Raw genomic sequence first — 50,590 nt, forward strand, 5'->3', positions numbered from 1 at the left:
ATTTCGCTCAAATAAACTTCGAGTAATTTAAACCAATCAATCAATGAAAATTATTTCGATTAATCAATCAGTAAAAATCCACACAAGTTGTTCTTCAATTCTCTTAATGATTTTTCTGCTCCTCATCAGAGACAGAATTCAACGCAATACAAAACCTTCATCTTAACCCTGTAAGCTAAGATATTCTCGTGTATCGCGTCGGGATGAGTGCATTATAGGGAAAAAAAACCGGTACGCAAGCACTTTTATAAATATGCGCGCTCGACCGGTTCTTTTTCAGCCAAATAAAATTTTAAAAATAATTAAATAACTGATTTATATGGTTAATTTATTTTTGAGAATTTTTGATTTTTATATCTACTATCTTTATAGGTTGTTTTGGTACGTTTTGATGCATGCCATAGTTTGATGTAGGAGCCTGAACAATACGGTCAACTACATCCATTCCTTTGACCACTTTACCAAAAACAGCATATCCGGGATTTCCTGGTGAACGGTTAAGAAAGTTATTGTCTGCAACATTTATAAAAAACTGGCTAGTTGCTGAATCAGGATTTGAAGTACGGGCCATCGCCAAAGTACCTCGTGTATTTGCAATACCATTTCCTGCTTCGTTTTTAATAGGTGCTCGTGTTGTCTTTTCCTGCATGTTCGTAGTCATTCCGCCACCTTGAGCCATAAATCCTGGAATGACACGGTGAAAGATGGTCTCTTTATAAAAACCAGATTTTATATAGCCTTTAAAGTTATTCACACTCATTGGTGCTTTATCATCATATAACTCTATTTCGATGTTGCCTAAATTTGTTTGCATCTCAACTAAGGTATTCGCCCACACTGAGTGACTACTTACTCCTAAACACAACAACATCAGTAATTTTTTCATATTGCCCTACAACAACTTTATAAATAATTAACCGTTAAATCTAATCGCCTACGGCAAACAATTCTAGTGAGTATTTATTAATAGCTTTATATAGCTTTTATATTAATCCACGTTCCACGTGAAACATGGATTAATCAGCTTACTTAACTATTTTTATCCCAAAACTTTCTAAAGTTTTTACTAATTTCGATCGTATAACGTTTTGCTTTTCTAGAAATCGGAGTCAGGTTAATAAAGCCATGAGTCTGATCCGGAAATTCTTCATAATGCATTTTCACGCCATTTTGTCTTAACTTATGACTATATATTTTAGCTTCATCATGTAAGACATCATGCCCCGCTGTAATCACAAAAGCGGGCGGGTTTTTCTTTAGATTGCCATAGGTAGGAGAAATTATTGGATCATCAAGTTCTACATTATGATGCGTTGCATAATATTGAGTGACATAGTCAATATCAGTATTTGTTAAGACTAGCCCTTCGTTATAAGCATAGAATGAAGGATGTCTGCTTTTGAAGTCGACTGTAGGATAAATCAATAATTGTGCCTGTGGAGCATAAGCTTTATTTACTGATCTTTGCGCTACAACAGTACTAATATTTCCGCCAGCACTATCCCCTGCGACAGCAATTCTACTTTTTAATATTTTTAATTGTCTGCGGTTTTGATAAACCCAAGCTAATGCATCTTCACACGATTGAATTAAATGTTGTGGTGAAACTTCAGGTGCTAAAGGATAGTCGATACTGAGCACCTGTACTTTTGCATATTTTGCTAATAAGCGACAAACCTCATCATGAGTATCTAAACCACCTACAACAAAACCACCTCCATGATAAAACACGATCAATGGCAATTTTTTGTTAGGGGCAGGATGATAATGCCTAGCAAAGATAGTTCCGCTTTGTAGGGGTAAGCGAATATCTTCTACTAACTCAATATCAGTTGGTTTTTGGCGTATGGCCTGCATTTGTGCATCGAATGCTCTTCTTGATTCAATCGGGTCTGAACCAATAAATCCCACTCTCCCCTGTTTAATTTGCACAGCCATCATGCATTTCGTAAATGAATCGAGATCTGGATATTGATAAGAGTATCCTAAAATTTTAGCGAGAGACTCTTGAGCTAGTCTAGGTAACCTATCAAGTGCTCGAGCAGCAGGACCTTGCCCCTTATCTAGCAATGTTTGAATTTTTTGATTAAATGCTGTCATGCTTGTCTCCTTGAATCCCTCTTATCCTTCATATTTTCTACAGAATTCTTTGTTGTTTGACTATATTCGCATACAACTCATGCAATCAAGATACAAAGGTAAAAACCAATCTACGCTAATCTGATTTATAGCAAATGTCATTAACAAATCTGTCGTTTAAAACAGGACTTTTTTGCCAATTATTGTTAACAGACAAAAAGAGGTACTGCTATGTCAGCAAAACTAGTTGTTACTTTGTTAGCAACCAGTCTTTTAACTGTAGGCTGTGTTGCTTATACAGATGATCCTTATTATCGCGGTGGTTATGGTTACCATGATCATGACGACGATCGTTATGACCGTAACGATGGACGTCGATATAGTGAGTGGGAACGCAAACGTTGGGAAGAGCGTAAAAGATTATATGAACAACAACGCAAAGATATTCGCGAACAGGAAAAGGATCGTCGTGAATGGGAAAAACGACACCGTGAATGGGAGAAGAAACGCTTAGAAGACCGAGATCATGATCATAGAGATTATCGTCATGATGACTAAACATACTACTTCTATATAAAAAGCCCCAAAGCAATAAGTCTCTTGGGGCTTTTTTGAGGAATATAAATTCTCTCTAATTTATAGAAAAATGAGTAGCAGCTCATTTCATATATGTATCGGCATCTTGAACATATACGTTCTATAAACTCATATCTCTTATTTTTAGCAGCAAATTACTGAGCAGTTGCAGAGCCTGAAACTGAACCAGAAGCACCAGCATCAACTTGACCTGGTTGAGCTTGACCAGAAACACCTGCATCTACACCAACACCAGCTTGTACGCCAGATGGGCTAGCACTTGTTTGAGCAGAACCAGAAGCGTTTAAACCAGCTTCTGATGCACAACCAACAGCTGTAAATGCAACACCAGCAAGTACTACAGAGATAAGACCTAATTTTTTCATGATAGCTTTCCTTTCATTACGACAAACATTTAAATGCAAAGTTCATCTTCGCGCTGCCTATAATTCACAATTTTTTTTCTTAACGTGCGTATCATTGGTTGTCTTTTGTAGTAATAGCGGTACAAATTCTGCAATTTTTTATTAAAATTACTTTCTTAAATCAACTATATTATTTTATAAATGAAACTATAGATAAACACTTGTTTAATTTTATCAATTTTGTATTTTTTCTCTATTTGACAGATATATTCAAAATATTTCCCTTTATAGAAACGCAATACAAGTTGCGTAGATTGTTACAGTGCTTTTTGACTTTTAAAATCGATTTTTCTGTAAGAAAGCCGTGAATTGTCACGGCTTTCTTGAAAGTTAATATGGCTTAAACATTAGATTATGGCCACTGCATTTCACCTTTTACCACTTTAGCGCCGAGCTCTAAGCTATCAACACTTTGAAGCGTTGGATATTGCTTCTGCATGAGCTTGCTCAGCTCAGTAGCATTTTTAGTTGCTTTAGCTGCTTTTTCATAACTATTTAAATAGTTAATCGAAAAGTTAACAGCATCTAAACCTTGTGGAGCTCCCTCAACCATATGAGCAGGTACAACAATTTTAGGTTGGAGTGCTTTGATGCTTTCTAAAGATTGAATGACTTCCACACGATCTTTGGTTTTAGGTGTATCTGCCATCCATAAATGAATACCTGAAGATACCGGAATACCACCCACAACTGCTTTTGCAGAAGGAACCCATAAATAAGTAAGTTCTTTTTTACCTTTAATTTCGATTGACTCATTCTCAAGTTTTAAAGTTTTAGCAGTGTAAGCTTGAGGCACAATAATTTGGCTAGGTGCATTTGCGCCCATTTGTGGCCCCCAATATTTAACTTTAAGCGCTTGAGTATCCTGAATATGCTTTACTGTTTCCGGCGTAGCAATGATCTGTACATTTGGGAAATACTGTTTAAATACGTCTAAGCCGAAATAATAATCCGGGTCGCCATAGCTTACGAAAATAGTTTTTAATGTTTTACCGCTATCGAGAATATTTGCAGCAATACGTAATGCTTCAGATTTTGAGAATTGTGCATTAACCAGTAAAACTTCTTTGTCGCCTTCTATTAAGGTTGAGGTGACACCAAAGTGCTCTGGTTTAGCCAGAAAACTCTGAATTTTCAGATCTTGAGCTAAAGCTGACTGAGCCATAGTTAATGCTGTAGCAGTAGCAAGTGCGGAAGCGGATAATTTAAATAATTTCATTAGGTATTCTCCTGTTTCATGAAGAACACTTTAAATTGCAATTTATGTAAGATAAATGCACTAATTTAAGATAAACTGTTGCATATATTGTAACAATAGCTAGACATATGGATACTTTAAAAGCCATTCAGGTCTTTGTTTCTATTGCACAACACGGTAATTTAACTAAAGCCGCAGAGCATCTTAATTATTCTCGTGCAATGGTTTCGCGTTATCTTGAGCATCTTGAACATACGTTCTCAACTCGACTATTTCAGAGAAATACCCGAAAAATCTCTCTTACACCCGCAGGTGAAAAAGCTCTGCTCTACTGCGAAAATATTTTACAGCAGCAACAACTTTTACAAGAACTCGCAGCGCCTGAACAACACAACGGTACAATCCGTTTTACATGCGGATTATTTCTATTTGAACTTGGGGTTGCGGAATGTATTCGGCAATTTAAGAGACAGCATCCTCATATTCAGTTTGATGTATACCTGACTGAAAGCACGATTGATCTTATAGATGCACAAGTGGACTTGGCACTACGGATTACTCAAAAAGTCGCAGATGGTTTAATTGCACGGCCAGTTTGTCAAATCGAATCCGTTTTCTGTGCTCATCCTGATTATTTAAAACAGCACAGTCCCCTACTCCATCCTCGTCAACTCATTCAACACGAATGTATTGCACATCATAGCCAGCATCAATTCTGGACACTTTTTGATAATGAACAACAACCTCAGAACTATCCTCTAAATGTCACTTTTAAAAGTAATGATGTGAATGCACTTTATGATATGTGCTTACATGCACAGGGAGTTGCAATGTTGCCTACATTATTAGTTGAGAAAGATTTAAAAGAAAAACGCTTAAAAGCTTTATTTAAAAATTTTACGGCTCCGGAGTTAAGCTTGTCGGTCGTGTATGCTTCTAGACAACATTTACCCCGAATCACTCAAGAATTTATAGCTTTTATGATCGAAAATTTAGATTTTTACTTAAAACCGCAAAATTAAAAGCTTTAAATTGCCGTGTACGCTTGAATTTTTAGGCAATGCCCATACTTCATCCCTATTAATGAATTACAGCATATGCATGGCAGTTCAGGTTTTACACAGTAAATACTGATGCCAAAAAGGACTGTACATGTTTAAAAACCCATTTAAACGGAGATCATCAATGGCTAATGAGCAAAACGAGCAAGCTCAAGACATTCAAAATGAGCAAGTTGAGCAATCTAACGAGCAAACTCAGGCTGAAGGTGTAGAGCAAGCAAACGACGTTACCGTTGAATCTTTACAAGCGCAAATCACTAAACTAGAAGAAAATCTTAAGCTTGAAAAAGCTCGTACTGCCAATGCAGTTTACGAAGCACAAAAAAGTGTAGAGCGTATTCAGCGTGAGTCTGAGAAGCATAAAGAGACTGTGCTTGAGAAATTTGCAAAAGAATTGTTGGACTCTGTCGACAATTTAGAACGCGCAATTCAGGCAGCTGGCGATGAAGAAACGCCTGTACTTGAAGGTGTTAAGTTAACCTTAAAGTCACTTTTAACGACTCTTGAGAAATTTGGCGTTGTAGAAGCTGATACTCAAAATGGTTTCAACGCAGATTTACACCAAGCTGTTGGCATTGATCCAAATGCAAAAGCAAATGAAATCGGTACCGTTTTACAAAAAGGCTATACCTTAAATGGCCGCTTATTGCGCCCTGCTATGGTTATGGTTGGTCAATAAAATGAGCAAAAGCAAAGCATCTCTTTGCTAAAAGCCCAAGAATTTGAGAGTTTTTTGATTTTTTTTCATAAAAATGCTTGAAAAAAACCGATTGACTCTCATATCGAATAACAAGCAAAAACATTGCAACAGAATTTTAGAGGAACACACCAAATGGCAAAAATTATTGGTATTGACTTAGGTACTACCAACTCATGTGTTGCTGTACTTGAAGGCGATAAAGTAAAAGTAATCGAAAACGCAGAAGGCGCACGTACAACTCCATCGATCATTGCGTATAAAGATGGCGAGATCTTAGTGGGCCAAAGCGCTAAGCGTCAGGCAGTAACAAATCCTAAAAATACATTATTCGCGATCAAGCGTTTAATTGGTCGTCGTTATGAAGATCAAGCAGTACAAAAAGACATCGGTCTTGTACCTTATAAAATCATCAAAGCAGACAACGGTGATGCTTGGGTTGAAGTAAACGATAAAAAACTAGCACCTCAACAGATCTCTGCTGAAATCTTGAAAAAGATGAAAAAAACTGCAGAAGATTATTTAGGTGAAACAGTAACTGAAGCTGTAATTACTGTTCCTGCTTACTTTAACGATGCTCAACGTCAAGCAACTAAAGATGCGGGTAAAATCGCTGGTTTAGATGTTAAACGTATCATTAACGAACCAACTGCTGCTGCACTTGCGTTCGGTATGGACAAAAAAGAAGGCGACCGTAAAGTTGCAGTTTACGACTTAGGTGGTGGTACATTTGACGTATCTATCATTGAAATCGCGGATCTTGATGGCGACCAACAAATTGAAGTGTTATCAACTAACGGTGATACTTTCCTTGGTGGTGAAGACTTCGATAACGCGTTAATTGAATACTTGGTTGAAGAATTCAAGAAAGAACAAAACGTAAACTTGAAAAACGATCCACTTGCGTTACAACGTTTGAAAGAAGCTGCTGAAAAAGCAAAAATCGAGCTTTCTTCTTCGAATGCAACTGAAATCAACCTTCCATACATCACTGCTGATGCGACTGGTCCTAAACACTTAGTGATCAACGTAACTCGTGCAAAACTTGAAGGTTTAGTTGCTGATTTAGTTGCTCGTACTATCGAACCTTGTAAGATTGCTCTTAAAGATGCTGGTCTTTCGACTTCTGACATCTCTGACGTCATCTTAGTTGGTGGTCAGTCTCGTATGCCACTTGTACAACAAAAAGTACAAGAATTCTTCGGTAGAGAACCACGTAAAGACGTGAACCCTGACGAAGCAGTTGCAATCGGTGCCGCAATTCAAGGTGCTGTATTGTCTGGTGACAAGAACGACGTATTGCTTCTTGACGTAACACCATTAACTTTAGGTATTGAAACAATGGGTGGTGTATTAACACCAATCATTGAGAAAAACACAACGATTCCTGCGAAGAAATCACAAGTGTTCTCTACTGCTGCTGATAACCAACCAGCGGTAGATATTTCAGTTTACCAAGGTGAACGTAAGATGGCTCAACAAAACAAATTGTTGGGTAACTTCCAGTTAGGTGACATCCCACCTGCTCCACGTGGTGTGCCACAAATTGAAGTATCTTTCGATATTAACGCTGACGGTATCTTGAAAGTGTCTGCAAAAGACAAGAGCACTGGTAAAGAGCAATCGATCCAGATTAAGGCAAACTCAGGTTTATCTGATGCTGAAATCGAAGCGATGATTAAAGATGCAGAAGCAAATGCTGAAGAAGACCGTAAGTTTGAAGAACTTGCAAAAGCTCGTAACGAAGCTGATGCATTAATTTCAAGCTCAAATAAAGCTGTTAAAGATCTTGGTGACAAAGTGACTGAAGATGAAAAAACAGCGGTAAATACAGCAGTTTCTGAACTTGAAGCAGCAACAAAAGAAAATGATGTTGAAGCAATCAAAGCGAAAACTGAAGCTTTACAAAACATCTTAATGCCGATCACTCAACGTGCTTATGAACAAGCGCAACAAGCTGGCGGTGCTGAAGGTTTCGACCCAAATGCATTCCAAGGTGGTGATGCTGGTCAACAAAAAGCAGACGATGGCGTTGTAGATGCTGAGTTCACTGAAGTAAAAGATGACAAAAAATAATTTGTCTCTTTAAAAAAGACCGCGCGAAGGCGCGGTTTTTTTATTATTTACAAAAAATAACAATAATATTTTTTATATATTTTTTCATGAACTTAATGGGCAAAATAGTCAATCATAAAAATTAACTATTTATTATTTATAGATATTTTAAAAAATTAAAATCACTGTTATGAAATCCATTAATTTTTCTATTAATGCCAAACATATGTATTTATTTATTCTCTTTCTTTAGCAAGATCACAAAACAATCGCTATCTCTGGTCATTTTTATCACTTTGACGAATAAGGATTACATCCTAACAATAAGAATTTATTTATATTTTTATTTTTGCCATGAAAAAATTTCTATGGTGGGGAATAAGTTTATACTTCAGTATAAGCTTACAGGTAGCTGCTTTTGCTCAAAGCAATTTATCAAATATTTCTTTTAATCAGCCTTTAAAATATAGGATTGATTATATAGATCCACGTTTTGAATTAACGAAAGAACAATTTATTCAAATTGGTAAAGAAGCAGCTGAAATTTGGCAAAAAGAAACTGGGAAAACCTATTTTATTTATGATTCTCAAGCAGAGCTTACTATTAATTTAGTATTGGACAATCAACAAGCTACTCAAAATGAAAGAAAAAATAGTATAAATGAGCTATTAAAGCAGCAGGAAGAATGGAGAGAGAAAAATAAAGCTATTCTTTTATTTAAACAACAAATTGATCAGGAAACCTCTCTTTTGAATAAAGAAAAAGAGAATCTCAAGTATAAATTCGAACTATATCAAAAAGATGTATCTCTTTTTAATCAAGGAAACTATAGGCAATTTACTCAAAGCAGTTTAAACAAACGCCAAGCTGAGTTAAGCCAGCTTTCGTTAGAATTACAAACAAAGTTTTCTCAACATAGCAATAAAATAGAAATGCTTAATAGACAAATTAAGCAAATAAATCAACAACAAAGCTTGCTTAATCAATCTATTGAGAAATTTAATTTGAGCACGACTTCTGGCTCAAAAACTTTTCATAAAGGCTTGTTTAGTCAAAACCAAATTCAGATTTATGGCTTTACTTCATTCGATGATCTGCGCCTAACACTTGCTCATGAGTTTGGACATGCATTAGGTTTAAAACACACCGATGATCCTAAATCTTTGATGTACCCTCTTTTAAGAGAGCAGGATATTCATAACTTCAAATTAACAAATTCAGATTTAGATCTATTGGCTACATTATATGGTTCAAATGACGAAAATCATTAAAACTAACTGATTAAATAAACTAAATAAAATAAAAACTATTCAATTTTTACTAAAAAATAATTTGGCATTTGGTAAAAAATAATGAGACACAAGTCTCATTATTTTGTCGAAATTGTATATTTTTTGATTGATTTTTCATTTTATATTCTTATAATACGTTTTTTTTCAAATCTCCCCCCTTTGATTATGCGTTTAACTTCTTTGTTATTAGGCATGGCCTTTGCTTTTTCTAATTTTCAGGCTAATGCTAATCTTGCGACTCCCCTACACACCCAAGTTCAGCAAAAAAATGTTCAACATTTGACATATAAAATTGCTGAAGTTGACCCTCGTTTTGGTTTAAGTCAAGAGCAATTGATCCAGATTACACAGCAAGCTGCTGATATTTGGAAAGAAGGTACAGGTAAAAATTACTTTACTTATGACCCAAATGCAAAGTTAGAAATTCGTCTTGTATACGATGACAGCCAAAATCGTTCAGCAGAGCGTCAAAAAATCGCTTCTCAGTTCAAACAAGACCAACAACGTGTAATTGATGAGCAACAACAAATTAAACAGTTGAAGCAAAATTTAAGTCAAACTCAATCGGATCTTGAAAATAAAAAACAGATCTTAAATGAAAAATTGAAGAATTTTGATCAACAGATGATGCAGTTTAAGGAAGGAAAATTAGCTCCTGAATACACTGCAAAATCACTTTCGAAAACTCAGAAAGATTTACAGAAACAGACAGTTGCTTTAAAGAAAGATATCGCTGCTTATAATCAGCAAGCTGCAGACTTAAATAAAAAGGTTACTCACTTTAACCAGATTAATGATGAATTCAATCAATCATTAAATCAGTTTAAGCAAAATGCCCAAGCTGATGTATTTAAGAAAGGTATTTATAACGGTAAACAAATCATGATCTATGAATATAGTTCTATTGATGATTTACGTTTAACGATTGCTCATGAATTAGGCCATGCACTTGGCTTAAAGCATAGTGATCAACCGGGTGCTTTAATGTACTCAGTTCGAAAAGATAGCGATAAAAAAAGTAATATTTTAACTGATGCTGATCGTGATCTATTAAGCGCTTTACCTCAATAATTAGATACTGAACTCATACGATGTATCTACTTTATAAATAGATACATCGAAATTCATGTCAAAGTCATGTTATTGTGGTTGTAAGAGCCGTCTAAAATAGAATGGAGATCAAGATGAGTTATTATCATATCCTGATTGAAGTAAATGATCACATTAGTACGATTGAGCAAACTCGAGATATCGAACTATTTGATATTATTGAACTTAAACCTTACCTTCATTCTATTTTATTACCTTACTTCAATGAGCAAGAAATTGAGCTTGAAGATGAAAATATTGAATATAAAGATATTTTACATCTGGAAGTTAAGCAGACATTATTGCCTATCGAGCACCTAATTGAAGAAGAACAAAAGCAGCTACCAAGTGATACAGATGTCACAATTACTGCTTATGAAATCTTTAATGACCGTGATTTAAGCCAAGATGTTACCTCAGTTATTTTTGATATATTGGAAGCAGTTAAGCTAGATCAATCTATAGTTTAGCTGTTCAATAAAAAAGGTCTGCATATGCAGACCTTTTTTATTTAATATTTTATTGCATCATTTTTCGTGCTTGTTCTTGGCGGAATGCACGTAAAATTTGTTGCCCTGCCCGTCCTGTTGGATTTAAACCTAAACGGGTTTGCTCCTGACGAATAGCAACACGGGTTTTATCGCCAATCAATCCATCAACAGCACCAATATCATAGCCACGATTAATCAAAAATTGCTGAATTTCACGACGCTCTGCACGTGAAGTACCAGGATCATCAGTTGGCCAAGAGCTAACAAATGGACCTGCTCCTCTTAAGCGATCAGACAAATGTGCAATTGCCAGCCCGTAACTTTCCGCAGCGTTGTAACTATAAATAGCATCAAAATTCTTAAATACTAAAAATACTGGTCCACTTGGTCCTGCTGGAGCCATTAAACCGGCTGGCGTACTACCAGACAAAGGACCTTGTATTAGTGGCGAACCATCAATCCGTGTTACTCCTCGCGCACTCCAACTGCTTAATGGTTTTTTCGAGCGTCGTCCTTCTCCATCAATTGACATGCCTGCTGGAATTTGAACTTCAAAGCCCCAAGGCATACCCGTCTGCCAACCTGCTTTATTCAAGAAATTAGCCGTTGATGCCAATGCATCTGCAGTACTCGATACTAAATCGCGTCGGCCATCTCCATCAAAATCAACCGCTAAGCGTTCATAAGTTGATGGCATAAATTGAGTATGACCAAATGCTCCTGCCCACGAACCTTTAAGTTGATCTTCAGTTAAGTCACCACGCTGTAAAATACGCATTGTGGCAAAAAACTCGGTACGAAAATAACTTTGTCGGCGCCCTTCACAACTTAAAGTCCCAAGAGCTTGTAATAAAGGATATTTTCCAGAAATATCACCAAAATTACTTTCAACACCCCATACCGCTACAATGGTTTCAGCAGGCACACCGTACACTTGAGAAGCACGATTTAAAACATCTCGGTGTTGTGCAAGTTTTTGTTTTCCAAGTGCAACACGTTCTTCATCTACCAGACCAGACAAATAATCCCAAATCGGTGTCGAAAACTCTGGTTGGTAATTTAACTTATCAATCACCGAGTAATCTGGTGTTAAATTTTGCGTATAGCGATCATAAGTGCTACCTGAAACACCAGCAGCAATAGCCTGTGAACGTAAATTTGCCAAACAGCTCTGGAAATTATTATTAGGCGTATAAGTATCACTATTCGTTACTGGAACAGTCGCATTACTAGATATTGTAGAACCATTAATTACCAGCTCTGCTTGAGCCTGGGTCATCGCCAAAAATACAGACCCAACAATACAAGAAAAACGTCGCATATTATCCTAGTTCAATTTTTAAATTTAAATTTGTAAGTACCATACCATTATGGACTCAAATTTTTCAGAGAGAAATCGTAAATTTGAATTCATAATTACTTCTTTAAATTCATTTCCAGAGTTTTAAATTCAAATTTCCCCTCTATTTTTGAATTTAAAACTTTCCTCACAAGATGAATTAATTTTTAAATTCAAAATCTACCCTCTAATTTAAATTCAAAAACTTCATTTTAAATTTAAAAATCCAAGCCCAATCCACTTGTGGATAACTCATAAAACCACGCATCTAAACTGCCTCACACACTATATTCTTTATGCTTTTCATAACTTTTGTGAAGTACAAGCCCTTGGCTACTCATAAATATACGTTTTAAATTTAAAAGTCAGGCGCAGTTTTGAATTCAAAATATCATTCAGACGACATACATCTTTTTAAATTCAAAACAAACACAAGCTGGAGTACCAGATTTAAATTCAAACTTTAAGTATTGGGGATAACTTATTTTAAATTCAAAACCACCAAAACTACTTATTTCATTTTTTAAATTCAAAATTAGAACCTTTATTTAAATTCAAAAAGCTTAATAAAAGTTATCCACAGCAGAACAACATTACGTTTCTTAAATTTTTTAAATTTAAAAGACAAAAAAAGCGATCCGAAGATCGCTTTTTAGAAATTTTAACTTAATTAAATGGTCATATCAGCTGTTAATGCGAGTGGTTCTGGCAAAATTTTCGCTAACTGACGGCATAAATTCGTCAATTCATTACTATCCACAGGCATTAACGTAATGTGGCCTAATTTACGGCCAGCACGTTCTGACTTGTTATAAAGATGCAGATGAGCACCATTTAGTGCCAAAACATCTTCAGTTTTAGGATGTTGACCAATAATATTGATCATAACCGTTGGTCGAATAACGTCTGTTGACCCCAATGGTAGCCCTGCAACAGCTCGAATATGGTTTTCAAACTGTGAACATACGGCGCCTTCAATTGACCAGTGGCCTGAGTTATGCACACGCGGTGCCATCTCATTCGCGCATAAGCCTTGTTCTGTCACAAATAGCTCTAGAGTTAGCACACCTACATAGTTGAGATGATTTAACAAACGCGTAATGTAGTCTTGAGCAACAGGTTGTAGAGCTTCACTATTCGGTGCAGGTACGATTGAGTGCGACAAAATACCGTTGTGATGATGGTTTTCAGCCAATGGCCAAGTCTTCACTTCACCATTTTGACCACGTACTGCAATAATCGAAACTTCGCGAGAAAATTTCACAAAACTTTCAGCCACTAAGCTTTTTGCAGGACCAAGCTCTGCCCAAGCTGTATCAATTTGGTCTTCTGAACGAAGTACAGACTGACCTTTGCCATCATATCCACCAGTTGCAGTCTTAAGTACAATTGGTAAACCAAGCTCAGCAACAGCTTTTTTCAAGCTTTCTAGGCTATCTACAGCACGATACGGCGCAACAGGAATCGCAAGTTCATCAAACAATGCTTTTTCTGACAAACGATTTTGCGCAGTTGCTAAAGCAATACGGGGAGGGTGCAGTGTTTTAGTTTGTGTTAACACATCTACATCTGCAACAGGCGTATTTTCAAACTCAAGACTGAAAACATCAGCGCTTTCAATAAACTGCTTTAAACCTTGTTCATCTTGACTAGAAAAAACTTGGCCTAAAACACCTGCTGGACAATCTGTATTTGCTTCAAAAAAAGTACATTGAATATTTAATGGTAAAGCTGCTTGCGCCATCATACGGCCCAATTGCCCACCACCAAAAATACCGATAGTTTTATCCATTTCAGCCTCTTAAACCTGTCCCGGAATATTGTTGCTTGCAACTTTATCAGTTTGTGCAGCACGGAAATCTGCAACATTTTTTGCAATTTCAGGACGAGTTAAACCTAAGATTTGAGCAGCCATAATCGCAGCATTGGTCGCACCAGCCGGACCAATTGCCAAAGTACCTACAGCGATACCTGCTGGCATTTGTACAATTGAAAGTAATGAATCTACGCCATTTAAAATTGATGATTTAACTGGTACACCCAATACAGGTAAATCAGTTTTTGCCGCACACATACCTGGTAAATGCGCAGCTCCACCAGCGCCTGCAATAATCACTTGAATACCACGATCACGCGCAGTTTCTGCATATTCAAACAAACGGTCCGGAGTACGGTGAGCAGATACCACTTCCGCTTCAAATGGGACACCAAGTTGTTTAAGCATATTGGCAGTATGTTCAAGCGTTGCCCAATCGGACTGGGAACCCATGATAATTCCGACTAAAGGTTGGGTATCTGTTGCGACCGCGTTCATTGGCATTTCCAAAGCGTAAAAATGGTAAAAACTCGACTTGTACCAAGCCAAGCATGAGAGAAAAAGATGAGGCCAATATTATAGCTGTTTTTTCACTCACCCCAAAGCCCAAGTTTATGTGGAAAAAGCATGATTCCGATGGATTTAACAACGATCTGTCTGAAAACCCAATTTCAGATAATTTTACTGGCTTCTAAATACAAAATAGACACAACCAAACAGGCATAACATGGCCCAAACATAGTCTAGTTTGAACGGCTGCTTAAATAGCAACACCATAAATGGAACAAATACAATAAGCGTGACAACTTCTTGGGTAATTTTCATTTCACCCAAAGTCCAACCTTGGTCACTCAAGAGTCGAGTTGCCGGAATCATAAAACTATATTCGAGCAGGGCAATAGCCCAACCGAATAAAATCGCTTGCCAGAATGGTGCGTGGTGCAAAAACTTAAGATGCCCATACCATGCAAGTGTCATAAAACAGTTAGAAATAATTAACAGAACGAAAGCTAAAACCGTTGGGCTCAAAGGCACATCCTTCATCATCACGATGATGTAAGTATTAATATGGATCGAAAATATTATAAAAGATAAAACTGTAATTCAGCTTAAATCTAAAAAATAAAGCTGTACTTTTATGAACGCCTCAAACACATAGAACAACAACGAATTTTGACTATCTTTTCCAGTTGAGCCTTGCTATCGTTGCTGGCAAATTTATCAATAATGAAAACACAGTAATTCACATTAATACTGTGTACAAAAGCAGTGGAGAAGGCGAGCAATGCATCTGCATATCTTGGGTATTTGTGGCACTTTTATGGGCTCTTTAGCACTTTTAGCTCGTGATTTAGGACATAAGGTAACAGGTTCCGATTCAAACGTTTACCCGCCAATGTCTACCCAGTTAGAAAATGCAGGTATTGAACTCATGCAAGGCTATGACCGTAGCCATTTACAGCCTCATCCGGACTTGGTTATTGTCGGCAATGCCATGAAACGTGGTATAGATGCCGTCGAATACATGCTAAATGAAGGTCTGCCATATATTTCTGGTCCACAGTTCCTTGCTGATCACGTTTTACAAGGTAAACATGTGCTTGGTGTGGCGGGTACTCACGGGAAAACAACTACGACAACCATGCTCGCTTGGGTACTTGATCAGGCGGGTTTAAACCCGGGCTTTTTAATTGGCGGTGTTCCACTTGGTTTTAGTGAAAGCGCTCGTTTAGGCGGTGGCAAATACTTTGTGGTTGAAGCCGACGAATATGACTCAGCTTTCTTCGATAAACGTTCTAAGTTTGTTCATTATCATCCAAAAACGGCGATTTTAAATAACCTTGAATTTGACCATGCCGATATTTTTGATGACCTAGCAGCGATTCAAAAGCAATTCCATCATCTGGTTCGTACTATTCCAAGTGAAGGCCGTATTATTGCGCCAATTACCGAAACTCATATTGATGAAGTACTTGAAATGGGCTGCTGGACACCAGTGATTCGTACAAGTTTAGAAGCAAATGAAAAAGCGGCTTTGTCTGCTGAATTAATTTCAATTGATGGCAGCCATTTTAAAGTACTCGAAAATGGCAATGTTGTTGGCGAAGTGAAATGGAGCATGACAGGGCAGCATAGCGTAGCGAATGCATTGGCAACGATTGCAGCCGCTCAGCATGTGGGCGTTTCGCTTGAAAAGGCATGTGAAGCTTTGTCTAACTTTGGCGGTGTAAAACGCCGTATGGAGTTACTCGGCACGATCAATGGTATTGAGGTTTATGATGACTTCGCTCACCATCCAACAGCAATCGACACGACTTTAGATGGCGCACGTAAACGTTTAGGCGAACGTCGTTTATGGGCCATTATTGAGCCACGTTCAAATACCATGCGCATGGGTAGCCATAAAGATGGCTTAGCACATTCTGCTCGTTTAGCAGACGAAGTGATTTGGTATCAGCCAGAAGGCCTAGATTGGGATTTACAACCTGTGATTGAAGCTGCGACTAACCATGCCCAAGTCAGCCGTTCACTTGATGAAATTATTGAACGTATTGTCAATGAAGCAGGTCAGGGTGATGCCGTTGTAATTATGTCTAATGGTGGTTTTGGTGGCTTACATCAAAAACTTATGAGCGCATTAAAAGCTAAAGCTGCTTAACTTGCGCTCCAGATGATTCAATAAAAAACGGGTTTCAAATTGAAACCCGTTTTTTTAGTTTAATTATTTTTTAAACCTGTTTTGGCTCTATATTTTCCATAAATTTATTCGAGATGAATAAACGTAACGTATAGACAATACCCATCGCAAACACGCTATATCCCACGTTATTACAAATAAACGGAATACATAAAATAATGAGTGCAGTAATAGGATAAAACCATTTAGTAATTCCAGATAAGCACTGAAACTCATAAAGTATCCATATGCAACTGGTATAAAGCACCACACTCACCGCGACAATTACACCTATGTATAAATCAGAAATATGGGCATGGTGCGTGGTGACATCCACGGCGGCGGCAAGCGCAGCACCTACCGCAGCAATACTCACAAAAACAAAATAATGGCCATATCCCCAAACAAACGGACGTACACCTTTAACATGATGATGCTGTTCACTGCGGTCAAAGTAAGCCCACCACATTGCAAACATCAACATTAATCCGCCAATCATTAAAAAAACAGCCGGAATATTAATAGATTGAGCCGCAAGCGCATCACGAATGGCATTAAAGCTACCTACGATGGATTCCCCTAAAACGATAATAGTAAGAAGGGCATAGCGCTCTACAATATGATGAGGATGCCACGGCGTAGGCGAATATTTTTCTGCATAGATAGGAACAAATAACTCGACCACAACCAGAAGTAAAAATAAAGGAATTGAAAGGGCATGAGCAAAGTTAGCAACAAGCCAGCCAATTTGTACCAATACGATACCTATGGCATAGCGATACGCTGTAATTCGCCGTTCAGGGTCATGTTTTGCTGCTCTCAGCCACTGGGTGACTAAAGCTAAACGCATAATCACATAGCCGACAATAATGATGTCAAAATCCTGACTATGGAACACATCAGGAATACCTGCGGCCATGACCAATGACCCTACAATCTGTACAAAGGTAAGACACCGATACAATGCATCGTCATTATCGTAAGCCGAAGCAAACCATGAAAAATTCATCCATGCCCACCACAGCGCAAAAAATACCATCAGATAACTTGGTAATGCATGCCATAGATGATTTTCAATAATTGCATGATGTAGCTGCTGACCTGCTGTTGCAATCGCGACCACAAAAATTAAATCGAATAATAATTCGAGGGGAGTTGCTGCTCTATGCGGCTGTTCTGGATCTCTTGGAGATAGGGGCCTCAAACTTAATTTTTTCTGTTTTTCTTGAGTAGTCATAAAATAACGTTCTCGAATAAAGTGCCAACACGTTAACACTTTAATATTAATGCCCCGAACACGCATTAAAAATTATCTAGCCTTACTGTCTATTATTTACTCACAAATAAACTATATTTCATTTTTGTGACAATTCTTTATCAAGACCTTAAGCTTAATTCTTTATCATAGCTCACGTTTTTGTTCTTGTTTGGAATATGAATGTCTTTAGAAACACTCAACCTTAGCTTATTCCATGTCATTAATGGGGCTCAGGATGCGAGTCAATTTATCATTCGTCTTGCTATCTTTTTTGCTAATGATCTCCTCTATATTCTTTTATTCATACTTACATTTTTATGGTTTTATGGCGATCAAGATTTAAAAAATAGGGTCATTAAATCTGTCTTTCTAACCTGTGTATCGCTTTTAGTCGGTTACGTTATTTCTCTGTTTTACCATCACCCAAGACCGTTTGTGATGGGTGTGGGCACCACCTTTATTGAACATGCGCCAACAGCGTCTTTTCCAAGTAATCATATGCTAATTTTTAGCACCATTGCCCTGTCTTATTTATTTGCTCAGCGCAAAATGATTGGAATTATTCTTTTATTTTTGTCATTTGTGGTGGCGTGGTCACGTATTTATTTAGGTGTGCATTTCCCTTTAGATATGTTGGGTGCTTTTATTGTCGCGTTACTAGTCAACACAGCCGGTTATTACTTCTGGAATGTTTATGGTACGCCTTTAACTGCATTCTTTATTCACCTTTACCAGATTATATGCAAACCGCTTTTAGACCGTGGTTTGATTAAATAACCTCTAGAGCTTTTATGTAGTAAAACCACCACATGAAGTTCAGTTGCGTAATACAAAAAAATCTGCCATTCTATGTGGACTTGGATATGTTTTATCCAAAACAGAATTTAGTTTGACAAGGGGAGTAGCCTCCTCCAAACATAACAGCAATGTTATGTGTCAGATATCGTCAATACACTTTTATTAAAAAGTCGGTATCTGAGCATCGTGAAATTCATGGTGTAGGCAAGACCTTGATCATGTTGATACAGATGTTTAATTCATCTGGCAACTGGTCGAGGTTTTTTTATGCCCAATTGCCGGATGTATGGAGGATTTATGGAAACAATCGGCAATTTATGGCTGTACGTAGCATTCTTTGGCATAGTCATTGTCATGCTTCTGATTGACTTTTTAGGCTTTAAGCAAAAACAAGGTCAAGATGTCTCAATTAAGCAAGCTGCTTACTGGAGTGTGGCGTGGGTAAGCGTCGCAGCCTTATTTGGTGGTGGTTTATGGCTTTACTTACAACAAACAGTTGGGGTGACCTTAGCTAACCAAAAAACCATGGAATACTTTGCAGGTTACTTACTCGAAAAGTCCCTCGCAATTGACAACGTTTTCGTCTGGTTAATGATTTTCGCAGCGTTTGCTATACCGGCTGCGCTACAACGTAAAATTTTGCTCTACGGCGTATTAGGCGCAATCGTACTGCGTACCCTGTTTATTTTTATTGGTGCATGGTTCGTTCAAGAGTTTTCTTGGGTACTTTATATCTTCGGCGCGTTCTTGGTATATACAGGCTTTAAGTTCTTAAAAGGCCAAGAAGAAGAAACCAACATTGAAGATATCAAGCTTTTAAAATGGTTACGTAACCATATGCGTATTACACCACAGCTTGAAGGTGACAAATTCTTTGTACGTCAAAACGGTTTATTGTGGGCAACGCCGTTATTTCTAGTTTTGATTTTGGTTGAAGCTTCAGACGTGATTTTCGCAGTAGATTCTATTCCTGCTATTTTCGCGGTAACTAGCGACCCGTTTATTGTTTTAACGGCGAACTTAATGGCAATTTTAGGTTTACGCGCAATGTTCTTTTTACTTGCTGGCGCTGCGACTAAATTGCATTACTTACCATACGGCTTAGGCATCATCTTATTGTTCATTGGTGCGAAAATGTTGTTGCTTGATGTATTCCACATGCCAATCTGGATCTCGTTAAGCTTTATCGTAATAGTGTTAGCAATCACTGCTTACCTTTCTCTACGACACAACAAAAAGCAATTGCAGTCCTAATTCATCACAACAAGGCATCTACATGTAAGATGCCTTGTTATCTAAATCTTCAAAAGAGACTGTACTTTAAAAAAACAGGTTAATATCATATGCCAACTTAAATTTATCTTTCCTAATCAGAAACATAATAGATAACAGCTAATCGGTATTTTATGCCGAATATATTTATTAAAATGTGTGGAGTCTCATGCGTTCTAAAAAAATTAATCTTGTCGTTGTCCCGTTATTACTCACGGCATGTAGCCATAATGATGGTCCTTTGGTACAAGACGTATATAACAACCAATATGACTGTGCTCGCGACTGGAATAATGAAACATGTAAACAAGAAAATAGCTCAAGTGGACATGGTTCTAGCTATGTCGGTAGCCGCTATTTAGGGCCTGCGTATTATCAAAATAATCGGGAAGTTTCTTATCACGGAAATACCTTACATCCTTACAGCAATTTGAGTGTAGGTCGCCCCATTATTTCAAGTACGGCGAAAAGCGCGTCTTCCTCATCCCCAATACGTGGGGGGTTTGGTCGTAGCGGTTTCTCTTTCGGCGGCTAAGTCTTTAGGCATTCACTTAATATGAAAAGAAAAATATTTACTCCACGACCAGACTGGCAAGTGGAGCATCAAAATATTGGTTTTGATTATTTTAATTTACCTTCTCTCGATGGCTCAATTTACTGGTCTGAAGGGGTTGCGTATGAGTTTACCCTTAAACAGATTGAACAACTCGAAGATGCGGCAAATGAACTGCATCAGATGTGTTTATCGGTAGTAGGAGACCTCATTCAACGAGGAAACTATCCTGCTTACTTTCAAATTCCAGAAACAGCCATAAACCATATTGAACATTCATGGAAACAAAATGCTCCGATGCTGTATGGCCGCTTTGATTTCGCTTACGATGGGCGAAATATCAAAATGCTGGAATATAACGCCGACACACCGACTGGCTTACTTGAAGCTTCTGTCGCACAGTGGCTGTGGATAGAACAAGTCTCGGGCATTGCAAACCGAGACCAGTTCAATAGTATTCATGAAGACCTGATTAAACGCTGGAAGACAATTTTACCGCGTGGTAGCCATGTGCATTTTGCTGCCTGTCAGGAAGCAGGAAGGGAAGACTGGGGCAATCTCGAGTATTTGATGGATACCGCTTACCAAGCTCATCTACAAGTTTCCGAGCTTTCTATGGAGAACATAGGCTGGAACGGGCAAGATTTTGTTGATCTCCATAACCAGCCCATTCAAAACATATTTAAACTTTATCCATGGGAATGGATCTGGGAAGAAGCATTTTCTCAATATATCCACCCACAAACACAGTGGATTGAACCTTGCTGGAAAATGCTACTTTCAAATAAAGCGATTCTGGTTGAGCTTTGGAAGTGTTATCCCAATCATCCATTATTGGTCGAAACCCATACCTATGACCCGCAACAAAGTTTGTCTGGCAAATGGGTGAAAAAGCCGATTTTGGCAAGGGAAGGGGCCAATATTCGGGTTTTACAAGACGGCCATGACCAAGGCGCGGCTTCTGGTAGCTTTTATTTTGATGACTATGACAAATATGGGTATGTCGTACAGAAATGGGTAGACACCCCATTATTTTCAGGACAACTACCTACTCTTGGTTTATGGATGGTTGGACATCAATGTGCAGGCATGTCTATTCGTGAAGATTGTTATGACATCATTGGTAATGATGCCCACTTTGCAGCACATTATTTTGTCGAGTAATAAGCGAATAGAGATTTAAAAAAGCACTGTTTAGGTGCTTTTTTATTGTGCCTTCGACGCAGTCAATCAGTGCATTTTAAATATATAGCGAATAATCAATGTTAGCTTTTAAAGCTAAATTAGAACAAAAATTCAAAAATATAATGATTTAACTCTATGTATTTTAATTTTTTTATTCTGGTTTACTTTCTTAAAATTTAATATTGGCAAGCTCTTTGCATCTCCTAAAAAGAAAAAAGCCTAGATTTTAGGGGCTCGTCAGAGCCCTAATTTTTTTAAGGAGTAATGCAATGAATGCTATTCCAACTTTAACGCCACTTTCTCTACCATGTAATAGCAGTTTTGATGCAAAAGATTGGGAAATTTTATCGAGCCATTGGTATCCGGTTGCGCGTATTCAAGATGTCTCTAATGCGCCTCAAAGAGTCACACTACTAGACGTCAATATGGCGTTATACAAAACAGAAAGTGGAGAAATTCATCTGGTTCGAGATATTTGCCCACATCGTGGCGTGCCTTTAACCAAAGGTTGGGTCGATGGTGAGGAGATTGTGTGTCCTTATCACGGTCTACGCTATAACACTGAAGGGAAATGTACTCAAATACCAGCTCAGCCCGAACTAACTAAAATTTCTGATCGTTTTTCTCTGACCAAATTTCCGGTTGTGCAAAGATATGGCCTCATTTGGACCAGTATTCATGGTCGTGATATTGCTAAAGCCAATATTCCTGTATTAGATACTTGGGATGATGCAGAGCATCAAGCGATTTTGCCACCTTTTGTGGATATTGGTGGTTCTAGTGGTCGTCAGCTTGAAGGGTTTATTGATGTCGCTCATTTTGCATGGGTGCATCACAACGCCTTTGCGAATCGTGATGATCCTATCGTCCCTAAATATCACACTGAACGTACCAACTATGGCTTAAAAACGGTCTATATCAGCAATGTCAGTAATTATCCACATGAACTGAAACATCTCGAACCAGAAGGCTTTTTATGGAAGCGTACTTTTGAGGTTTATCCGCCATTTTCTGCCGTGCTTACTGTCGATTTTCCAGAAGGTGGGATCTTAAAAATTTTAAATGCCTGTTGTCCTATCTCAAGTAATAAAACCCGCTTATTTGTTCCACTCACACGTAACTTTGACCAAACAGGTGATTTAGAAAAGGTATATGCATTTAATGCGCAAATTTTTGCCGAAGACCAAGATATGGTCGAATCACAAAAGCCAGAAGAACTACCGCTTGATCTAATGATGGAAGCACATTTTGAAGCAGACCGTTCATCAACGACTTATCGAAGGATTTTGGCTGAATGGGGACTAAGTAAACGTTATACCGTTTAAATCTTGGCTAACTGGGGTACAATCAATCGAAAAAAGTGAAAATATATAGGCTTTCCATGTCATTGATCGCAAATACCACCGTTGTGCGTGGTCGTTTTTTAGATATTCAACAAACTGTCTCTGAGCCAACTGATATTCCAAATCAAGTACGTTATTTGGAAGATGGTGTATTGATTAGTGAACATGGAAAAATCAAATGGTTTGGTGCATGGGCAGACGCTCAACAACATCTACCTGCTGGAGTTGAGGTTCAACATTATCCAGAACAATTGATTGTACCTGGCTTTATTGATACCCATATTCACTTTCCGCAAACCGAAATGGTGGGAGCTTACGGCGAGCAACTTTTAAGCTGGCTTAATACTTATACTTTCCCAACTGAAATCCAGTTTCAAGACAAAACATATGCAAACGAAATTGCCCAGTTCTTTGTTCAGGAACTCTTAAAACACGGTACAACCACGGCCCTCGTTTTCTGTACAGTTCATCCCAAATCTGTAGATGCCTTATTTGAAGCCGCAGAGCGCGTTCAGATGCGTTTAATTGCCGGCAAGGTACTTATGGACCGTAATGCGCCTGAAGCGTTGTGTGACACGCCAGAAACGGCTTACAGCGACACTAAAGCGCTCATTGAAAAATGGCATGGTAAAGGCCGTGCTCTGTATGCAATTACGCCACGATTTGCGCCGACTTCTACGCCTGAGCAATTAGAAAGAGCAGGGCAATTAAAACAAGAATTTCCGGATGTGTATGTCCATACGCATTTAAGTGAAAACAAAGATGAAATTGCTTGGGTGAAATCTTTATTCCCGGAACAAGCAGGCTATTTAGATGTTTATCAACATTATGGCCTGACTGGTAAGCGTTCTGTGTTTGCGCATTGCGTTCACTTAGAAGATGAAGAATGGCAATGTATGAATGATACACAATCGGCTATCGCATTTTGCCCAACTTCAAACCTGTTCTTAGGCAGTGGTTTATTTCCATTGAAAAAAACTTGGGAAAAACAAGTGAAAGTAGGCTTAGGGACAGATATTGGAGCTGGCACATCGTTTAGCTTACTGCAAACTGTTAACGAGGCTTATAAGGTTCAGCAGTTACAAGGTGATAAACTCTCAGCTTATGAAGCGCTTTATCATGCAACCCTAGGCGGAGCAAAAGCACTCGATTTGCAGGATCAGTTAGGCAACTTCAACGTCGGTAAAGAAGCAGACTTTGTGGTACTAAACTTAAAGCCAACAGCATTACAGGAACTTCGCCAGTCTAAATCTAAATCTGTTGAAGATTCACTGTTTGCATTATTCACTTTAGGTGATGACCGTAATATTGAGGCGACTTATATTTATGGAAACCGTGCTTATCAAAAAGAAACAGCCAAATAAAAAAGGTATTGTTAAGTTTTTGTTATTATTTGGAATATGTGCTATTGCGTTAAAGCGTGATCGACATATTCCGCAAAATGATAAAATTTCACAGCCATCAAAGGGTGCATGAAACGTCATTTTGCTTTAAAATTTTACCATTAACTCAGATTTTCGAGGTGTTGCTGGTCAACACCTTTTTTATTTTTTCTTTTATATCTTGTAGGAATCTGCCATGACTGTTGCAATGAGCATCATGATTTCAACCGAAGAAATTCAAGCAAAAGTCAAAGAGCTCGGCGAGCAAATCAATTCTCACTATGCAAATAGTGACAAAGAATTGGTTCTGATTGGTCTACTTCGTGGTTCTGTTATTTTCATGGCAGACTTATGCCGTACGATTACCAAACCACATGAACTCGACTTTATGACAGTGTCTAGCTATGGCGGCGGTACCACTTCAAGTCGAGACGTTAAAATCTTAAAAGATCTTGATGGTGAAATTCGTGGTAAAGACGTGCTTGTGGTTGAAGATATTATTGACTCAGGCAACACCTTAAGCAAAGTCGTGGAAATGTTGCAAACTCGCGAACCAAATTCAATTCAATTGTGCACATTAGTGAGTAAACCATCTCGCCGTGAAATTGATTTAGAAGTTAAATTTTTAGGTTTCGAAGTTGAAGATAAATTCATTGTTGGTTATGGCTTAGACTACGACCAGAAATATCGTCACTTACCATTTATTGGTGAGATTGGCCTATAAATTTTATAAAAATGGCACCGTAAGGTGCTATTTTTTTATATAAAGGCTGAGCTTTGAACAAAAAAGACACAAAAAGTCGCAATCTGCTACAGACAAAACAGATCACTCTACCGCACGATAGAATATGAAGCAAAATCATTAACTTCATCAAAAAAACAACTGGAGAACAAATATGTGGTCACTTATTGTTGCTATTGTGGTTGGTTTCTTCGCTGGCTTAATCGCTCGTGCTTTACACCCAGGTGATGATAAAGCAGGTTTTATTGTTACTACTTTAATTGGTATTGCAGGTTCACTTCTAGCCACTTATGGCGGTCGCTTACTTGGTCTTTATGGAGAAAATTCAGCGGCGGGCTTTATTGCTTCTGTCATTGGTGCCGTCATTATTCTCTTTATCTATAACCTAATTGCACGAAAAAGCTAAGTAGTAAATTTAATTTTAAAAAAGCACCGAAAGGTGCTTTTTTTAAGTCATTTTATAAACCTAACTCTTTCCAAACTGCCTGAATTTCTTCAGCAGAGCGCGCTCCGACGAGTTTAAATCCGTTAGCAAAAATGAGAGTAGGCGTGCCATTAAAACCTAATTTTTTCCCTAATTCCAAGTTACGGTCAATCGGGTTTGTACAGCTCGCAACCATTGGTTTAACACCTTGCTCAATTAATTTTTTCCATGAATATGATTGATTCGGTGCACACCAAACTTGTCTAGAAACCACAATAGACTGAGGTTTTAAAGGATAGATAAAAGTGTAAATAGTGACATCTTTAAGCTTGTCGAGTTCAGGTTCAAGCTGCTTACAATAAGGGCAATTTGGATCAGAAAATACTGCTAAAACATGCTGACCATTACCTTTGACTGTTTTAATAGCATCTTTTAAAGGCAACTGTTTCCAATCAATTGAGTTCTGTCCTAAAACCAGATCTTTAGTTAAGTTCTTTTGGTCTTTTAACCGAATCATAGAGCCTACAAACATGTGCTGCCCATCTTCACCAAGATAAATAATTTGCTGGTCCAGATTAGCACTATATAGTCCGGGCATTTCGGTTTTCTGAATATTACTAATTTTCAAATTAGGATATTGTTTTTTAATATTTTCCTGAACAGTATCTACATTAGCGAAACTCAAACTTGTAGTTAAACTAAATAACGCCAATATTCCTAATTTTTTAATCATAAAACCGACTCGGAGGCAGGAGAGAAGAACATTTTAATCAGTTCCGTTAGTGAAAACAGAACTGATTACCGAGTTATAACCAAACTTCTACTCAGTTATGCCAATGTTTCACGTGGAACATAAACAGGTTTTAAGGTATTAATTTCTACTGAAATATGCACAATTTCATCATGAATCGATAAAGCATCACGAATCTGGTCTGCATTTAAAGAGATATCGTCAGTTTCAAGTGCCAAAATACAAGAAAATTTACCTTTTGCGACTTTCCAGACATGAATATCTGTAATTTCCACATGTTTCGGAAATTCAGCTATTACTTCCCGAATTTCATCAACTACAGGATGGTCCATTTCAGCATCTAGAAGGGTTTTACCTGTTTCTTTCATTAAGCCAAAAGACCACTTTGCAACTAAAATAGCCCCTAAAATTCCTAAAAGTGCATCTAAAAAATCCCATCCAAAATATTTACCTGCGAAAAGCGCTATAATTGCAAAAACAGAAGTCACTGCATCTGCAACCACATGTAAAAATGCAGCTTTTTGGTTTAAATCATGGTGATGATGCCCATGCTCATGATGGTGATGGTGATGGTGATGGTGATGGTGACCATCATCATGAAGTAACCATGCGCAAATCAAGTTAATAACTAAACCTAAAATTGCAATTGGAATCGCTTCATTATAAAAAATTTCAACTGGGTTAAATAAACGTTGAATTGACTGAAACGCCATAAAAATAGCCACAACCATCAGCAAAATTGCGCTGCTATAGCCAGCTAAAATCTCAATTTTCCAAGTTCCAAAGCTAAAACGATGATCATTGGAATAATGACGGGCTGCACGATAGGCAAAGTAGGCTAAACCAAGGGCCAACATATGTGAACTCATATGCCAACCGTCGGCCAGTAGTGCCATTGAATTGAAGAACCATCCACCAAATACTTCCAGTACCATCATGGTCGCCGTTAAAATGGTTGCAATCAAAATACGTTTTTGTGCAAGTGGATTTCCTTCATCAAACTGATGTTGATGATGACGTGATACACTATAATCCTGCATAAAATTTAAACCCAATATACTCCCTACCAGTATATTAAATTGTACAAGAGAAAACAGATGAGTCACATTGGTCAGGATAAAAAAATTGTTAATCGTGTAAAACGACTAAAAGGGCAAATCAACAGCATTGAAAATGCGATAGAACAACCAGAATCTTCATGTATAGATATTTTGCAGCAAGTTGCAGCCATAAAAGGTGCAATAAACGGTTTGATGAGTGAATTAATGGAACAGCACTTACATCATCACGTACTTAAAGGCGCAGAAGTCGATCAAAATGAGCTAGATGAATTTTTAAAAGTTTTAAAAAGATACGGCTGAGAAAAGTACTGGATGACATAGCACTCTACATCATCCAGTTTTTTATTATTTTCCGATACAGAACGAACCAAAGATTTTGCCTAAAAGGTCATCGGCACTAAAGTCACCCGTAATTTCACCTAAAGCATTTTGAGCAAGACGTAGTGATTCAGCAACGAGCTCACCAGCGTTAAATACAACAAGTTGCTCACGTGCCTCTGCCAAATAGAGCTGAGTGCGCTTCATTGCGTCTAAATGACGTGTTCTCGCAATAAATGTATCTTCCTCAGGGTGAAATCCTGCATGCGCTGTAATCGCATCTACGAGGCCTTGTACACCCATCTCTTGTTTTGCTGAAACTGTGATATGACGGAACCCTTGATAATCGCTTATTTCGGCAGGTTGACCAGTTAAATCACATTTATTGCCAATTAACATGAGACGACGCGGTTCAATATGTTCGGCAAAGTATTCTTGAGCCATTTTTAAAGGGTCATCACCTTGATTTAAATCGTAGACCAATAACAACAAATCGGCCTGCTCAATTTCTTTGATTGCACGACGAATGCCTTCTTTCTCGACTACATCTCCCGTTTCACGAAGACCCGCAGTATCCGTTAAGGTGATTGGTAAACCATTTAAGCTAATTTTTTCATGTAAAACATCACGAGTTGTACCAGCAATATCAGTCACAATTGCACGCTCAACACCAGCAAGTGCATTTAACAAGCTCGACTTACCCGCGTTTGGTTTACCCGCAATAACAACCTGTAGACCTTCACGGAGTAATTGCCCTTGTCGTGCAGAGGTTTGAACGGCATGTACAGATTGTTGAACATCTTCCAACAAAGCTAAAATTTTGCCATCAGCCAAAAAATCAATTTCTTCTTCTGGAAAATCAATCGCAGCTTCTACGTGCAGACGTAAATGAATCAGTTTTTCTAAAACTGTATTAATTTTTGTTGAAAAAGCGCCTTGTAAAGAACGGACTGCCGAACGAGCCGCAGCTTGAGAGGTCGCATCAATCAAATCGGCAATTGCTTCAGCTTGTACCAAGTCCATTTTGCCATTTTCAAAAGCTCGCATGGAGAATTCCCCAGCTTTTGCAGCAATTGCCCCAAGCTCAAATAAACGGCCAAGTAAGGCATTTTGAATGACAGGACCACCGTGGCCTTGAAGTTCTACAACATCTTCACCGGTAAAAGAATGTGGATTTGGAAAGCACAAGACAATGCCTTCATCCATAATACTTCCATCAGCATCATAAAACTTACGGAAACCCGCCATCCGAGCTTCAGGTAAGTTTTTTTGCGTCAGTTTTTGAGCAATATCATAGGCCTTAGGTCCCGATAAGCGAATCACGCCCACTCCACCACGCCCTGGTGGCGTTGCAATTGCGGCAATTGTGGTTTGACTATGCATATTATTCACCTAAAAACCTAAAATACAGCCAAAGAAAAATCCGCCTAAGATTACCATCTTAAGCGGATTGATTCAGCAAAAGTTCAAGGATTAAGATGTCGATTCAGCTTTACTGATACGACTTTTCTCAACACTCTTGTTAATAAACCATTGCTGTAAGATTGTAATACTGTTGTTCACAATCCAGTACAACACAAGACCCGCAGGGAAGAACAACATAAATACCGTAAACATAATCGGCATAATGCGGAATACTTTCGCCTGCATTGGATCAGCTGGTTGCGGGTTCAACATTTGCTGAGCAAACATTGTCGCACCCATAATTAATGGCAAGATGAACCATGGGTCCATCGCAGACAAGTCTTGAATCCAGCCTAACCACGGTGCATGACGTAATTCCACACTTTCCATGAGTACCCAGTACAAAGCAAGGAAAATTGGCATTTGTAGCAATAACGGTAAACAACCAGAAAGCGGGTTAACTTGTTCACGTTTGTAAAGCGCCATCATTTCTTGCGAGAAGCGCATACGGTCTTCACCGAATTCTTCTTTCATGCGTTGCATTTCTGGTGCAATCACACGCATTTTCGCCATAGAACGATAACTTTTTGAAGATAAAGGCCATAAAATCATCTTCACCATAATGGTAAGTAAGATAATTGACCATCCCCAGTTGCCTACAATGCTATGGAAGAATTGAAGACCTAGGAACAATAACTTCGCAATTGGCCATAACCAACCATAGTCAACAGTCTGGTTTAAACCTACCGCTAAATCTTTTAATTCAGATTGTACTTTTGGACCTGAATAAAGCTTCGCATCGACTTCCATTGAAGTACCCGCCGGAACATTAATTACTGGCGAAGTAAAGCCAATAATATTCATATGATCCGCAGACTGACGAGATTCAAGTTTAGCGACATAAGGCTGACCATTTGCTTGAGTCAGTTTAAGGTTTCCTGGAATCCAAGCACTTACAAAGTAGTGCTGAACCATTGCAACCCAACCGCCTTTAGCTTCGGTATTGAGTTTTTCTTCAGAGAAATTCGCAAACTTAAGTTTGTTGTAGTGAGCATCCGGAGTACCCCATGCACCACCTAAGAACGTACCTAAAGTGAAAATACCCTGAGAAGACTTACCTGGATCTTCCGAATTATCACGTTTCAACTGTCCAAACATCTGACCTTGCCAGTTTTGTTGGCTACGGTTAACAACTTGATGTTTGACAACAATTGGATATTGACCTTGAGTAAATGTAAAAGTTTTAATAATTTCAACGCCTTCTGGTGTCTTAAACACCATAGGAACTGTTAAAACTTTCTCAGAATGTCCACTTTGATCTTGTACCCCTTTAGCATCAGCTAAAGTATATGATGTTTTTTCAACAGCATATAATGGGCGACCACCACGACTGCTATCTGGTCCATTCAAACCAATTAAGCCAGACTGAGCAACATAAGTACGCTTGGCATCATTTTCAAGCATAACAAATGGTTGATTACTGTCTTTGCTCTTGTCGTGAGAGAGTAATTCAATACGAACAATATCACCACCTTTTGGATTGATCCAAAGATGATAAAGGTCAGTTTGTACTGAAATAAGCTGTTGATTCACAGGTGCAGTTGCATCTGTGGTTTGTGACTGCGCAATATTTGCTTGTGGCACATCGGAAGCCACTGTTGCAGTTTTAGCATTTGGCAAATCAGCAGATACTTCATGTGAACTTACAGCCGCCGCTTGTTGTTGCGGTGCAGTTGCAGCATTTCCATAATCTTTTTGCCAAGCCAAAATGAGCAAATATGCGGTGACAAACATGGCCCCGAGAATTGCAAACCTGGCCCATTGTTGCATATCTATTACCCCAAATGGTTAGAGAGATTTTGCTTCATTAAACGATCACGAAAGGGTACAGCAACATGATGCGTTTGAGAATCTATTTGATGAAACGAAATAAAACGAATTGCTTTAGGCGGTACCGGATCGTATCCAGAGCCTCCCCACGGATGACAACGACAAATACGTTTAGAAGATAACCAAACGCCTTTGATTGCACCATGAGTTTGTAATGCTTCTAGCGCATATTGGGAACAAGTTGGGATATAACGACAACGGGGTCCAAGAAGCGGACTAATCGCAATTTGATACAGTCGAATGAACCAACGCAAAATACGAACCATTGGTCATCTCTTAATTCTGCGAGGTTGGGACAACTTTAGAATGTTTTTTCGCTAAGCGTTGTAATTTTTGCCAAGCAAAATCTAATTGTTGATATAGCTCAGCATTCGTAATCGTTTCTATACCAACTTTAGGCATCACAACAACATCTATGTCTGACCCAAATTTCGGCTGATGTAGACGAAAGCTCTCACGAGCAAGACGTTTTATTCGATTTCTTTCATGCGCACGACGCACTTTTTTCTTAGCAACAACAATACCCAAACGGCTGTTAGGCTGTTCGGTTAATTTTGCAAGAAATAAAAAATGGGGTTGATGCACTTTAAAAAGCGCACCATCAAATACACTTTTATAATCTGCAGCACAGCGTATACGAAGATCTGTGCTAAAACTGTAAAGTGCCATCACACCCAAGTCTGGTCAGCGTAACAGTATTAAACAGTTAAGCTATGACGACCTTTTGCACGACGACGAGCTAATACTTGACGACCAGCTTTAGTTGCCATACGAGCACGGAAACCATGAACGCGTTTACGCTTTAATTCAGATGGTTGGAAAGTACGTTTCATATCGAAACTCCCAAAAATGATCTTTCTATAAAGGTCCGCGATTTTATTGTGCAATGTTTACGCTGTCAATGAAAAACCGTGAAAGTTTTGTATTTAAGTCAAATTTTTAACTTTTTATCTTCTCTTTATATTTAGCCTATTTTTCTTATTTAAAAGTTATGCACAAAGTAATTGTTTATTTTTATTAAGACTTTTAAGATATACACTTCTTATTTACATACTTATCAACAAACCTTGATGTGAAGTTGGTTTTGATTTGGTATATTTGAATTTAAATTCATATTTTTTAGTTATCCACAATTTGGATCAGCCCTATTAAATAAATTCAAATTTTAAAATTTAAATTTATTCTTATTAGTGTGGACTTTTCTTGTGGATTTCACAGTTTTAAATTTAAAAAACATATATTTGAACTGTTGATAACTCTGTTTTTATTGTCTTTATGGATTGTGGATAAGTTTATGTGATAATTTATCCACAGGATGTGCAAAAAGTTATTCACAATTGGTTTCGAATTTAAAATTTATTCACAAGAGATTTCTTTTTAGGCAAAATCAAACGAAATCGTCATGACAGATGTGGATAACTTGGGTAGAATGGCGACCCCTTCTCATCAGGAAGGGTTAATCTTTAAATGATTTGAATTTAAAACGCAGACATAGGGGATACACATGCTTTGGACAGACTGCTTAACTCGCTTGCGACAAGAGCTCTCTGATAACGTCTTTGCGATGTGGATTCGCCCTTTAGTAGCTGAAGAAGTAGAGGGGATACTACGTCTCTATGCTCCTAATCCTTATTGGACGCGTTATATTCAAGAGAATCATTTAGAGTTAATTTCTATATTGGCTGAACAATTGTCAGAAGGGCGGGTGCGTCAGGTTGAAATCTTGGTAGATTCTCGTCCTGGTAGTATTTTGTCCTCTAGTGAACAGCCTGCAACAACTACAGCAGCTTTACAAACTGCCCCTATACCTCAACCTGCTAAGGTTAAAAGAGAACCGGAACCTGTTGCTAATACTGCAGTTAGTTCTAAGAGTTCAAAAAAGAAACTATTAAATCCACAATTTACTTTTTCACTATTTGTTGAAGGCCGTTCTAACCAAATGGCAGCAGAAACCTGTAGAAAAGTATTAACACAGTTAGGTGCTTCTCAACATAACCCTTTGTTTTTATATGGTCCGACAGGTCTAGGTAAGACTCACTTAATGCAAGCAGTTGGTAATGCCCTACTGCAAGCGAAGCCGAATGCAAGAGTCATGTATATGACTTCAGAAAGTTTTGTACAAGATTTTGTGAGCTCATTACAAAAAGGAAAGGTAGAAGAGTTTAAGAAAAATTGCCGTTCTTTAGACTTGTTATTAGTAGATGATATTCATCTTTTGGCAGGAAAAGAAGCAAGCCTCGTTGAATTCTTCTATACATTTAATGCCTTACTTGATGAATCTAAACAAATTATTTTAACGTCTGATCGATATCCTAAAGAATTAACAGAACTTGATCCTCGATTGGTTTCTCGTTTTTCTTGGGGACTGTCAGTAGGTGTTGAACCACCTGATATTGAAACTCGAATCGAAATTCTGCTTAAAAAAGCTGAAAATAGTGGCGTTGATTTACCTAGAAACTGTGCGTTGTTTATTGCCCAACAAGTCGTAGCGAACGTACGTGAACTTGAGGGCGCACTGAATAAAGTTGTCGCAATTTCACGTTTTAAAGGTGCTCCAATTGACCTTGATGTCGTACGGGAATCTTTAAAAGATGTTTTAGCGATCCGTGCTCGTACAATTAGTGTAGAAAATATCCAGCGTGTAGTGAGTGAATATTTCCGAATTCCATTAAAAGAGCTAGTAGGTCCAAAGCGTACCCGAATTTATGCTCGACCACGTCAGTTGGCGATGGGGCTTGCCCGTGAATTAACGGGAGATAGTTTTCCTGAAATTGGAATGGCTTTTGGTGGGCGTGATCACAGTACAGTGATGCATGCTTGTGAAAAAGTCGTCAGTTTACGGGAAGAAGACCCAATCTTTGATGAAGATTATAAGAACTTATTACGTTTGCTTCAAAGTTAATGAAATAATAAGACGTTGTTGCAAAGTCTACGTAAGTGCAGCATAGTACACAGCTAAAAAATGAAATGTTTGCTCCAAGTTGCTAGAGGAATGAATCGTGCGTTTGAAAATCGCTAAAGAAAGTTTACTCAATGTTTTATCGCATGTGGTCGGTGCGGTAGAACGTCGTCATACCTTGAATATTCTTTCAAACGTCAAAATTCAGACTAATGCTCAAGCGCTCACTATTACGGGTTCCGATTTAGAAGTTGAACTCGTAGCGAGCACCGCTTTATCAGAAGGGGCGTGCCTTGAGGCAGGCGAGACAACTGTTCCTGCTCGTAAATTGATGGAAATTTGTAAATCTTTGCCTACAGCTGCATTGATTGATTTACAAATTACTGAAGATCAAAGATGTATTTTAAAGTCTGGTAATAGCCGTTTTGTGCTAGGTACACTACCGGCTGAAGATTATCCATTGTTAACCACTGAGAATAGCCAAGGTACGCAAGTACAGGTGACTCAACGTGAATTAAAGCGTTTATTTGAAAAAACTGCTTTTGCAATGGCTGTACAAGACGTACGTTTTTACCTCACTGGTACTTTATTAGAAATTGATGAAAATCAATTGCGTGCAGTAACAACTGATGGTCACCGTTTAGCACTTTGTGAAATTTTGGCTTCCTCTACTTCATCTCAGCTGGTACAAGCGATTGTGCCTCGTAAAGCTGTGGGCGAATTGCAACGTTTACTCAGCATTGAAGATGAACAACTCACATTGCTTATTGGACGTGAATTATTAAATGTAACGATTAATACGCCAAGCCGTGATAAAGAACAAGGTGATATTACAGTTCGTTTTACAACTAAATTGATTGATGGGAAATTCCCTGATTATCGCCGTGTTATTCCACGTGGTGGTGATAAACATGTTTTGATTGGTCATGACGTATTTAAACAATCATTACAACGTGTAGCAATTTTAAGTAATGAAAAATTGCGTGGTGTTTTCCTAAACTTCAATCAGGATTCTTTACAGCTTCGTGCAAATAACCCTGAACAAGATGAAGCAATTGAAGATTTAGCGATCCAATATCAAAGTGCCCCATTAGAAATGTCATTTAATGCTCAATACCTACTCGATGTGTTGGGTGTATTAGATGGTGATGATGTAAATATGAGCATGACTGAGGCGAATCAGTCTGTATTGGTTCAAGATCCGGCTCATCCTGACCAGACCTATGTGGTTATGCCGATGCGTGTTTAATCTGGTTTAACTATATGCATCTTACGCGCTTAAATATTGAACGTGTGCGTAATTTAAAAACGGTTGCACTCCATGGGTTGCAACCGTTTAATGTCTTTTATGGCGCAAACGGTTCGGGTAAAACATCAATTTTAGAAGCGATCCATTTGCTTGCAACAGGTCGCTCATTCCGTACACATATACCCAAAAATTATATTCAATATGAAGCTGACGACGCGATTGTATTTGCTCAGTCAGCAACTGAAAAAATTGGTATGCAAAAACTCGCTTCTGGTGAGCAACTCATGAAAGTGAATGGCGATACCGTTGCAACTCAAGGTCAGCTCGCAAAGTTACTTCCTTTACAACATATTGATCCACAAAGTACGGATATTATTGATCATGGTGCTAAGCCAAGAAGACAACTTTTAGATTGGCTTATGTTCCACGTGGAACCTGAATTTTATTTTGCGTGGCAATATTACTCTCGTGCGCTAAAGCAGCGTAATACCTTACTCAAAACACGGCGTAATCTTTCATTAGCTGATTTAGAACCGTGGAACAAAATGTTGAGTAATTATGGCGAGATTTTGCACTCACAGCGTTTAAGTATTGTCGAGCAATGGAATGTTTATTTCCAAAATGACTTAAGCCAATTACTCCCTGATTTGGAGATTGAGCTGGAATATAGCCCAGGTTTTCATACAGAGCAGGGGCTTATGCAAGACTTGTTGAATCAGCATCAAAAAGACATCGAGAGACGTTATACCGAATATGGTCCTCATCGGGCAGATTTGCGCTTAAAAACTCCATTTGGGCATGCTGATGATGTTTTATCAAGAGGTCAGAAAAAACTCTTGATTATTGCCTTAAAACTGTCACAAATTGCAATGTTGCATGCGAGTAATAAGGAAACTGTGGTATTATTAGATGATCTGACAGCAGAATTAGACTTAACCGCACAACAACGTTTAATTGAACGATTAAGCCAACTTGGTAGCCAGGTTTTTATGACAACTTTAGATCATGCATCGGTAAAAAAACATTTACATGATCTGTCTATTTCATATCAATTATTCAGTGTTGAATCCGGTCAAGTTAGTCTTGCTGCACCATAATTTTTTGATGTTACCCATCTTTGAATAAACCTATATTTGCTAGGGAGAAACCATGAGTTCAGAGTCTCAATCAGCCTCTCAAACAGAACAAACCAATGAAAAGGCTTATGATTCCTCTAGTATTAAAGTATTACGTGGATTAGATGCAGTTCGTAAACGTCCGGGTATGTATATTGGGGATACAGACGACGGTACCGGTTTACACCATATGGTGTTTGAGGTTGTCGATAATGCAATCGATGAAGCTTTAGCTGGCCACTGTGATGAAATTATTGTCACGATTCACGAGGATGAATCGGTCAGTGTTTCAGATAATGGCCGCGGTATTCCAACCGATATTCACCCTGAAGAAGGGGTTTCTGCTGCAGAAGTAATTTTAACGATTCTGCATGCAGGCGGTAAGTTTGACGATAATAGCTATAAAGTTTCAGGTGGCTTACACGGCGTAGGTGTTTCGGTTGTTAACGCACTTTCAAGTAAATTGCATTTAACGATTTACCGTGCTGGTCAAATCCATGAGCAAGAATATCATCATGGCGATCCGCAATATCCATTGCGTGTGATTGGTGAAACGGATAATACCGGAACAACTGTTCGTTTTTGGCCAAGTGCAGAAACATTCAGTCAAACCATTTTTAATGTTGAAATTCTAGCACGCCGTTTACGTGAGCTTTCTTTCTTGAATGCTGGTGTACGTATCGTTTTACGTGATGAACGTATTAACCTTGAGCATGTGTATGACTATGAAGGCGGTTTATCTGAGTTTGTAAAATACATCAACGAAGGTAAAAACCATCTCAACGAAATCTTCCATTTCACAGCTGATGCTGACAACGGCATTGCTGTAGAAGTTGCATTGCAATGGAACGATAGTTACCAAGAAAATGTTCGCTGTTTCACAAATAACATTCCACAAAAAGATGGTGGTACACACTTAGCAGGTTTCCGTGCAGCTTTAACACGTGGCTTAAACCAGTATCTTGAAAATGAAAATATTCTCAAGAAAGAAAAAGTGAATGTGACTGGTGATGATGCGCGTGAAGGTTTAACAGCCATTATTTCTGTTAAGGTTCCTGATCCGAAATTCTCGTCTCAGACAAAAGAAAAATTGGTATCAAGTGAGGTAAAACCAGCGGTAGAGCAAGCAATGAACAAAGAGTTCTCTGCTTACTTACTTGAGAATCCACAAGCTGCAAAATCAATTGCAGGCAAGATTATTGATGCTGCACGCGCACGTGATGCTGCACGTAAAGCACGTGAAATGACACGCCGTAAGAGTGCATTAGATATTGCAGGTTTGCCTGGTAAATTGGCTGACTGTCAGGAAAAAGACCCAGCGCTTTCTGAATTGTATCTTGTCGAGGGTGACTCTGCGGGTGGTAGTGCCAAACAAGGCCGTAACCGTAAAATGCAGGCTATTCTACCTTTAAAAGGTAAGATCCTGAACGTTGAGCGTGCGCGCTTTGATAAAATGATCTCTAGTCAGGAAGTGGGTACATTAATTACAGCACTTGGCTGTGGTATTGGCCGTGAAGAATATAACCCTGACAAGCTCCGTTATCATAAAATTATTATTATGACCGATGCCGATGTCGATGGTTCGCACATCCGTACATTGTTATTAACATTCTTCTTCCGTCAAATGCCGGAGTTGGTGGAACGTGGTCATATTTATATTGCACAGCCACCTTTGTATAAGCTCAAAAAAGGTAAGCAAGAGCAATATATTAAAGATAACGACGCATTAGAAACTTACTTGATTTCAAATGCGATTGATGAGCTTGCTTTACATATTAGTGCTGATGCGCCTGCAATTACAGGTGAAGCGCTGGCAAAAGTAATTCAAGACTATCAAGTTTCACAAAAGAGCTTACAACGCTTAACGTTACGTTATCCAGCAAGCTTACTGGATGCATTACTCGAAGTAGATGCATTTAAAGCAGATCAAAACCATGATCAAGCTTATGTACAACAATGGGCGGATCAAGTACGTGAAGCTGTACAAAGACTACAGCCAAGTTTGCGCCCTGAAATTACGCTTGAAACATTTGAACGCGAGAATGCTCAAGGCGAAAAATCTGCGCATTATTGGCCGCGTGTAACTGTATATGTTCATAACTTGCCACATGCTTACTTACTTGACGCAGGTTTATTGAATTCTGCGGAATATGCTCGTTTATTGAAGAACTCGAAGAGTTGGTTCAAGTTAATTGAAGATGGCGCATACTTACAAAAAGGTGATCGTCGTATTCAAGTCGCTAATTTCCATCAGGTATGGCAGCACATTCTGCAAGATTCACGCCGTGGAATGATGATCCAGCGCTATAAAGGTCTGGGCGAGATGAATGCTGAGCAGCTTTGGGAAACCACAATGGACCCTGAAAACCGTAATATGTTACAGGTGACTATTGATGATGCAATTGAAGCTGATCGCATGTTCTCATGCTTAATGGGCGATGATGTTGAACCACGTCGTGCCTTTATTGAAGAAAATGCATTAAATGCAGATATTGATGCTTAATTGATAGCAAGATTCTAAATCAGTCTAGGGAGAGAAGATGATGAGTCAAAAAATTCTAGCAAGTATGCTGATTTCATGTGCGGCTTTAGTGAGTCATTCTGCATTTGCAGCAGACTTGGAAGCCGACATGAAAACTTTAGCGAAGAGCACTAAAGCCTTTGCTGAAGCAAAAGATATCGATAACGCTAAACAGCAGCTTGTGATTATGCGTCAGGCAGCATTATCTTCAAAATTATCTTTACCTCATAAGTTGGAAGGTTTACCCCCTGAAAATGTACAGGTAAAAGAGTACCAAGCGGGTTTAGATCAGTTGGTTGCTGAAATTGATCGGGTTACGGTTTTTGTTGATAAGGGACAATTGGACCAAGCCAAAACTGAAGCAATTAATCTGGTAAATATTCGTAATGAAAACCACAAAAAGTTTAGATAAAGTTACTTTGATCTAAATCAAATAAAGGGAATGATTGATTCATTCCCTTTATTTTTGGCTATACAAATTTATTTAACCAAATATATTAATTCTCTACAAAATCTGTAACTTGAATGAGTGCATGGCCAAATAGGTAGCCAGCCGTTAAAAGGATGCAAATCCACAAAATAGCTCCTGCCACATTGTAAATCAAAAATTTTCCATAGCTCATATTGCTTGAGCCGGCAGCGAGGGGTGCAAAAGAACGTGCGAAAGGTATAAAACGTGCTAAAAGAATAGTTTTACCACCATGTTGCAAGAAATAGCGGTTCGTTTTATTCAAATATTCTTTTTTAATAAAACGTGATTTTGCTTCAAAAATACGGTTTCCAAAATGGCGGCCAATAGAATAATTGACGATATAACCTAATGTTGCTGCAATGGTGAGCAGAGTGATCATATAACCAAGATGCATCAGTTCAACCACCGAGCACAGTGCACCTACAGTTAAAAGTAAGCTATCTCCAGGTAAAAAGAACATAAACACAAAAGCGGTTTCAGAAAAAATAATCAAAAAGAGTATGGCATAAACCCATGCACCATACTCCTGAATCAAAATAGGTAAAAATTGTTCAAAATTAGTAATAAAATCAATAAAATTCATTCAGTTTGTCTGATCCCGAATTAAATACCTACTCAAGAAGGGTAAAAACGAAGTTACAGAATTTAGTTAAATTATCTGTGTATGGCAACCCTTAAGATGTAGCTTAAGTTTTATATGTTATCAAATTTGAATCTATCTCAAAAATTTAACAGCTGAATGAAACTTTATTAGAGATCGTTCATATTTTTATAAGCTAATAAAAATAAAAGCCAGTACAGATACTTAAATATACGAGTACTGGCCAAGATATTTAGTTTTCAAATGAGGCTTCCATTTCCTCAAGTTCCATCATGAGTTCTAAGAGTTGCTCTTCATATTGTTCAAGCTTAGCTTTGAGTTCGGTTTGCTCATTCATCAGTTTAAGCAAATCGTCCTTACGATTAACTTCATATAATGAAGTATCTGCTAAAGCTTCTTCGATTTCAGCAAGACGTGGCTGAAGCTTTTCAATTTGAGATTCAACCTTTTCAATATTTTTACGGATTGGCCGAGTTTGTTCACGACGGCGAGCTGCTTCTTTACGCTGTGCTTCTTTATCGACTTTAGCGGGAGCTGGAGCGGCAGAAGATGAATTATTTTGTGCTACAGCAGTCTGAGCATTGATTTGTTGCTGGCGTGCTTCACGTAGCCATTTAGCATAGTCCTGTAAATCGCCTTCAAACTCAGTACATTTGCCACCGTGTACTAAAAGAAGTTCATCACAAACACTGGCAATAAGTTGACGTTCGTGAGAAACCAGAACAACTGCACCCTCAAAATCTTGTAAGGCCATACTAAGCGCATGACGCATATCAAGGTCTAAGTGGTTCGTTGGTTCATCCAGAATTAAAACATTTGGGCGCTGCCATACAATGAGTGCTAAGGCCAAACGAGCGCGCTCACCCCCAGAGAAGCTTTCACATGGAGTATCCATGCGTTCGCCACTAAAGCCAAAACTACCTAAAAAAGAACGTAATGTTGCTTCACTAATTTGTTTATCGGCTATCCGGGCGAGTTGAAGCATTGGGCTGGCATGACCATCTAAGGCGTCCATTTGGTGCTGCGCAAAGTAACCAATGTTGAGTAGCTCGGAAGCTTTACGTTCACCTGCCAGTAATGGTAAATCACCCACCAAGCTTTTAATCAATGTTGATTTACCCGCACCATTCATACCAAGCAGACCAATACGCGAGTTTGGCGTAATTTGAAGTTTAATTTTTTCAGCAATTTTTTTATCGCCATAACCTATGCTGGCATTTTCTAAGGTCAGTAACGGTGAACTCATTTTGGTAGGTTCACGGAAACTAAAAGTAAACGGTGTATCTACATGAGCAGGTGCAAGTTGTTGCATGCGTTCAAGTTGCTTAATACGACTTTGTGCCTGACGAGCTTTAGTGGCTTTAGCCTTAAAGCGATCAATGAACTTTTGTAAATGAGCACGGGCTTCTTGCTGTTTTTCAAAAGCTTGTTGTTGTTGTGCTAAACGTTCACTTCGAGTGGTCTCAAATGTGGAGTAGTTACCCGTGTAAAGAGTAAGTTCCTGATTCTCAATATGAAGAATATGGTCTGTAATTGCATCTAAGAAATCTCGGTCATGCGAGATTAAAATGAGGGTGCCCTCATAAGCTTTGAGCCAATCTTCTAACCATAAAATTGCGTCTAGGTCTAAGTGGTTAGTTGGCTCATCCAATAAGAGTAAGTCAGAACGACTCATCAATGTACGCGCCAAATTCAGACGCATACGCCATCCACCAGAAAAACTAGCAACGTTTAAACGTAATTGATGTTCTAGAAACCCTAAGCCAGCCATCAGCTGAGCTGCTTTAGATGGCGCAGAATAACCATGAATTTCATCAAAACGGCCATGTAATTTAGCTAAATCCGAGTCTGTTAATTGTTCTGGTTGAGCAAGTTTATTTTGAATATCCCAATATTCTTCATCACCAGAAAGGACAAAGTCGATAGCAGGCATGTCTAGGGCTTTAACTTCTTGCGCCATATGGGCCACAGTCCATACAGAAGGACGAGTAAGCGAGCCTTCATCTGCTCCTAAGCTACCGAGTAATGCCGCAAATAGTGTTGATTTACCTGCACCATTGACCCCAGTCAGACCAATCTTCCAACCTGGGTGTAATTGCATAGACGCTTTTTGAAATAGAACACGTCCACCGCGGCGTAAAGAAACTTGGTCAAATTGAATCATCTTGTCTTATCGAGGTGAGTTAGGGATGCTGTATTTTAAAGAGAACTGATCATGAAGACAAAACTTTCGGAGTTTTAGTTTATAAATACTGAGATTGCATGGTTTCACTGATTCCGATTAAAGCTATTCGTCTGAAAATATCTAAATTTTGAGCAAGATAGGCCACATTTAGAAAAATATGGCTAAAATAAAAACAATTTAAAACTTGGTTGATAAATGAGCTACTAATAAAACCAGACTAAGGAAAGTCAAATGAAAAAAAGATTGGGGATAGTAAGTGCAGTCATTTGCTGTGCTATGGGGACAACACACGCGGGGCAAAACGTATGTGTATTCGATTTATTGGGTAAATCAGGTGAATCCTACAAAATGATGGAAGAATGGGCTCTTGCGGCAAAAAGTTGGCAAGCGGACATTACATTAATTCCATTTCAAGATGAAGCTCTAGTAGATCGTAGGCTGCGTGAGGGTAAATGCGATGCAGCTTATATGACTTCAATGCGAGCACGAAACTACAATAAATTTGCAGGCTCGATTGATGCGATTGGGGGCGTGACAAGTAATGTTATTGCTCAAAAGGCAATTAGTTACGTTTTAGATCAACGTAATAAACATCGCATGCTAACCACACAAAATGGAACAAACTATGAGGTGGTTGGAATTGTCCAGATTGGACTAGCATACTTATTTGTAAGAGATAGAAACCTCAACTCAATTGAGAAAGTACGTGGGACTAAGTTTGCTATTTTGCAATATGACGCAGCCCAGAAAATTATGGTTGAAAGTGTAGGTGCCCAGCCTATTCCTTCTGAGATTACCGATTTTGTGAAAAAGTTTAATAGTGGCCAAGTCGAGGCAATTGCTGCACCTGCTTATGCTTATAAACCTTTAGAAATTGGTAAGGGGATTGGAGCAAATGGAGCTATGTTTACTTTTCCTGTGGTGAACGTCACAGGGGATTTAATTGCAAGAAGTGATAAGTTTCCGGCCAATTTTGGAATGAAGTCTCGTGAATGGTTTATTAAACAGTTGCCACAGAACTTCGCAATGGTAAAACGGTTAGAAACCGGGATTCCTCCTAAAATTAAATTAAATTTTTCAGCCGAAGATAAGTTGAAATATCAGAAAATATTACGTGAAGGTCGCCTTGGCTTAACAAAACAAGGTGTATATGACGCGACAATGATGAGTGTACTCAAGCGTGCACGATGCACCATTGAACGGACAAATTTTGAATGTACGCTGACTGGAGAGTAGTTTGTTTTTTAATCACAAAAACCCTACAGATATTTCAAAGCTGAATATGGGTATGAAAATTGTGAATATAAAAAATAACTTATGGAAAATTAGCGATTTTTCATTTTAATAAATAATTTAAATCGAACAAACAATGGTTCAATGAGATAAAAATATTTGAGTAAAAGCTCTATTTTTTTCTAAAAAACATGATTAATATCTGTGTTTGAAAGGAAACTTCAAACAAAAAATCTGTTCCGTGGAAGGATGAAGAAAATGAAAAAAATCGTACTTGCTATGGCTGCCGCTTCTGTTGTTGGTTTTTCTGCTTCAGCGCAAGCAGCGAGTACCGTGTGTGTATTCGACCTCTTAGGAAAAGCAGGCGACTCATATAAAATGATGGAAGAATGGGCTCTAGCTGCAAAAGGCTGGGGTACTGAAATTAACTTAGTTCCTCGTCAGGACGAGGCTGTTGCAGATAATGATTTCAAAGCTGGTAAATGTGATGCCGTAGCAATGACAGCTATGCGTGCTCGTCAATATAACAAATTTGCCGGATCAATCGACTCGCTTGGTGGCGTTCCTAATAACCAAATTGCACAACGTGCTATTACTTATGTATTAGATGCACGTAATGCTGCAAAAATGACAACTAACCTTGGCGGTAAAAAATACGAAGTTGCTGGTATCTCTCCGTTAGGTTCAGCGTTCATTTTCGTACGTGATAAAAACATCAACTCAGTTGAAAAAGCTGCTGGTAAAAAATTCGCCGTGTTAGGTTATGACGATGCACAAAAAATTATGGTGCAGCGCGTAGGTGCTCAGGCAGTTCTTTCTGATATTTCAAACTTTGCTGCTAAATTTAATAATGGTCAGGTAGATATGGTAGGTGCGCCTGCTTATGCTTACAAACCATTAGAATTGAACAAAGGTTTGGGTGCAAACGGTGTAATGTGGAACTTCCCAGTATTACATGTAACGGCTGATTTAGTATTGCGTGCTGATAAATTCCCAGCAGGCTTTGGTCAAAAGTCTCGTGATTGGTTCGTAAAACAATTACCAAAAAGCTTTGCAATGATTAACCGTTTAGAAGCACAAATTCCAGGTAAATACAAAATGAACCTAAGTGCTGAAGACAAACTGAAATATCAAAAAATGTTACGTGATGGCCGTATGGATTTAACTAAACGCGGTATTTACGATGCAGGTATGATGTCTGTATTGAAAAAAGCACGTTGTTCTGTAGACAAAGCTAACTTTGAATGTTCAATGCCTGGTGAATAATTCATTTTGAACTTAAAAGCCTAGATTTATTCTAGGCTTTTTTGCTTTCTATAGACTGTCAATTCAGCCATTGTGATTCATTAAAAAGACGCTAATCTAAATTGAGGATAAAACTTCATCTGGATATATGAAGATATTAGAAAATAGAACAAGGAAGTGAGTCATTAAAAGAGCTAAGGGAATTTAACTCGTTATTTTTTATTGAGCTCGGACAAACAGAATTGAGCATAAAAATATCTCAAGTGTGAATCTTAGATGAAGTTATCTCATGAGAATCATGCCAACCAGCGTGAAATTTCTTGATGCCAAAAACAAAAAATTTACAAGGAAAGGAAAAGAATATGCGATTTTCCAAAACGCTTTTACTTGCGATGGGACTCACAACAATTTCATTTGCAGCCGAGGCCAAACAAACCATATGTGTTTTTGATTTTGTTGGTAAAAATGGCGATGTCTATGCACTCATGAAGGACTATCAGCTTGCAGCGAAAAACTGGGGAGCTGATATCGAACTAAAAGTAAACCAGAATGAAGCAGTGATTGCTGAAGACTTTAAAGCGGGCAAATGTGATGGTATTAGTGTATCAGGCATGCGTGGACGTCAATTCAACTCATTTACGGGATCATTAGATGCAATTGGTGCGATTCCAGATCTCAAACTTGCTGTTAAAGTCATGCAAGGTTTAGCAAGCCAAACCTTTAGTAAATATATGGTCAATGGCCGCTATGAGGTAGTAGGTGTTATTCCGGTAGGAGATGCTTACCTTTTAGTAAACGACCGTAGTATTAATACTGTAGCAAAAGCTGCGGGTAAAAAAATCGCCGTATTAGACTACGATGAAGCACAAAAAATCATGGTTCAGCAGGTGGGGGCGCAGGCAGTGAGTGCAGATGTGACTAACTTCGGGGCCAAATTTAACAATCATCAGGTCGATATTATTGGTGCGCCAGCAGCAGCGTTTAAACCTTTAGAGTTGCAAAAAGGCTTAGGTACAAAAGGGGCAATTGTAAACTATCCAATTTTACAGGTGACCGGAAATATTATTATTCGTCCAGACAAATTCCCAGCTGGTTTTGGTCAGAAATCTAGAGAGTGGGTGGCTGGTCAGTTACCGCGTGCTTTTACTATCTTGGGTAAAATGAAAGCGGATATTCCGCAAAAATATTGGATGGAAGTACCAGCTGCCGATAAACCGGGTTATCAAAAGCTCATGCGTGAGTCTCGAATTAACCTTACACAACGCGGGGTGTATGATAAACGTATGATGAAACTACTATGGCAATTCCGTTGTAAGCAAGACGCGAAAAACTTTGAATGTGGCTTACAAGATGAGAATTACAAATAATCTTGATAAAAATACTCAAGATTCGCTTTAAACTTCGAAGACAGACCCTATATTGATTATGCTATACTCAATATAGGGTCTTTTTTATTTTGAAAGGCACAGCAAAATCCGAGGAACAATCATCATGAATGCCCAAGCTCTAGTTTTGACAGATAATGCTGCCAATAAGGTACGCCAACTCCGTGATAGTGAAGGGAATGACGATCTCATGTTACGTGTATATGTAACCGGAGGCGGGTGTTCAGGGTTTTCATACGGCTTCAATTTCGCCGAAAGCGTAAATGAAGATGATGCTGAATTTGTAAATGGCGATGTAAAGATGCTGGTTGACTCGCTCAGCTATCAATATTTAGTTGGCTCAGTGGTTGATTATGTTGAAGGCCTTGAAGGTTCACGCTTTATTGTGCAGAACCCGAATGCGACAACAACCTGTGGTTGTGGTTCTTCATTCTCAATTTAAAAAGAATTTTAAATAAAAAAACCTCTCATTATAGAGAGGTTTTTTATTTATAAGATTATGCTTGATCATGTATAGATTCTAAAAAGCATTGTACGAGTTCAGGTGCATTTTGATAAGGAATCCAATGAGAGGCATCCATAAAAATAGCCTTATAATTATTTTTAAAATAACCTGAATTTAACTTGGCACTTTTTTCTGTTACTGCAATATCATGCTTACCCCAAATAAAAAGAGTGGGAACGTCTATTTCTTTAAAAGGATTTTCAGGCTTTTCCCAAAAAAAGCCACGATACCAGTTTAATGCCGTAGTTAGCCTATTTTCTTTTATAAATTCAGTTTCGAATATTTCAATTTGCTGTTCGGTCATGCCAGATGATTTAAGAAATTTTCTTGCTACTTTAGGCATTTTCTTAAATAAAAGTTCGGGCAAAATAGGAAGCTGAAAAACTGCAAAATAATAAGATTTTAGTAGTTGATTGCTACTTAAGCAGGCTTTTAAAAAAGCAGCTTGATGGGGTACGGAAACTAAAGTGAGATGTTGAATATACTGTGGATACTTCATAGCTACACTAGACGCAATTACAGAACCCCAATCGTGCCCAATTAAATAAACTGGTTGACCAAGTCCCTTAATAAAAACTGCGACATCTTCAGTTAGTTCACTTAAAGCGTAATGAAAGCGGCTTTGTGGTCTAGCATTTAGACTATAACCACGTTGATGGAGCGCAAATGTTCTAAATTGATGCTGATGTAATAATTCCGAAGTCTGCTCCCAACTATGGGCAGTTTCTGGAAAGCCATGCAATAAAACCACGAGAGGGCCATCTATAGGGCCTGAATCAATGACATCGAATGTCCAAGCCCCACGTGTGTATTGATGAATACGGTTGGTTAAATCCATAACAACATGCCTTACTTATTTTTGTTGGCATTTATCATGAATTTTTATGACCAATTTAATAACAGCATTTCGGGTCAGGAAATGTGTTATGAGGTCGAATCAGTCCAATTAAATCGAATAAGTAGCTTTATACCGCCGTGATCGTGCCTAAGATTCTAAAATCTGAAGCTCCTGTTACCGCAGGTAAATTACCACTTAAACCATCCACAAAACGCATTGCTAACCATGCAAATGCTGTAGCCTCAACCCAAGTAGGGGAGAGTCCTAAAACATCAGTGGTTTGAACTGACCAATTGTGCTTACGTAAGCGCCAACGTAATTGTTCTAATAAATAAGAGTTATAAGCTCCACCTCCACATACATAAACTTCACCTGTTTCCATATTAGAACGATAGATCGCTTTTTGAATGGCACGTACAGTAAGTTTTAATAAGGTGGCTTGGATATTTTCAGGTGTATCTTCTAACTCATCATAAGTTAAATCATTACGCCAATCGATTAACTGATCATCTAACCAGTCAATATTGAAATCTTCACGTCCCGTACTTTTAGGAGGTTCTTTAGAAAAATACTCATGAGCATAAAGACGGTCGAGTAAAGAGCGAATAGGATGACCATAAGCTGCCCAATCGCCATTTTCATCATATGGATGACCTGTATGGCGATGACACCATGCATCCATCAAAATATTCGCAGGTCCCGTATCAAACCCAAATACGCCGTCAGGATTATTGGCAGGCAACATGCTCACATTGGCAATGCCACCCAAATTCAAAATCACCCGATGAATGCTTGGATGTTGAAATAATGCCTGATGAAATGCAGGCACTAATGGAGCGCCTTGACCACCTGCTGCCATATCTCTACGACGGAAATCTGAAACAACCGGAATTTGAGTGATCTCAGTAATAATGTTTGGATCGCCAATTTGTAGCGTAAAACCATGCTCTGGACGATGACGAATAGTTTGTCCATGCGACCCAATCGCTTTAATTTGACTACGATCTAATTGGTGCTTTTCAATGAGAGAATTAATCCCGTGACCAATCATTTTGGCTAGAGCAACATCAGCTTTACCCATGCGGTCAATTTCATTGTCATCGGGTAAAGTTAATGCCATAAGCTCATCACGTAACTCGGGTTCGAATGGAACTGTAAGTGTGGCATGAAGCTGTAGTGGCTCAAATGAAGCCGCAACAATATCCACACCATCCATACTAGTGCCAGTCATTACGCCGATATAGATTGCGCTCATATGCAACTTCCCCTGCAAGACGCTGAAAAAATGTTAGTATATCGCACAAATTGAATAACTGATGTGTTTAGGTTTTGTGATGTCAAATTTCTTGCCCGCCGAAGAACAGCTTGCCCTCATCCAACGAGGCACGCACGAAATTATTTCAGAAGAAGATTTACTGAAAAAGCTTAAAGAGAATCGTCCTCTTAAAATTAAAGCTGGTTTTGACCCTACAGCTCCAGATTTACATTTAGGACATACGGTTCTTATTAATAAACTAAAAACGTTTCAAGATTTGGGTCATGAAGTTACTTTCTTGATTGGCGACTATACAGCCATGATTGGTGATCCAACAGGCAAAAGTGCAACTCGTCCGCCGTTATCACGCGAACAAGTTGAAGCTAACGCTAAAACTTATCAAGAACAAGTTTTCAAAATCTTAGATCCGAATAAAACAAAAGTACGTTTTAACTCAGAGTGGTTTAACCAAAAGTCTGCTGCGGATCTTATTCAGTTGGCAAGCCAGCAAACAGTATCACGTATGTTAGAGCGTGATGACTTCACTAAGCGTTATAACAATCATCAGCCAATTGCAATTCATGAGTTCTTATATCCTTTAGTTCAAGGCTATGACTCTATCGCACTTGAAGCAGACGTTGAGTTAGGTGGTACAGACCAAACCTTTAACTTACTTATGGGCCGTACATTACAAAGCCGTTATGGCCAAGAATCACAAGTATGTATCACTGTACCAATTCTAGAAGGTTTAGATGGCGTAAATAAAATGTCTAAATCTTTAGGTAACTATATTGGTGTTTTTGATGCGCCAGGTGCAATGTACCAAAAAGTATTATCAATGCCTGACTCTTTAATCGAACGTTATTTCGATTTATTAAGTTTTAAATCTCTAGATGAGATCAAAGCTTTATTAGATGAAATCGCGGCTGGTCGTAATCCACAAGAAGTAAAACGTATTCTTGCACTCGAGTTGGTTGAACGCTTCCATGATGCTGAAGCTGCTGCCAATGCTCATAAGAGTGCTGGTAACCGTATTACAGAAGGTGAGGTGCCGGCAGATACTCCTGAAGTAACTATTTCACGTGGTGAGTTTGGTGGTGAAATCTTTATTGCCACGATTCTTCGCGTAGCAGGATTAAATCCAAATGCAGCAGCTGCAAAAGATGCTGTTGCACGCGGTGCAGTAAAAGTAGACTGGAATGTAGTAGATGCAAGTTTCTCTGTAAAAGAAAACGGGACTTTTATTATTCAGTCTGGGAAAAAAGCAATTGCACGTGTAACTTTCACTGACTAAAAGTTATGTAGTGATAGAAAAGCAGGAGTAATCCTGCTTTTTTTATTTCAGAACTATAAAACCAATTAAGCGTTCCACGTGGAACCATCTAAGTATTATTAAGAATAAAATAAATTAAAAAATAAGAAGAAATATAAAGTGAGGGTAGAGTATTTGCTCTAATATTTCTTTGGATTCTTTGGATTCTTTGGATTCTTTGGATTCTTTGGATTCTTTGGATTCTTTGGATTCTTTGGATTCTTTGGATTCTTTGGAATAAAAAAGCTTATAGAGGAATAAAAACTATATAAAAGACTCCCTAACTCCAAAATGATTATATAGCTAAAGATAAAAACCAATAAAAAATAGCAAAAATGCCTAAAAAAAAGCCATATATATCACTTTTTTCGCAAAATAGTAGAAAAAAACGGCACTCAAGTGAAAAAGGGATAAATACCCCTTGCAAAGGGAATGAGATGGTCTATAATGCACATCCATCGGCGGTGATGCAGATAGAAACTTGTTGAAAAACAGTTACTTGTGATTAGACTGGTTGCTTTAAGCGATGAATTTGATGATGAGATGGTTTAGAGAATAAGTTTTAAAAATATCGAAATTACCTGTTGACTTTTAAGAG

General features: G+C 38.3%; 47 protein-coding genes. 27 read left to right on the forward strand and 20 right to left on the reverse strand.

Annotated elements, in window-relative coordinates; genetic code table 11:
* Nucleotides 1–328: 328 nt before the first annotated feature.
* Both KNQ97_RS18185 and KNQ97_RS18190 read right to left on the reverse strand, forming a co-directional pair.
* A complete protein-coding gene (locus KNQ97_RS18185; RefSeq protein WP_016684890.1) occupies nt 329–886 on the reverse strand; it encodes a peptidylprolyl isomerase in 558 nt (185 codons plus the stop codon).
* A 143-nt stretch (nt 887–1,029) separates the two neighbouring features.
* Nucleotides 1,030–2,100: an alpha/beta hydrolase gene (locus KNQ97_RS18190; protein ID WP_000123589.1), complete on the reverse strand. Its 1,071-nt coding sequence runs from the start codon at nt 2,098–2,100 to the stop codon at nt 1,030–1,032.
* Nucleotides 2,101–2,310: 210 nt separating this feature from the next.
* Here KNQ97_RS18190 and KNQ97_RS18195 point away from each other — a divergent pair, with 210 nt between their 5' ends.
* Nucleotides 2,311–2,637 (forward strand): hypothetical protein, encoded by a 327-nt coding sequence (locus KNQ97_RS18195; RefSeq protein ID WP_001274776.1) that lies wholly within the window; start codon nt 2,311–2,313, stop codon nt 2,635–2,637.
* 173 nt (nt 2,638–2,810) lie between these two features.
* Here the strand turns inward: KNQ97_RS18195 and KNQ97_RS18200 are convergent, their stop codons facing one another.
* Nucleotides 2,811–3,041 carry a hypothetical protein gene (locus KNQ97_RS18200; protein WP_000733015.1) on the reverse strand — a complete coding sequence of 77 codons (231 nt, stop codon included), beginning with the start codon at nt 3,039–3,041 and terminating at the stop codon, nt 2,811–2,813.
* Between the two features lie 391 nt (nt 3,042–3,432).
* Complete coding sequence (locus KNQ97_RS18205; RefSeq protein ID WP_000765233.1) at nt 3,433–4,299, reverse strand: MBL fold metallo-hydrolase; 867 nt, start codon at nt 4,297–4,299, stop codon at nt 3,433–3,435.
* Nucleotides 4,300–4,406: 107 nt separating this feature from the next.
* On the opposite strand from KNQ97_RS18205, the gene KNQ97_RS18210 reads away from it, so the two are divergent.
* The 6 genes from KNQ97_RS18210 to KNQ97_RS18235 all read left to right on the forward strand — a co-directional run bounded on the left by KNQ97_RS18210 (nt 4,407) and on the right by KNQ97_RS18235 (nt 10,943).
* Nucleotides 4,407–5,300 (forward strand): LysR family transcriptional regulator, encoded by an 894-nt coding sequence (locus tag KNQ97_RS18210; RefSeq protein ID WP_000380236.1) that lies wholly within the window; start codon nt 4,407–4,409, stop codon nt 5,298–5,300.
* Between the two features lie 163 nt (nt 5,301–5,463).
* Entirely contained in the window at nt 5,464–6,018 is a 555-nt protein-coding gene (grpE, locus tag KNQ97_RS18215; protein WP_001262789.1) for a nucleotide exchange factor GrpE, read from the forward strand.
* A gap of 153 nt (nt 6,019–6,171) precedes the next feature.
* Nucleotides 6,172–8,112 carry a molecular chaperone DnaK gene (gene dnaK / locus KNQ97_RS18220; protein ID WP_001062605.1) on the forward strand — a complete coding sequence of 647 codons (1,941 nt, stop codon included), beginning with the start codon at nt 6,172–6,174 and terminating at the stop codon, nt 8,110–8,112.
* A gap of 333 nt (nt 8,113–8,445) precedes the next feature.
* Complete coding sequence (locus KNQ97_RS18225; RefSeq protein WP_000714219.1) at nt 8,446–9,363, forward strand: matrixin family metalloprotease; 918 nt, start codon at nt 8,446–8,448, stop codon at nt 9,361–9,363.
* Nucleotides 9,364–9,444: 81 nt separating this feature from the next.
* Nucleotides 9,445–10,455, forward strand: coding sequence for a M57 family metalloprotease (locus KNQ97_RS18230; protein ID WP_001216196.1), 1,011 nt, complete (start codon nt 9,445–9,447; stop codon nt 10,453–10,455).
* A 101-nt stretch (nt 10,456–10,556) separates the two neighbouring features.
* On the forward strand, nt 10,557–10,943 hold the full coding sequence (locus KNQ97_RS18235; protein WP_001985173.1) for a hypothetical protein: 387 nt from the start codon (nt 10,557–10,559) through the stop codon (nt 10,941–10,943).
* Between the two features lie 49 nt (nt 10,944–10,992).
* Here the strand turns inward: KNQ97_RS18235 and KNQ97_RS18240 are convergent, their stop codons facing one another.
* The 4 genes from KNQ97_RS18240 to KNQ97_RS18255 form a co-directional block, all read right to left on the reverse strand.
* The gene (locus tag KNQ97_RS18240; RefSeq protein ID WP_001252439.1) at nt 10,993–12,285 is read right to left on the reverse strand and encodes a lytic murein transglycosylase; all 1,293 of its coding nucleotides are present in this window, start codon (nt 12,283–12,285) and stop codon (nt 10,993–10,995) included.
* 688 nt (nt 12,286–12,973) lie between these two features.
* Nucleotides 12,974–14,095, reverse strand: coding sequence for a 5-(carboxyamino)imidazole ribonucleotide synthase (locus KNQ97_RS18245; protein WP_253612573.1), 1,122 nt, complete (start codon nt 14,093–14,095; stop codon nt 12,974–12,976).
* Nucleotides 14,096–14,104: 9 nt separating this feature from the next.
* Complete coding sequence (gene purE, locus KNQ97_RS18250; protein WP_000994663.1) at nt 14,105–14,617, reverse strand: 5-(carboxyamino)imidazole ribonucleotide mutase; 513 nt, start codon at nt 14,615–14,617, stop codon at nt 14,105–14,107.
* 183 nt (nt 14,618–14,800) lie between these two features.
* Nucleotides 14,801–15,163: a DMT family protein gene (locus KNQ97_RS18255; protein WP_085943970.1), complete on the reverse strand. Its 363-nt coding sequence runs from the start codon at nt 15,161–15,163 to the stop codon at nt 14,801–14,803.
* A gap of 241 nt (nt 15,164–15,404) precedes the next feature.
* On the opposite strand from KNQ97_RS18255, the gene mpl reads away from it, so the two are divergent.
* Nucleotides 15,405–16,778 carry a UDP-N-acetylmuramate:L-alanyl-gamma-D-glutamyl-meso-diaminopimelate ligase gene (gene mpl, locus KNQ97_RS18260; protein ID WP_253612574.1) on the forward strand — a complete coding sequence of 458 codons (1,374 nt, stop codon included), beginning with the start codon at nt 15,405–15,407 and terminating at the stop codon, nt 16,776–16,778.
* 70 nt (nt 16,779–16,848) lie between these two features.
* On the opposite strand, the gene KNQ97_RS18265 is transcribed toward mpl, so the two are convergent.
* Complete coding sequence (locus KNQ97_RS18265; protein ID WP_253612575.1) at nt 16,849–18,099, reverse strand: low temperature requirement protein A; 1,251 nt, start codon at nt 18,097–18,099, stop codon at nt 16,849–16,851.
* A 135-nt stretch (nt 18,100–18,234) separates the two neighbouring features.
* Here KNQ97_RS18265 and KNQ97_RS18270 point away from each other — a divergent pair, with 135 nt between their 5' ends.
* The 8 genes from KNQ97_RS18270 (at nt 18,235) to KNQ97_RS18305 (ending at nt 25,735) form a co-directional block, all read left to right on the forward strand.
* Entirely contained in the window at nt 18,235–18,831 is a 597-nt protein-coding gene (locus KNQ97_RS18270; RefSeq protein ID WP_000051338.1) for an undecaprenyl-diphosphatase, read from the forward strand.
* A 318-nt stretch (nt 18,832–19,149) separates the two neighbouring features.
* Nucleotides 19,150–20,106 (forward strand): TerC family protein, encoded by a 957-nt coding sequence (locus KNQ97_RS18275; RefSeq protein WP_000447698.1) that lies wholly within the window; start codon nt 19,150–19,152, stop codon nt 20,104–20,106.
* A 187-nt stretch (nt 20,107–20,293) separates the two neighbouring features.
* Nucleotides 20,294–20,659 (forward strand): hypothetical protein, encoded by a 366-nt coding sequence (locus KNQ97_RS18280; protein ID WP_001256727.1) that lies wholly within the window; start codon nt 20,294–20,296, stop codon nt 20,657–20,659.
* A 21-nt stretch (nt 20,660–20,680) separates the two neighbouring features.
* Nucleotides 20,681–21,841, forward strand: coding sequence for a glutathionylspermidine synthase family protein (locus KNQ97_RS18285; protein ID WP_034129585.1), 1,161 nt, complete (start codon nt 20,681–20,683; stop codon nt 21,839–21,841).
* A gap of 290 nt (nt 21,842–22,131) precedes the next feature.
* On the forward strand, nt 22,132–23,187 hold the full coding sequence (locus tag KNQ97_RS18290; RefSeq protein ID WP_253612576.1) for an aromatic ring-hydroxylating dioxygenase subunit alpha: 1,056 nt from the start codon (nt 22,132–22,134) through the stop codon (nt 23,185–23,187).
* A gap of 56 nt (nt 23,188–23,243) precedes the next feature.
* Entirely contained in the window at nt 23,244–24,569 is a 1,326-nt protein-coding gene (guaD, locus tag KNQ97_RS18295; RefSeq protein WP_253612577.1) for a guanine deaminase, read from the forward strand.
* A 214-nt stretch (nt 24,570–24,783) separates the two neighbouring features.
* Complete coding sequence (gene hpt / locus KNQ97_RS18300; protein ID WP_000214980.1) at nt 24,784–25,311, forward strand: hypoxanthine phosphoribosyltransferase; 528 nt, start codon at nt 24,784–24,786, stop codon at nt 25,309–25,311.
* Between the two features lie 172 nt (nt 25,312–25,483).
* On the forward strand, nt 25,484–25,735 hold the full coding sequence (locus KNQ97_RS18305; protein WP_000269732.1) for a GlsB/YeaQ/YmgE family stress response membrane protein: 252 nt from the start codon (nt 25,484–25,486) through the stop codon (nt 25,733–25,735).
* Nucleotides 25,736–25,787: 52 nt separating this feature from the next.
* On the opposite strand, the gene KNQ97_RS18310 is transcribed toward KNQ97_RS18305, so the two are convergent.
* Together KNQ97_RS18310 and dmeF are read right to left on the reverse strand one after the other, a co-directional pair.
* Nucleotides 25,788–26,486, reverse strand: coding sequence for a DsbC family protein (locus KNQ97_RS18310; RefSeq protein WP_253612578.1), 699 nt, complete (start codon nt 26,484–26,486; stop codon nt 25,788–25,790).
* Between the two features lie 95 nt (nt 26,487–26,581).
* Entirely contained in the window at nt 26,582–27,544 is a 963-nt protein-coding gene (gene dmeF, locus KNQ97_RS18315; RefSeq protein WP_253612579.1) for a CDF family Co(II)/Ni(II) efflux transporter DmeF, read from the reverse strand.
* A gap of 57 nt (nt 27,545–27,601) precedes the next feature.
* Between dmeF and KNQ97_RS18320 the strand changes: the two genes are divergently transcribed.
* Nucleotides 27,602–27,865, forward strand: coding sequence for a metal/formaldehyde-sensitive transcriptional repressor (locus KNQ97_RS18320; protein ID WP_000018128.1), 264 nt, complete (start codon nt 27,602–27,604; stop codon nt 27,863–27,865).
* A 45-nt stretch (nt 27,866–27,910) separates the two neighbouring features.
* Here the strand turns inward: KNQ97_RS18320 and mnmE are convergent, their stop codons facing one another.
* The 5 genes from mnmE to rpmH all read right to left on the reverse strand — a co-directional run bounded on the left by mnmE (nt 27,911) and on the right by rpmH (nt 32,010).
* A complete protein-coding gene (gene mnmE, locus KNQ97_RS18325) occupies nt 27,911–29,266 on the reverse strand; it encodes a tRNA uridine-5-carboxymethylaminomethyl(34) synthesis GTPase MnmE (protein WP_253612580.1) in 1,356 nt (451 codons plus the stop codon).
* Nucleotides 29,267–29,356: 90 nt separating this feature from the next.
* Nucleotides 29,357–31,117 carry a membrane protein insertase YidC gene (gene yidC / locus KNQ97_RS18330; protein ID WP_001188090.1) on the reverse strand — a complete coding sequence of 587 codons (1,761 nt, stop codon included), beginning with the start codon at nt 31,115–31,117 and terminating at the stop codon, nt 29,357–29,359.
* Nucleotides 31,118–31,122: 5 nt separating this feature from the next.
* The gene (yidD, locus tag KNQ97_RS18335; protein WP_000251652.1) at nt 31,123–31,443 is read right to left on the reverse strand and encodes a membrane protein insertion efficiency factor YidD; all 321 of its coding nucleotides are present in this window, start codon (nt 31,441–31,443) and stop codon (nt 31,123–31,125) included.
* A 10-nt stretch (nt 31,444–31,453) separates the two neighbouring features.
* Nucleotides 31,454–31,846: a ribonuclease P protein component gene (gene rnpA / locus KNQ97_RS18340; RefSeq protein ID WP_001240377.1), complete on the reverse strand. Its 393-nt coding sequence runs from the start codon at nt 31,844–31,846 to the stop codon at nt 31,454–31,456.
* Between the two features lie 29 nt (nt 31,847–31,875).
* Nucleotides 31,876–32,010 carry a 50S ribosomal protein L34 gene (gene rpmH / locus KNQ97_RS18345; protein WP_000831329.1) on the reverse strand — a complete coding sequence of 45 codons (135 nt, stop codon included), beginning with the start codon at nt 32,008–32,010 and terminating at the stop codon, nt 31,876–31,878.
* A 671-nt stretch (nt 32,011–32,681) separates the two neighbouring features.
* On the opposite strand from rpmH, the gene dnaA reads away from it, so the two are divergent.
* From dnaA to cybC, 5 genes are all read left to right on the forward strand, one after another.
* Entirely contained in the window at nt 32,682–34,079 is a 1,398-nt protein-coding gene (dnaA, locus tag KNQ97_RS18350; RefSeq protein WP_000964768.1) for a chromosomal replication initiator protein DnaA, read from the forward strand.
* A gap of 97 nt (nt 34,080–34,176) precedes the next feature.
* Nucleotides 34,177–35,325 (forward strand): DNA polymerase III subunit beta, encoded by a 1,149-nt coding sequence (gene dnaN, locus KNQ97_RS18355; RefSeq protein WP_001237350.1) that lies wholly within the window; start codon nt 34,177–34,179, stop codon nt 35,323–35,325.
* A gap of 14 nt (nt 35,326–35,339) precedes the next feature.
* Entirely contained in the window at nt 35,340–36,422 is a 1,083-nt protein-coding gene (gene recF, locus KNQ97_RS18360) for a DNA replication/repair protein RecF (protein WP_000550810.1), read from the forward strand.
* A gap of 52 nt (nt 36,423–36,474) precedes the next feature.
* Nucleotides 36,475–38,943 (forward strand): DNA topoisomerase (ATP-hydrolyzing) subunit B, encoded by a 2,469-nt coding sequence (gene gyrB / locus KNQ97_RS18365; protein WP_000093729.1) that lies wholly within the window; start codon nt 36,475–36,477, stop codon nt 38,941–38,943.
* Nucleotides 38,944–38,980: 37 nt separating this feature from the next.
* Complete coding sequence (gene cybC / locus KNQ97_RS18370; protein WP_000987632.1) at nt 38,981–39,373, forward strand: cytochrome b562; 393 nt, start codon at nt 38,981–38,983, stop codon at nt 39,371–39,373.
* An 85-nt stretch (nt 39,374–39,458) separates the two neighbouring features.
* Here the strand turns inward: cybC and KNQ97_RS18375 are convergent, their stop codons facing one another.
* Nucleotides 39,459–40,016 carry a VTT domain-containing protein gene (locus KNQ97_RS18375; protein ID WP_001009198.1) on the reverse strand — a complete coding sequence of 186 codons (558 nt, stop codon included), beginning with the start codon at nt 40,014–40,016 and terminating at the stop codon, nt 39,459–39,461.
* Between the two features lie 250 nt (nt 40,017–40,266).
* Nucleotides 40,267–42,198, reverse strand: a complete 1,932-nt coding sequence (locus tag KNQ97_RS18380; RefSeq protein ID WP_002067453.1) for an ATP-binding cassette domain-containing protein — start codon at nt 42,196–42,198, stop codon at nt 40,267–40,269.
* 252 nt (nt 42,199–42,450) lie between these two features.
* Here KNQ97_RS18380 and KNQ97_RS18385 point away from each other — a divergent pair, with 252 nt between their 5' ends.
* From KNQ97_RS18385 to erpA, 4 genes are all read left to right on the forward strand, one after another.
* On the forward strand, nt 42,451–43,455 hold the full coding sequence (locus KNQ97_RS18385; protein WP_253612581.1) for a putative solute-binding protein: 1,005 nt from the start codon (nt 42,451–42,453) through the stop codon (nt 43,453–43,455).
* A gap of 255 nt (nt 43,456–43,710) precedes the next feature.
* On the forward strand, nt 43,711–44,718 hold the full coding sequence (locus tag KNQ97_RS18390; RefSeq protein WP_000724999.1) for a putative solute-binding protein: 1,008 nt from the start codon (nt 43,711–43,713) through the stop codon (nt 44,716–44,718).
* Between the two features lie 341 nt (nt 44,719–45,059).
* A complete protein-coding gene (locus tag KNQ97_RS18395) occupies nt 45,060–46,064 on the forward strand; it encodes a putative solute-binding protein (RefSeq protein ID WP_001212536.1) in 1,005 nt (334 codons plus the stop codon).
* A 124-nt stretch (nt 46,065–46,188) separates the two neighbouring features.
* Nucleotides 46,189–46,524, forward strand: a complete 336-nt coding sequence (erpA, locus tag KNQ97_RS18400) for an iron-sulfur cluster insertion protein ErpA (RefSeq protein ID WP_000993572.1) — start codon at nt 46,189–46,191, stop codon at nt 46,522–46,524.
* 55 nt (nt 46,525–46,579) lie between these two features.
* Here erpA and KNQ97_RS18405 read toward each other — a convergent pair whose 3' ends face one another.
* Both KNQ97_RS18405 and KNQ97_RS18410 read right to left on the reverse strand, forming a co-directional pair.
* A complete protein-coding gene (locus tag KNQ97_RS18405) occupies nt 46,580–47,425 on the reverse strand; it encodes an alpha/beta fold hydrolase (protein ID WP_253612582.1) in 846 nt (281 codons plus the stop codon).
* A gap of 127 nt (nt 47,426–47,552) precedes the next feature.
* Nucleotides 47,553–48,680: an anhydro-N-acetylmuramic acid kinase gene (locus KNQ97_RS18410; protein ID WP_001274588.1), complete on the reverse strand. Its 1,128-nt coding sequence runs from the start codon at nt 48,678–48,680 to the stop codon at nt 47,553–47,555.
* A gap of 61 nt (nt 48,681–48,741) precedes the next feature.
* Between KNQ97_RS18410 and tyrS the strand changes: the two genes are divergently transcribed.
* On the forward strand, nt 48,742–49,974 hold the full coding sequence (gene tyrS, locus KNQ97_RS18415) for a tyrosine--tRNA ligase (RefSeq protein ID WP_000335558.1): 1,233 nt from the start codon (nt 48,742–48,744) through the stop codon (nt 49,972–49,974).
* Nucleotides 49,975–50,590: the final 616 nt, after the last annotated feature.

It is taken from the genome of Acinetobacter sp. UC24323, from assembly GCF_024151445.1.
Lineage (GTDB): Bacteria > Pseudomonadota > Gammaproteobacteria > Pseudomonadales > Moraxellaceae > Acinetobacter > Acinetobacter baumannii.

Excerpts from the sequence above, each read along its gene's own strand:
- KNQ97_RS18225 (WP_000714219.1), top strand. The coding sequence starts at position 8,446 with ATGAAAAAATTTCTATGGTGGGGAATAAGTTTATACTTCAGTATAAGC.
- KNQ97_RS18385 (WP_253612581.1), top strand. The coding sequence starts at position 42,451 with ATGAAAAAAAGATTGGGGATAGTAAGTGCAGTCATTTGCTGTGCTATG.
- mnmE (WP_253612580.1), bottom strand. The coding sequence starts at position 29,266 with ATGCATAGTCAAACCACAATTGCCGCAATTGCAACGCCACCAGGGCGT.
- yidD (WP_000251652.1), bottom strand. The coding sequence starts at position 31,443 with ATGGTTCGTATTTTGCGTTGGTTCATTCGACTGTATCAAATTGCGATT.
- KNQ97_RS18240 (WP_001252439.1), bottom strand. The coding sequence starts at position 12,285 with ATGCGACGTTTTTCTTGTATTGTTGGGTCTGTATTTTTGGCGATGACC.
- KNQ97_RS18320 (WP_000018128.1), top strand. The coding sequence starts at position 27,602 with ATGAGTCACATTGGTCAGGATAAAAAAATTGTTAATCGTGTAAAACGA.
- KNQ97_RS18185 (WP_016684890.1), bottom strand. The coding sequence starts at position 886 with ATGAAAAAATTACTGATGTTGTTGTGTTTAGGAGTAAGTAGTCACTCA.
- KNQ97_RS18270 (WP_000051338.1), top strand. The coding sequence starts at position 18,235 with ATGTCTTTAGAAACACTCAACCTTAGCTTATTCCATGTCATTAATGGG.
- KNQ97_RS18200 (WP_000733015.1), bottom strand. The coding sequence starts at position 3,041 with ATGAAAAAATTAGGTCTTATCTCTGTAGTACTTGCTGGTGTTGCATTT.
- KNQ97_RS18280 (WP_001256727.1), top strand. The coding sequence starts at position 20,294 with ATGCGTTCTAAAAAAATTAATCTTGTCGTTGTCCCGTTATTACTCACG.
- cybC (WP_000987632.1), top strand. The coding sequence starts at position 38,981 with ATGATGAGTCAAAAAATTCTAGCAAGTATGCTGATTTCATGTGCGGCT.
- KNQ97_RS18380 (WP_002067453.1), bottom strand. The coding sequence starts at position 42,198 with ATGATTCAATTTGACCAAGTTTCTTTACGCCGCGGTGGACGTGTTCTA.
- KNQ97_RS18235 (WP_001985173.1), top strand. The coding sequence starts at position 10,557 with ATGGAGATCAAGATGAGTTATTATCATATCCTGATTGAAGTAAATGAT.
- KNQ97_RS18395 (WP_001212536.1), top strand. The coding sequence starts at position 45,060 with ATGCGATTTTCCAAAACGCTTTTACTTGCGATGGGACTCACAACAATT.
- KNQ97_RS18275 (WP_000447698.1), top strand. The coding sequence starts at position 19,150 with ATGGAAACAATCGGCAATTTATGGCTGTACGTAGCATTCTTTGGCATA.
- KNQ97_RS18265 (WP_253612575.1), bottom strand. The coding sequence starts at position 18,099 with ATGCGTGTTCGGGGCATTAATATTAAAGTGTTAACGTGTTGGCACTTT.
- KNQ97_RS18375 (WP_001009198.1), bottom strand. The coding sequence starts at position 40,016 with ATGAATTTTATTGATTTTATTACTAATTTTGAACAATTTTTACCTATT.
- KNQ97_RS18405 (WP_253612582.1), bottom strand. The coding sequence starts at position 47,425 with ATGGATTTAACCAACCGTATTCATCAATACACACGTGGGGCTTGGACA.
- KNQ97_RS18285 (WP_034129585.1), top strand. The coding sequence starts at position 20,681 with ATGAAAAGAAAAATATTTACTCCACGACCAGACTGGCAAGTGGAGCAT.
- recF (WP_000550810.1), top strand. The coding sequence starts at position 35,340 with ATGCATCTTACGCGCTTAAATATTGAACGTGTGCGTAATTTAAAAACG.
- guaD (WP_253612577.1), top strand. The coding sequence starts at position 23,244 with ATGTCATTGATCGCAAATACCACCGTTGTGCGTGGTCGTTTTTTAGAT.
- rnpA (WP_001240377.1), bottom strand. The coding sequence starts at position 31,846 with ATGGCACTTTACAGTTTTAGCACAGATCTTCGTATACGCTGTGCTGCA.
- KNQ97_RS18255 (WP_085943970.1), bottom strand. The coding sequence starts at position 15,163 with ATGAAGGATGTGCCTTTGAGCCCAACGGTTTTAGCTTTCGTTCTGTTA.
- tyrS (WP_000335558.1), top strand. The coding sequence starts at position 48,742 with ATGTGTTTAGGTTTTGTGATGTCAAATTTCTTGCCCGCCGAAGAACAG.
- KNQ97_RS18290 (WP_253612576.1), top strand. The coding sequence starts at position 22,132 with ATGAATGCTATTCCAACTTTAACGCCACTTTCTCTACCATGTAATAGC.
- KNQ97_RS18305 (WP_000269732.1), top strand. The coding sequence starts at position 25,484 with ATGTGGTCACTTATTGTTGCTATTGTGGTTGGTTTCTTCGCTGGCTTA.
- KNQ97_RS18230 (WP_001216196.1), top strand. The coding sequence starts at position 9,445 with ATGAGACACAAGTCTCATTATTTTGTCGAAATTGTATATTTTTTGATT.
- dnaA (WP_000964768.1), top strand. The coding sequence starts at position 32,682 with ATGCTTTGGACAGACTGCTTAACTCGCTTGCGACAAGAGCTCTCTGAT.
- dnaK (WP_001062605.1), top strand. The coding sequence starts at position 6,172 with ATGGCAAAAATTATTGGTATTGACTTAGGTACTACCAACTCATGTGTT.
- KNQ97_RS18190 (WP_000123589.1), bottom strand. The coding sequence starts at position 2,100 with ATGACAGCATTTAATCAAAAAATTCAAACATTGCTAGATAAGGGGCAA.
- hpt (WP_000214980.1), top strand. The coding sequence starts at position 24,784 with ATGACTGTTGCAATGAGCATCATGATTTCAACCGAAGAAATTCAAGCA.
- KNQ97_RS18210 (WP_000380236.1), top strand. The coding sequence starts at position 4,407 with ATGGATACTTTAAAAGCCATTCAGGTCTTTGTTTCTATTGCACAACAC.
- gyrB (WP_000093729.1), top strand. The coding sequence starts at position 36,475 with ATGAGTTCAGAGTCTCAATCAGCCTCTCAAACAGAACAAACCAATGAA.
- erpA (WP_000993572.1), top strand. The coding sequence starts at position 46,189 with ATGAATGCCCAAGCTCTAGTTTTGACAGATAATGCTGCCAATAAGGTA.
- grpE (WP_001262789.1), top strand. The coding sequence starts at position 5,464 with ATGGCTAATGAGCAAAACGAGCAAGCTCAAGACATTCAAAATGAGCAA.
- KNQ97_RS18205 (WP_000765233.1), bottom strand. The coding sequence starts at position 4,299 with ATGAAATTATTTAAATTATCCGCTTCCGCACTTGCTACTGCTACAGCA.
- yidC (WP_001188090.1), bottom strand. The coding sequence starts at position 31,117 with ATGCAACAATGGGCCAGGTTTGCAATTCTCGGGGCCATGTTTGTCACC.
- rpmH (WP_000831329.1), bottom strand. The coding sequence starts at position 32,010 with ATGAAACGTACTTTCCAACCATCTGAATTAAAGCGTAAACGCGTTCAT.
- purE (WP_000994663.1), bottom strand. The coding sequence starts at position 14,617 with ATGAACGCGGTCGCAACAGATACCCAACCTTTAGTCGGAATTATCATG.
- mpl (WP_253612574.1), top strand. The coding sequence starts at position 15,405 with ATGCATCTGCATATCTTGGGTATTTGTGGCACTTTTATGGGCTCTTTA.
- KNQ97_RS18195 (WP_001274776.1), top strand. The coding sequence starts at position 2,311 with ATGTCAGCAAAACTAGTTGTTACTTTGTTAGCAACCAGTCTTTTAACT.
- KNQ97_RS18390 (WP_000724999.1), top strand. The coding sequence starts at position 43,711 with ATGAAAAAAATCGTACTTGCTATGGCTGCCGCTTCTGTTGTTGGTTTT.
- dmeF (WP_253612579.1), bottom strand. The coding sequence starts at position 27,544 with ATGCAGGATTATAGTGTATCACGTCATCATCAACATCAGTTTGATGAA.
- KNQ97_RS18245 (WP_253612573.1), bottom strand. The coding sequence starts at position 14,095 with ATGGATAAAACTATCGGTATTTTTGGTGGTGGGCAATTGGGCCGTATG.
- KNQ97_RS18410 (WP_001274588.1), bottom strand. The coding sequence starts at position 48,680 with ATGAGCGCAATCTATATCGGCGTAATGACTGGCACTAGTATGGATGGT.
- KNQ97_RS18310 (WP_253612578.1), bottom strand. The coding sequence starts at position 26,486 with ATGATTAAAAAATTAGGAATATTGGCGTTATTTAGTTTAACTACAAGT.